The organism is Paractinoplanes hotanensis (assembly GCF_023717965.1).
GTDB lineage: Bacteria > Actinomycetota > Actinomycetes > Mycobacteriales > Micromonosporaceae > Actinoplanes > Actinoplanes polyasparticus.
On sequence record NZ_JAMQOL010000042.1, the window covers coordinates 56,504 to 113,428 of the forward strand.

A 56,925-nucleotide genomic window follows, 5' to 3' on the forward strand; every position below is an offset into this window, starting at 1 on the left:
GGGGTCACAGGCCGCCTGGGCGACAGATCACCCGGTCGAGGTGCTGAGAAGCTCCTGTGAATCGCGTCATCGGACGTTTACCCATCCAGCGAAAAACACCCTCCGACCGGCGACGGCGCGCTATCCGGACAGCCGATTGAGTGACGAGGCTGGATGACAAACTTACCCGTTCGGGTGACCCATACCCATCAATGTGAGGGGTCATGCCATCAATTTGAGGGGGTAACTGGTCGGTAACAACCCGACAGTGTGTTGTCCGGAACTCATCATCCGATGTGCTCCGCGCCCGCCTGCACCCGGGTCCCGCTCATCCATTGTCCACACTGGCCGTTGTCCGACGGGAGAGGCGCCTTCGTCCGCCAGGCTGGCGCCCGGTCCGGTGAGAGCCTCCGTCAAAGGTTGAGCATCGTTCGCATCGGCGTCGTAGTCAGCGGCCGTCCTGGCGTTCAACGGATTGCGGCGCGAGCCCTCAGATGCCGCGAGCGCGCCTCGCGCCGTCAGGAGAGCCCGGCCTCCGTGCGGAGACGATTTCACGACTCACGTCAGCCGCTGGACGGCCGCAGCGCCCTACGCAAGGTGGGCACGGGCCGACCTTGCGGCTGGACGGGTCGAGTGCCGCTCACCACAACCAACGACAGCGTCCGGCAGAGGCTCACCGCACAGTGCCGCGCGAAGCGCTGGACCGGTTCGACGTCGAGTGCGGACCCATCAGAACGAACCGATGGCGTTGAGCGAAGCCCGACTGCTACGACTGGTCGGAGGTCCGAGTCTGGTCGGGAGAGGGTTGACGGGCGGGCGCGGACGATGGCGGCTGCTCGGTCATCGGCTGCTGATCCGTGACCGACATCTCGCCGCTTGGCGACGAGGCCTGTGCCGGCTGCTGGGTGGCCGCCCGCTCCTGTTCCGCAGGCGCGTGATGGTCCGCAGCAGCCGGTTGAGTGGGGCGCGCGTACGGAGAGTGGGGGTCCGCCGGCGGATGTGGGGCCGGTGCCGGCTGGGTGGGGCCCTGGGGTGTGAAGGCAGCGTTCGGCGCGTGGTCGGCGGGCCGGGCGTAGGGCGAGTGATCCGGGTGCGTCGAGCCGGGGTTCGGGGCCTGCGCGGGGTGAGACTCGGGGCCGTAACCGTGGGCCGGCGGGTAGGCGCCGTCCGCGTAGCCCGCCGATTGGATCCCGGGTAACGGGTAGCCCGTCGGGGCTGGGTAGCCGGCGAGTTGGCCTCCGGGCGCGGGGTGACCCGCCGGCTGGCCACCAAGGGGTGGGTAGCCCGCCGACTGGGCTCCAGAAGCTGGGTAACCCGCCGCCGGCTGGTTTGCGGTGGGTGGGTAGCCCGGGCCGGGGTAGGCCGACGGGTACGCGGCGTTGGCGGGAACGCCGTGGCCGGGATAGGCGGCGCCGTAGACCGGCTGTGGGGCCGACGGGGCGGCCGGGCGCCGGAAGAAGGTGCGCGGCGTGGTCAGAATCAGGATGCCGACCAGCGCGTAGCCGAGGATCTGGGCGATCGCGAGGCCGGCGTTCGTGCCGATCCAGCCGTCGGGGTAGGCATCGCTCAGCTGGGCGCCCAGCGACCACGGCGCCGAGTTGCCACTGCGCTGGGCGGCCAGCGTCAGCACGCCGGCCGTGCCGCCCAGGATCCCCAGGACGCTGACGACGAGGGTGGCGATGCGGGCGGCGTTGCTGCCGCGGCGCAGCGACAGGCCGACCACCACGAAGAGCGCGAAGGCGATCACGGCGAGGGCCAGGGCGATCGCCGCGCCGAGCCAGACGACCGCCACGTAGTACTCCGGGTCGTTGTCGCCGGTGAAGCTGCCGGAGACCGGGGCGGCCGTCACGTCCCGGAACCGGTCGATCGTGCCGGGCACGATGGCCACCGTCGCGATGGCATAGATCAGGCCGACTCCGGCCATCAGCCACAGCAGGGCGGCAGCGAACGTCACCGCGGGCGGCCGGCCCGGCGGCGACACCGGCGGCGCGGCGGCGATCGGCGGTGGCTGGACTGGGTACGACATCGACGACTCCCCGCGGTGATCCGTTGCGCCGAACCTACCCGGGCGTGGCCGCGAGCGGGGCGCGAACCCCGTCAGGCCGGGTCGGTGGGCGGCTTCGGCGGCTGGTCACCACTGGTCGACGGCGGCGGGTTGGGATCCACCGGCGGCGGCGCGAACGGATCCGATGGCGGCGGGAAGGCGGAAGCGGGCGGCGGCGCCTGACCCGGATACGGCGACAATCCGGGAGCCGGCTGCCCCGGCTGCCCCTGCTGCCCGGGGTACGACGGTCCGGACGAAGGCTGGCCCGGGTAGGAGGGCCCGGACGTGGGCTGGCCCGGGTAGGAGGGCCCGGACGTGGGCTGGCCCGGGAAGGGCTGGCCCGGGTACGGCGGCTGAGCCGGGTACCCCGGCTGGCCGTAGCCGGCACCGCCCGGGTACTGCGGATAGGGCACCGACGGATCCCAGGCCGCCGCCGGCTTGCGGAAGAACTCGTTGGCCGCCGGCAGGGCCAGCAGGATGACCGTCGCCAGGATCGCCAGCAGCGCGATTACCGACAGCGTCGTGTTGGACGCCGAATACCAGGACGGCAGCGCCTCTTCCAACCGTTGCTGCACCTCGGCCTCCGACGGGCCGCCGGTGGTCGTGCCGGTGCCCATCGAGCCGGCCAGCGCCGTACTGCCCAGGCTGACCCCGAAGCAGCACAGCGAGATGCCGCCGATGACCCAGGTGACGATCCGCGCCGGGTTCTTGCCCCGGCCGTCGAACAGCGCCAGCACGGCGAACCCGATGCCGATCAACAGGTTGACGATCGCCCCGCCGACGAAGATGGCGCCGATGAACGACTCGGCGCCCTCAGCCTCGGTGCCGGCGTAGACGTCCCGGATGGCGTCGGTGAGCTGTCCGGCGATCGAGAACGTGGTCAACGCGTTGATCACCTGGATGGCCGCCACCGCGTAGAGCAGATAGACCGCCACGGTGACGACCGTCGGACGCGGCCGCGCCGCGGATGCCGGAGAACCAGGAACGGTCACAATGCCCCCAAAACTTGATCCATTCACGGTATCGGGCGGTTGCCAACTCCGCGACCGACCCACGGAGTCACGCAAACTGTGGCAACATCGGCCGACGATGACCGATATATCCGTAAATAGGTCGCTCGTTCAGGGGGCGACACGGGTACGCCGTGATCTCTACACTTTCGTCGTGGCATCGACGCGGCAGCACCAGCCTCCCGCGATGCCCCCTGCCCGCACGAGTCGCCCGCCCCGCCTGAAGAGCGCCTGGGCCGAGGCAGACAGTCGCCGGGCAAGAGTCCCGTTACGCCGGCCGCGTGACCACACCGCGGCGGCCCCAGACCTCTTAAGGACCGGTGAGTCCCATGCCCCACGCCGATACTCTGACCGTCGTTCACCATGACGACACGAAGACCCGCTTCAAAGACGTCCGCTATCAGCTCCACCGCGACGGCATCCGCATCTGGTCCGCCGAGGGGGAACAGGTCGTCACCGACGTGCTGATGACGCAGGCCTACCGGCAGAGGCCGGCCACAAACTAAGACTCACAACTGAAGACGCGAGGGGCCCCGGGCTGATCGAAAGATCAAAACCCGGGGCCTTTTCCCGTACGGGGTGAGCCGCGCGACAACCGAGCCGAGCGACAACCAAGCCGCGTCACCAAGCGCGCGACCGAGCCGAGCCACGCCACCAAGCGAGCGCGCGACCGAGCCGCGCGACCAAGCGAGCCGCGCGACCCGACGAGGCGATCAGCCGCGCGTCACCCGCAGCCCGTCCTTGCCGTCGCCCAGGTCGACCAGCACCGTGTCGCCGTCCTGGATCTCCCCGGCCAGCAGCGCCTTGGCCAGCGCGTCGCCGATCGTCGACTGCACCAGCCGCCGCAGCGGTCGGGCGCCGTAGATCGGGTCGTACCCGTGCTCGCCCAGCCAGTCGACCGCGGTCGAGCTCACCTCGAGAACCAGACGACGGTCGGCGAGCCGGGTACGAAGCCGGCCCAGCTGGATGTCGACGATCGCGGCCAGGTCGTCCCGGGTCAGCGCGTGGAAGACCACGATGTCGTCGAGCCGGTTGAGGAACTCGGGCTTGAAGTGCCCGCGCACCACGGCCAGCACCTCGTCGCGCCGCTCCTCGTCGCCCATGGTGATGTCGGCCGCCTGCGAGCCCAGGTTCGACGTGAGCACCAGGATGGCGTTGCGGAAGTCGACCGTGCGGCCCTGCCCGTCGGTGAGCCGGCCGTCGTCGAGCACCTGGAGCAGCACGTCGAAGACGTCCGGGTGGGCCTTCTCGACCTCGTCGAGCAGCACCACGCTGTACGGCCGGCGCCGCACCGCCTCGGTGAGCTGCCCGCCCTCCTCGTAGCCGACGTATCCGGGCGGGGCGCCGACGAGCCGCGCCACCGAGTGCTTCTCGCCGTACTCGCTCATGTCGATGCGGACCATGGCCCGCTCGTCGTCGAAGAGGAACCCGGCCAGGGCCTTGGCCAGCTCGGTCTTGCCGACGCCGGTGGGGCCGAGGAACAGGAAGCTGCCGGTCGGCCGGTCGGGGTCGGCGATGCCGGCCCGGGCCCGGCGCACGGCGCTGGCCACCGCGGCCACCGCCTCGGCCTGGCCGACCACCTTGCCGCGCAGCGATTCCTCCATGCGCAGCAGCTTGGCCGTCTCGCCCTCCATCATCCGGCCGGCCGGGATGCCGGTCCACGACGAGATCACCTCGGCGATGTCGTCCGCGCCGACCTCTTCCTTGACCATCGGCGGTTCCTCGCCGGCCTCCAGGTCGGCCGCAGCCGCGGTGGCCAGCTCCGACTCGAGGGCCGGGATCTCCTGGTACTGCAGCCGGGACGCGGTCTCCCAGTCGGCGTCGCGCTGGGCCCGCTCGAGCGAGGCCCTGGTCTCGTCGAGCTGCTTCTTCAGCTCGCCGACCCGGTTGAGGCCGCCCCGCTCGCGTTCCCACCGCGCGTTCATCATGCCGAGCTCGCGGTCCCGGTCGATCAGGTCGCGGTTGAGCCGCTCGAGGCGGGCCACCGACGCCGGGTCGGTCTCCTTCTCGAGGGCGAGCTTCTCGATCCGCATCCGGTCGACGAGGCGCTGCAGCTGGTCGAGCTCGACCGGCCGGGAGTCGATCTCCATACGGAGGCGGGACGCGGCCTCGTCGATCAGGTCGATCGCCTTGTCGGGCAGGAAGCGGTCGCTGATGTAGCGGTCGGACAGGGAGGCCGCGGCGACCAGGGCGGCGTCGGTGATCTGCACCCGGTGGTGGGCCTCGTAGCGGCCCTTGAGCCCGCGCAGGATGCCGATCGTGTCCTCGACCGTCGGTTCCCCGACCACCACCGGCTGGAAGCGCCGCTCGAGGGCCGGGTCCTTCTCGATGTGCTCGCGGTACTCGTCGAGGGTGGTCGCGCCGACCATGCGCAGCTCACCGCGGGCCAGCATCGGCTTGAGCATGTTGCCGGCGTCCATCGAGCCCTCGCCCTTGCCGGCGCCGACGACCGTGTGCAGCTCGTCGAGGAACGTGACGACCTGGCCGTTGGAGTTGCGGATCTCTTCGAGGACGCTCTTCAGCCGCTCCTCGAACTGACCGCGGTACTGCGCGCCGGCCACCATCGCGCCCAGGTCGAGCGAGACCAGCTTCTTGTCGCGCAGGGTCTCGGGCACGTCACCGGCCACGATGCGCTGGGCCAGGCCCTCGACGATCGCCGTCTTGCCGACGCCGGGCTCGCCGATGAGGACCGGGTTGTTCTTCGTACGCCGGGAGAGCACCTGAACGACCCGGCGGATCTCGGCGTCGCGGCCGATGACCGGGTCGATCTTGCCCTCGCGGGCCAGCGCGGTCAGGTCGACGCTGTATTTCTCGAGCGCCTTGTACGTCTGCTCGGGGTCGGCGTTGGTGACCCGGCGCTCGCCCCCGCGCACCTGCGGGAAGGCGGCGACCAGAGCCTCCTCGGTGGCGCCGACGTCCTTGAGGGCCCGGCCGACAGCTCCGCCGACCCGGGCCAGACCGGCCAGCAGGTGCTCGGTCGAGATGTATTCGTCGCCGAGCGGCTGGGCGATCAGCTCGGCCTCGCCGATCGCGTTGACGAATTCGCGCGAGAGGCTGGGCTCGGCCGTGCTCGCCCCCCGGGCGGAAGGCAACTGCTCGACGGCCCGCAGCGCCACCCGGCGTACGTCGGCGGGGTTGGCCCCCACCGCCCGCAGCATCGCCGGCGCTGTAGAGCCGCCGGTGTCGAGCAAAGCCAGCAACATGTGCCACGGCTCGACGGTGGCGTGCCCCCGGCGCCCGGCGTCGGCGACCGCCCCCGTGATCACATCGCGGCTCTTGGTGGTCAAACGTTCGGCGTTCATGTGCTCCCCTGATCGAACCCCACCGAGACTTGAGCGTGCTCAACTCAACTCTATGCCGAGGGCGCTACCGCGACAACGTGAGTCGTGATGGTCGCCACGGACTCCCCGAAAGAGCGCGGCGTGGCCCGTAACGTAGGGAATCATGGCCGTTCCACCGGCGGCGCACGGCTCGATGTCGCGGCGCCTGCTCCCGCTCGCCCTGATCTTCATGGCCGTCGGGATCGGCACCTCCTTCGCCGGGCCCTTCCTGGCTCTGTTCCTCAGCGACGGCGTGCACGCCGGCCCGCTCCGGACAACGATCTTTCTGCTCGTCGCGCCGCTCTCCGGTGTCGTGGTGTCGTGGCTGGTCGGGCGCCTGTCCGACCGCCGTCCGATGCGCCGCAAGCTGCTGCTTTCGGCCGCGCTGGCCGGCATGGCCGGTGCCGTGCTCACCGCGTTCATCCGCGACTACTGGGTGCTCCTCGCGGTCACCGTGACGCTGACCTCGCTGGCCGGCGCGCTCTTCCCGCAGAGCTTCGCGTACGCCCGGCAGGTGCTCCAGCAGGGCGACCCGCGCCGGGCGGCCATGGGCATCAGCACGCTGCGCATGCTCTTCTCGGTCGCCTGGGTCGCCGGGCCGCCGCTGGCCGCGCTCCTGATCGCCGCGCGCGGCTTCGCCTACACGTACGGCCTGGTCGCGATCATGTACGGCTTGGCCGCCGTGATCGTCTACCGCTGGCTGCCCGAGGTCGCCGTCCCGGCCGGTCCGGCCGAACACGAGACGGATGACGTGCCCGAGGCCCCGCGGTCGACGATCTTCCTGCTGGTCGCGGGCTTCATCGTCGTGCAGACCGCGATTACGCTGGGTGTGCAGGCCATGCCGCTGTTCGTCAGCATCGACCTGGGCGGCTCGGTGAGCGGAGCCGGCCTCATTCTCGGGCTGTGCGCGGCGCTCGAGATCCCGCTGCTGCTCGGCTTCGGCGCGCTCGGCACCCGGCTGCCACTGCGCTCGCTCATCCTCGTCGGCGTGGTCTTCGGCGTCGCGTACCAGGCCGTGGCGGTCACCGCCGGCTCGGTGTGGGTGCTGGCCGCGGCCCAGATCCTCAACGCCGCCTTCATCGCGGCCGTCGGCGGGCTGAGCATCACCTACATGCAGGACCTGATGCCGGGCCACCACGGACGGGCCACCACGATGATCACCAACACCTTCCCGATCGGCCAGGTCCTCGCCGCGCCCGCGTTCGGCCTGGCCCAGCAGTTCGACTACCGGCTCGCGTACGGCGTGAATCTCGCCCTGTGCGTGCTGGGCTTCCTGCTGATCCTGGCCGCCCGGCGAACCCGGCGAATCGTCCCGGAAGTGCGGCCGGAGGCCATGCTGACCGGAACCGCGTGACTGCTGGGCTACCGTTGTGATCGTGCGTGTACGGGTGGAACAGACTCCGTTGCCGGGAATCGGCGTCCGGCATGACCTGGTGACGTCCTCGGGGCGTACCGTCGGCGTGGTCTCGCACCGCAATGGCCGCCGTGACCTGGTGCTGTACGACATCGACGACCCGGATTCGTGCCTGGCGTCGATCCCGCTGACCGACGACGAGGCCGAGGCTCTGGCCGACGTGCTCGGCGCCTCGCTCATGCTGGGCCAGCTGGCCGGGCTCCGGCAGCAGGCGTCCGGGCTGCTCACCGAGCAGATCGCGCTGCCCGCCGGCTCACCCTTCGTCCGGCGCAAGCTGGGCGACACGCGCACGCGCACCCGCACCGGCGCCTCGATCGTGGCCGTGATGCGCGACCGCGAGGTCATCGCCTCCCCCGGCCCCGAGTTCGTCTTCGAAGCGAACGACGTGGTGGTCGCGGTCGGCACCCGTCAGGGCCTGGACGGCGCCACCGCCATCCTGGCCGGCGACACCGAAGACTGAGCCTGCCCGCGGCGAAACCCCAGAGACGAGCGGGTCCCGGAATGCACGAAACGACGATCCTCCTCATCGAGGTCGGTGCCTTACTTTTCGCTCTCGGCATGCTCGGCCGCCTCGGCCGGCGCTTCGGGCTCTCGCCGATCCCGCTCTATCTGCTGGCCGGCCTGGCCTTCGGGCACGGCGGATTCGTGCCGCTCTCGGCGAGCGAGGAGTTCATCGAGATCGGCGCCTCCATCGGCGTGATCCTGCTGCTGGTCATGCTCGGCCTCGAATACTCGGCGGGTGAACTCGTCGGCAACCTGCGCGCGGCGGCCCCCGCCGGGCTGGTCGACGCGCTGTTCAACGCCCTGCCCGGCGCGGCGTTCGCCGTCCTCCTGGGCTGGGAGTGGCAGGCCGCGCTGGTGCTGGCCGGCATCACCTGGGTCTCGTCCTCCGGGGTCATCGCCAAGGTGCTCGGTGACCTGGGCCGGCTCGGTAACCGCGAGACGCCGGTGATTCTCTCGGTGCTGGTCATCGAGGACCTCGCCATGGCCTTCTACCTGCCGCTGGTCACCGCCGTGCTGGCCGGGGTGGGCCTGATCGGCGGGCTCAAGTCGCTCGGCGTCGCCGTCGTCACCGTGGTCGCGGTGCTGGTCGTGGCGATCCGCTACGGCCGCCAGATCAGCGCCCTGATCTCGGCCAAGGACGCCGAGGCCCTGCTGCTGGGCGTCCTCGGGCTGACCCTGTTCGTGGCCGGCGTGGCCGAGGAGCTCAACGTTTCCGCCGCGGTCGGCGCCTTCCTGGTCGGCATCGCGATCTCCGGTCCGGTCGCGCACCACGCGACGCAGATGCTGTCCCCACTGCGCGACCTGTTCGCCGCGGTGTTCTTCGTCTTCTTCGGCCTGTCCACCGATCCGGCCGACATGCCCCCGGTTCTGCTGCCGGCGCTGGGACTGGCCGTGGTCACGATGCTCACCAAGGTCGCGACGGGTTACTTCGCGGCCCGCCGGGTGGGCATCGCCGTTCCCGGCCGGCTGCGGGCCGGGCTGGCCCTCATGCCGCGGGGCGAGTTCTCGATCGTCATCGCCGGGCTGGCCGTCGCGTCGGGTGTCGAGCCGCGGCTGGCCCCGCTGGCCACGGCGTACGTATTGATCACGGTCGTTTCCGGCCCGCTGCTCGCCCGGCTGCCCGATTACGACTGGTTCAAGACCTTTGTCCGCCGCTGGGGGCCGCCGACGAGACCCAAGGTGCAGCCACTCACCGCCGAGGACTGACCTGAGGCTGCATAAAGCTACTGACCGGTATCCGATTGTGAGCTCTTGACACTTTCGCCGGACAAGGTCGGCGCGCTAGTTTCGCCTGCGACAACTACGTGTTATCGGACTTTCTCGGGCGGCGACGTGACAGTGCGTGAGTCGACTTTTTTCGGGTTCGCCAATCCGGTCGATCCTCGGCCGGAAGAGCTGCAGGCGTGGGCCTATCACCCGGAGGCTGTGCCGCTCAGCGGCATGCCCCCCGACTGGGACCTGTTGATCTCCGGCGACGTCCTGGCGCCGACGCTGTTCGAACTGGCGATGGACAGGCAGTGTCCGGCTCGCCGCTTCGCCCAGCACTGCATGTACATCTACGCCGCCGACGGCGTCCGGCAGAACGCCTCGGGGCAGCGTAAGCGCCGGCTCAAGAAGTTCGTGGAGCGTGCGGAAGAGGTCGGCGACGAGCCGATGTCGATCTGGGCGCACAACTGCCGCGTGCTGATGAGCCGGCCCGAGATCTTCGACTACACCGACTGGATCGAGGGCGGCCTCGTCCGCCACCCCCGCCGGCTCGGCCTGTTCAACAACCGCAGGTAAGAGAAAAGGCCCCGCACGGGGCCTTTCCTACCTGTCGGATGCTCGCCGGGGGCGCCACACGACCAGCGCGGTCGAGGGGCGCTCCTGGCGTACCAGATCTCCACGGCCGTACGGGCTCTCGAGCTGGGCGAGGCGGGCGTACGCGTCGGCGAGCTCGTGCTCGAGCTCCCGCACCCGCTCCTGCAGGTCGCCCACCAGCTGCTCGAGTCCGATGATGCGCTTGATGCCGGCCAGGTTGACGCCTTCCTCCTGGCTGAGTTTCTGCACCTCGCGCAGCAACGCCACGTCCCGCTCGCTGTAGCGGCGCCCGCCCCCGCCGGCCCGGCCGGGCTGAACCAGCCCGAGCCGGTCGTACTGACGGAGTGTCTGCGGGTGCATCCCGGCCAGGCGAGCCGCGACCGAGATGATCAGGACCTTCGCGTCGGAGGACTGCTCGACCGAGATGCTGATCTCTTCATGCATGTGCCCCTCCCGATCCCGTTAGGTGTTCCGGCGCACCCGGGCCTCGAGCCGCTCCCGCCCGGCGGGCGGGGTCAGCTTGGCGAACCGCTCCAGCGCGTCCCGGGCCTCCCCCGTGACTCCACCCGGCATCTGCACGTCGACCGTGACGATCAGGTCTCCGGGTGGTCCGTCCTTGCGTGTGACTCCCTTGCCTCGCGCCCGCAGCTTGCGGCCGCTCGGCGTGCCCGGCGGCACCCGCAGGGTGACCGGGCCGTCCAGCGTCGGCACCCGCAGATCGGTGCCGAGCACCGCCTCCGCAATGGTGACCGGCACGACCAGGGTCAGGTCATCACCCGTACGCCCGAACAACTCGTCCGGTCGCACCATGACCTGCACGAAGAGGTCGCCCGCGGGGCCACCCCGGTCGCCCGGCTCGCCCCGGCCGCTGAGCCGGATGCGCTGACCGTCGGCCACCCCGGCCGGGAACCGGACGTTGATCGTGCGGTTCTTGGTGACCCCGCCCGTGCCCCGGCACTCCGTGCACTTCTGGTCGACGATCGTCCCCGCGCCCTGGCAGTCCCGGCAGGGCTCGGAGAAGCTGAACGATCCCTGGTTGCGCGAGATGAGGCCGGTGCCCTGGCACTGCGGGCACGTGCGCGGCGACGTGCCGGGCTTGGCCCCGCTGCCATGGCAGGTCTCGCACTCGCCGGCCGAGCGCAGCGTCAAGGGCAGCGTCGTGCCCTTCACGGCCTGCGCGAAGTCGAGCGTCACCTCGGTCTCGACATCCCGGCCGCGACGGGGACCGCCACGGCGTGCGGCGCCACCACCAGGCCCGCCGCCCGAGAATATCGAGCTGAATATGTCCGAGAAGCCGGCACCGCCGAAGCGACGGTCGCCGGGCGCGCCACCGGCCGCACCGGCGCCGCTGAACCCGCCGAACAGGTCGGACGGGTCGAACTGGGTGCCGCCACCGGAACGGGCCCCCCGGCGGAACGCGCCCGAGCCGAACAGCGAGCGCATCTCGTCGTATTCCTTGCGCTTCTTGTCGTCCGAGAGCACGTCGTACGCCTCGGAGGCGGCCTTGAACTTCTCTTCCGCCTCCTTGTTCCCGGGGTTGCGATCCGGGTGCAGATCTCGGGCGAGCTTTCGGTACGCCTTCTTGATCTCGTCGGTCGGAGCGGACTTGGGCACGCCGAGAACGGCATAGAAGTCCTTTTCGAGCCAGTCCTTCGAACTCATCCCGCCTCCCCCCTCCTGCGGCAGGTCCCGCCTGCCGCGAGGCGGCAGGCGGGACGAACGTGTGAGATCACTCCGGGTCGGCCACCGCGACCAGGGCCGGTCGCAGAAGCCGCTCGCCCAGCGTGTAACCGCGGCGCATGACCTCGACGCAGGTCGGCTCGGCGACGTCCGCGGACGTCAGGTGAGCCACCGCCTCGTGGCGGTTGGGGTCGAACGGGTCGCCCTTCTCGCCGAAGGCCACGAGCCCCAGCTTGCCGGTCGCCGTGGTCAGTGACTCGGCCACCGAGGCGAACGGGCCGGCCAGGTCGCCGTGCTCGCGCGCCCGGTCGATGTCGTCCAGCACCGGCAGCAGCGCGGTCAGCACCGCGCCGGTGGTCTGCTCGGCGGCCGCGCCCCGGTCACGGTCGACCCGCTTGCGGTAGTTGGCGTACTCGGCGGTCACCCGCTGCAGGTCGTGGGTCCGCTCGTCGAGCTCGGTCCGCAGCGCCTCCAGTTCGGCGCCGAGAGTGGGCTGCTCAACGGGCTCGTCAGCGGGCTTGGACTCCTCCTCCACTTTCGGAGCCTCCTCCTCGGGATCAGCCGCCCGGTGGGCGCCGACCGAGGCCTTGCCCTTGGCCGTGCTGGCCTTGGGCTCGGCCTTGGTGTCAATCTTGCGGCGGTCCCGGATGACGACCCGTTCGGTCGTCTGACCGTCGTTCTCGTCGTCCGCGGCGGTCACTTCTTGTCGTCCTCCACGATTTCGGCGTCGACGACGTCGTCAGCGCCGCCCGCGGCCGGACCGGAGTTCGGGGCGCTGCTCGGGCCGCCCGCGCCCGGGGCGCCGGGGGCGTCCTCGGGACCGGCGCCGGCGGCGGCCTGAGCCGGGTCACCCTGCGAGTACAGCTGCGAGCCGGCCTCCTGGGAGACCTGCGACAGCCGCTCGTGGGCGGCCTTGATCTTCTCGATGTCGGTGCCGCCCAGCGCGCCCCGAAGCTCGCCCAGCGCCTCGCCGATCTTGTTCTTGCTGTCCTCGGGCAGCTTGTCGCCGCTCTCGGCCAGGAACTTCTCGGTCTGCCACTGCAGCTGCTCGGCCAGGTTGCGGGTCTCCGCGTCGTCGCGGCGCTTCTTGTCCTCGTCCGCGTGGTCCTGAGCGTCGCGCATCATGCGCTCAATGTCGTCCTTCGGCAGCGCGGAGCCGCCGGTGATCGTCATCTTCTGCTCCTTGCCCGTGCCCAGGTCCTTCGCGGACACGTGCACGATGCCGTTGGCGTCGATGTCGAACGAGACCTCGATCTGCGGGACGCCACGGGGAGCCGGGGCGATGCCGCTGAGCTCGAAGGTGCCGAGCTTCTTGTTGTACGCGGCCATCTCGCGCTCACCCTGGAAGACCTGGATCAGCACGGACGGCTGGTTGTCCTCCGCGGTCGTGTAGACCTCGGAGCGGTGGGCCGGGATGGTCGTGTTGCGCTCGACCAGCTTGTGCATGATGCCGCCCTTGGTCTCGATGCCCAGCGACAGCGGGGTCACATCGAGAAGAAGGACGTCCTTGACCTCGCCCTTGAGCACGCCGGCCTGCAGAGCGGCGCCGACGGCGACGACCTCGTCCGGGTTGACGCCCTTGTTGGGCTCCTTGCCGGTGATGCTCTTGACCAGGTCGGCCACGGCCGGCATACGGGTCGAGCCGCCGACCAGGATGATGTGGTCGACGTCGGCCAGCTTGACGTCAGCGTCCTTGATGGCCGACTCGAACGGGCCCTTGCAGCGGTCGAGCAGGTCCTGCGTCATGCGCTGGAACTCGGCGCGCGACAGCGACATGTCGAGGTGCAGCGGGCCGTCGGGGCCGGCCGTGATGTAGGGCAGGTTGATGCTGGTGGTCGTCGCGGCCGACAGCTCGATCTTCGCCTTCTCGGCGGCCTCGCGCAGACGCTGCAGCGCCATCTTGTCGGAGCCCAGGTCGATGCCGTGCTCGCCGCGGAACGTCTTGACCAGGTGGTCGATGATCCGCTGGTCCCAGTCGTCGCCACCGAGGTGGTTGTCACCGGAGGTCGACTTGACCTCGATGACGCCGTCGCCGAGCTCGAGCAGGGACACGTCGAAGGTGCCGCCGCCGAGGTCGAAGACCAGGACGGTCTGCTCCTTGGAACCCTTGTCGAGGCCGTACGCCAGAGCGGCGGCGGTGGGCTCGTTGACGATCCGCAGGACGTTGAGGCCGGCGATCTCGCCCGCCTCCTTGGTGGCCTGCCGCTGCGCGTCGTTGAAGTAGGCCGGGACGGTGATGACCGCGTCCGTGACCGTCTCGCCGAGGTAGGCCTCGGAGTCGCGCTTGAGCTTCATCAGCACCCGCGCCGAGATCTCCTGCGGGGTGTACTTCTTGCCGTCGATGTCGATCGACCAGTTCGTGCCGACCTCGCGCTTGACCGAGCGAATGGTCCGGTCGGGGTTGGTCACGGCCTGGCGCTTGGCGACCTCACCGACGAGCACCTCACCGTTGCGGGCGAAGGCGACGATGGACGGTGTCGTCCGGGAGCCCTCCGCGTTGGCGATTACGGTGGGCTCGCCTCCTTCCAGAACGCTGACGCAGGAGTTCGTGGTGCCGAGGTCGATACCGACCGCACGTGCCATGGTTGTTTCCTCGCTTCGGGGTTGCTCAGAGAAGGTTGAGTGCAACGGACTCAATGATGCCACGGGCTCGCACATCGTCAAGTCGAAGTTGAGTCACACGGACGCAACTACGGTCGTTCACGGCGGCGTCACCAGTTCGGTAGATACCTGTCCGGTCACGGCATACCGGCACCTGTTGTCCTGCATGCATAGATCGGGCACTCTTTAGCCGTGACGACGCACGGTGACGCGGTCGGTCCGTCGGCCCTGTCCGCCGCGCCCGCCGCCACACGAGAGCCCGAGACGGTTTCCCAAGACGGCTCCGCGGGAAAGAAAGAGCAGGTCAGCTCGACGACCGCCGATGCGGCGGACCCCACTGATCGTACGGAAGCCGCCGTGCCCCGTCAGCCACATCCGGAACCGGATCCCGCGGAGTCCGCGCCCGACAAGCGCCCCGCCGACCTGGGCGAGGCCGACGCGCGGACCACCACCCCGTCGACCGCCCTCGAACTGGCCAAGCCCACCTCCGGCGTCGACCGCCTGGCCGAGGCCCTGGGCCAGCTGCGCGTGGCGATCGGCGAGACGGCGTACCCGTTGGTCATGCCCTCGGCCGAAGAGGCCCAGCGTATCGGCGCGGCCCTGGTCACCCAGCTCGACGACTACCTGGTGCCGCGCCTGACCCGGCTCGACGCGCCCCTGCTCGTCGTCGTCGGCGGCTCCACCGGCGCCGGCAAGTCGACCCTGGTCAACAGCCTGGTGCGCGCTCCCGTCAGCACGGCCGGCGTGCTGCGCCCGACCACCCGCTCGCCGGTGCTGGTCAGCAACCCGGCCGACCTGCCCTGGTTCCAGCAGGGTCAGCTGCTGCCCGGCCTGGTGCGCACCCGTGAGCCCAGCAACGAGGCCACGGCGCTCCAGATCGTCTCGGCCCCGGCCCTCGGCGGCGGCCTGGCCTTCCTCGACGCGCCCGACATCGACTCGGTGGTCGACCGTAACCGCAAGCTCGCGGCCCAGCTGCTGGCCGCCGCCGACCTGTGGCTCTTCGTCACCACCGCCGCCCGTTACGCCGACGCGGTGCCGTGGGAACTGCTGACCACGGCCCGGCTCCGCGGCACGGTGATCGCGCTGGTGCTCGACCGGGTGCCCGCCGAGGCCGCGGCCGAGGTCGCCACCCACCTGCAGGACATGCTGAACGTTCGCGACCTGGGCGGTGCGCCGCTGTTCGTGCTGCCCGAGACCAGGCTCGACGGCCAGGGGCTGATCAGCGAAGAGGTCATCGGCCCGCTGCACGACTGGTTCGGCCGGCTCGCCGCCGACAGCAACGCCCGCTCGGCGGTGGTGCGGCAGACCCTCGACGGCGCGATCACCTCGCTGGGCCCGGCCGTCGCCGGTCTCGCCGACGCCGCCGACGAGCAGGCCCGCGCGGCCAAGGCGCTGGGCGACCGGGTCACCGCGGCCTACCGCAACGGGCGCCAGACCATGGCCGAGGGGCTGCGCGACGGCCGCCTGCTGCGCGGCGAGGTGCTGGCCCGATGGCAGGAGTTCGTCGGCACCGGCGAGTTCCTCAAGACGCTCGAGAGCAAGGTCGGCCAGATGCGCGACCGGTTCATCTCGGCGCTCACCGGCCGCCCGCTGCCCGGCCGCAATCTGCAGGTGGCGCTCGAGTCGCAGCTGGTCACGCTGCTGCGCGGCATCGCGGCGGACGCGGCCGAGCAGGCGTACGCGGCCTGGCAGGCCCACCCGGCCGGCGCCGCCCTGCTCGAACCCGAGCTGCAGCGCCCCGCGGCCGACCTGCCGGGGCGGGCCGACCGACTCGTTCGCGACTGGCAGCAGTGGGTGCTCGGCCTGGTCCGGGCCGAGGGTGCCGAGAAGCGAGTGGTCGCCCGGGGCGCGGCCTACGCGGTCAACGGCGCCGGCCTGGCCGTGATGATCGCCGTGTTCACCTCGACCGCGTTCATCCCCACCGGGCTCGAGGTCGCCGCGGGCGCCGGCAGCGCCGTCGCCGCCCAGAAGGTGCTCGAGGCGATCTTCGGCGACCAGGCGATCCGGACGCTGGCCACCCAGGCCCGCGAGGAGTTCCTGCTGCGTACGGGCAAGCTGTTCGACGAGGAGGCCGCGCGCTTCACCGACCGGCTCGCCGCCGTCGGCCTCGACGAGGAACCCGGGGCCCGGCTGCGCCAGGCCGCGGCGGCCGTGGAGACTGCCCGTACCGAACTCGCGTTGACGGGAAGCACGACGTGAGCCTGATCGAGAAGGTGCGCGAGGCGATGGCGGGCGACGACCGGGTGGACGCCGAGCGGCTGGTGCTTCGGCTCGAGGCGCTGGGCCGGTTCCTGCGCCTGGTCGACCCCTATCTGCCCGACAGCAGTCTGGTGGCCGCCCACACGCTGGTCGAGCGGGCCGGCAACCGGCTCTCGCTGTCGCGCGACCACACCGTCGTCGCGCTCGCCGGCAGCACCGGCAGCGGCAAGTCCAGCCTGTTCAACGCCTTGGCCCGGCTCAAGCTCTCGCCGGTCGGCGTGCGCCGGCCGACGACCGGGGTCGCCCACGCGTGTGTCTGGGGCCCGCTCGAGCCGGCCAACCGGCTGCTCGACTGGGTCGGCGTGCTGCCGCGGCACCGCTTCATGCGCGAGAGCGCGCTCGACGGCGACGACGAGGCCGCCATGCGCGGGCTGGTGCTGCTCGACCTGCCTGACTTCGACTCGGTCGAGCGCGGCCACCGGCTCGAGGTCGACCGCCTGCTCGGCCTGGTCGACCTGATCGTCTGGGTGGTCGACCCGCAGAAGTACGGCGACCGGATCCTGCACCAGGCTTATCTCTCTCAGTTCCGCTCGCACGCCGCGGTCACGGTCGTCGTGCTCAACCAGGCCGACCGGCTCTCCACGCAGGACACCGAACTGGTGCTCGAAGACCTGAAGCGGTTGCTCAGCGAGGACGGGCTGGCCGAGGCGCCTGTGCTGGCCACCTCGGCCAAGCAGCCCGGCATGCTCAACGAGCTCCGCGGATCGCTCGAGACCACGGTCGCCGAGCGGCAGGCCGCGCTGCGCCGGGTCACCGGCGACCTCGACGCGGTCAGCGAGCCGCTGACCGCCATGATCGGGCCACCCGCGGCCGAGGACGAGGTCGACCGGGCCACCGTACGTCAGCTGACCGACGCGCTGGCCGCCTCGGCCGGGGTGGGCGCGGTCGCCGACGCTTCCGCCGCGGCCTACCGGCACCGCGCCGCGGCCGCCACCGGCTGGCCGCTGACCCGCGGCCTGCGCCGGCTCCGTCCCGACCCGCTGCGCCGCCTGCACCTCGACACCAAATCGGCTGACACCGAGCCGGCCGAGACCGGCGCCGTCTCCACCGACATCGTTCCGCGCACCTCGCTGCCCGAGGCCGACGCGGCGCAGAAGTCGGCAGTCGGCCTGGCCGTGCGCGCGGTGTCCAGCCGGGCGGCGGCGCCGCTGCCCGAGGTGTGGAAGCCCGCACTGGCCGACGCCGCCCGCTCCCGGTCGGCCGACCTGCCGGACGCGCTCGACCGCGCCATCGGCACCACCGATCTCGGCCTGAAGAAGGCGCCGCTCTGGTGGCGGGCCGTCGGCGCCCTGCACTGGCTCCTTCTCGCGGCCGCCGTGTTCGGGCTGGGCTGGCTCGTCGCCGGCTACGTTATCCGGATTCTGGGACTGCCCGAGTTGGACAATCCGACGGTCGGCGACGTCCCGATGCCCGGCCTGCTGCTGGTCGGCGGCCTGCTTCTCGGCGTACTGCTGTCGCTGATCATGCGGCCGGCCGTGGAGTGGGGAGCGCGACGCGCCCGGAAGAGGGCCGAGCGACGTCTGCGGGCCTCGGTGAACGAGGTGGGACGCGAATACGTGGTGGCGCCGGTCCGCGAGGTGCTGAATGCGTACGCACAGGCGCGTGAAGCTTTGAGCACCGTGCGTTCGTAGTAGTCCCGCCACGCACCGTGCCGGGTAGGCTCGCGACATGCCCGCCCCCCAGACTCCGTACGAGGCGGTCCTGCACGCGGCCCGCGACGTCGCGAAACTCGGCTGCGCACTGGATGCCGAGATGCTCGGCACCGCGCTGCTCGGCAGCGTCTACTCCTTGGCCCACGACGACCGTGGCGCCGCTCTGCGCACCTTCGTCGGCGATTTCCTCGCCGCCACCACCCGCCGGCGCTCGGCCTCGGCCACCACGATCCGCGAGGTCTTCGCGGCGCTCGTGCCCGGCGCCGAGGGCGCGGCCGCGGTGCGACCGGGCGCACAGGCGCCTGCGTGGACGACCCAGCTCGGGCGGGTCCGGCCCACCGGCTACTACGCGTACGGCGACGTGTACGGCGACCAGACGTCCTATCTGGTCACCTTCGCCTACGACGACACCGACGAGGGCGGCCCCGAGCACGCGGTCGTCGCGCTCGTCGACCACAACATCGGCATCGCGAAGGACATCTTCGTCGGCTCCTCGGCCGAGCGGATCCTCGAGCAGGTCCGCCAGATGTGCGCCGACGACGAGCTGACCTGGTTCCGTGAGGAGGATCCGGGCCGGCTGCGGGCCGAGATCGACCGCCACCTCGAGATCACCGACAGCCTGACCGACCTGCCGTCCGAGGGCTCCCTGGCCACCGACCGGGCACTGGCCGGCGCACGGCTGGCTCTGCTGCCCACGGCCGGCACGCCGCCCCTGAGCGAACCGCCCGCGGTCAGCAGCACCGACCTGGTCCGCGACTTCCTGGCCTCGCCCGAGGCGGCCCGCTTCGGGCTCGACCGGGTGCACGCCGACGACGAGCTGGCGTCGTTGCACTTCTGCCTCAGCCTGATCCTCGACCACGCGGCGAGCCTGCCCGACCCCGACCCGGTGCGGTGGAGCCCGGCGGTGGCGGGGTTGTTCCTGCTCGACTGGGTGCACCGGCGCGCCGTGCTCGACATGGACGACGCGGCCATGCTGCCCCGGGTGACCCGGGCGTGGTCGGCCTACGCGCTGCGCCGGCGCAACCTGCCAGAGGCGGCCACCGAGCAGACCGACACGGTGGTGGAAGAGATGATCCCCGAGTTCGCCCGGCTCTACGCGACCGGCGAGAAGCGCAGCCCGGCGACGGCCGCGGTGGCCCAGCTCATCAGCGAGGGCGTCGACCCCAACGACACCGACGCCATCGACGCCTGGATTGAGGCCAACCGCCACCGCCTCGACGGCAGCTGATCACCAGCGGCCGCTGAGGTCCTCGGTGTGGTCGGCGTGGTGCCGGCCGACCCGCGAGCTGCGCTGCTGGTCCGGCGTCTGGTCGTCGACGTGGTGCATGCTGCCGGCGCGATGGCTGCCCCGGTAGGAGCGGTTCTGGTTCTCCTCCGAGCGCGCCTCCGGGATCACACGCTGCGCGTGGTTGCCCCGGTTGGCGTAGCTACGTTCGAGGATGACGGTCGCCCGGATGTTGTGGGGACGTTCGGCCACAGCTGACCTCCGGCTGTGTTCGGACCGGTCGCGTGACCGGTGACGGTTGTCCTTGCTCTCCTCGCACCGGCGCTGCTGCCGGTCGGGGCGATGGTGGGCCGGCTCGTCGCCGCGATCGGCGTCGTCCGGCTCGTCGGCATGATCAGCGTCGCCTGGCTCGTCGCCGCGGTCGGCGCCGTCCGATTTGCCGCCGTCGGCGTCATCCGGCTCGTCGCCGTGATCGGCGTCATCCGGCTCGTCGGCATGATCAGCGTCGCCTGGCTCGTCGCCGTGATCGGCGCCGTCCGACCTACCGCCGTGATCGGCGTCATCCGGCTCATCGCCGTGATCGGCATCATTCGGCTTCTCGCCGTGATCTGGGTCGTCGGCTTTGTGGCCGTGATCAGCGTCGCCTGGCTCGTCGCCGTGCCCGGCGTCGTTCGGCTCCTCGGCTTGATTGTTGTCGTCCGGCACGTCGGGCAGGCCGGGCACTGACGGCCGGCGCCCCTCGGCGGGCGGCAGCTGGTCAACGTCGTCCGGCTCGCCCGGGACCGAGGGCAGGCCGGGAACGGCCGGCCGAGACGGGTTCGCGGGTTTACCCGGTTTCGCGGGCTCGTCTGGGGCGGCGGGCCTGGCTGGGGCAGCGGGCTTGGCTGGGGCGGCGGGCTTCGGCCGCTTGGGTTCCCAGCGGGCGTGATGGTCACGCCGGTCGCGGCCAGTGCGGTCCCGGTCGGCGCGTGAGTTCCCGGCCCCGTTCCGTACGCCGTCATGAGCCGCACCCCCAGCCGGCGCACTGCCGGGCGACGTCACCGGCTCGCGCTTCCCGGCCTTGCCGATCAGCCGCCCGGCCCGTACCGCCGCATCGGCGCTCTGCGATGCGCCGAGGGCCGAACCGTTCCCCTCGTCCGGGGGCCCCGCGGACGACGACGGCGACGGCGGCGACTGCCGCACCGGCCCGGACGAGGGCGGCGGCAGGAACGGGATGTCCATCGTGTCCGTACGCCCGCCCGACATCTCGCGGGAGCCCGCGGTGATCGCGGCCAGGGTCGGCATCGAGGCCAGTCCGACCAGCATCGCCACGATCAGCACGTACCGCCGCGTGGGCCCGTTGAACCCGGTGTCGGCCCGGTACACCCCGTTCAGCCGCTTGCGCATCACCTTCATCGGCGGCACGAGGTCGTCGTGATCGTCCGGCACCTCCGGGCTCCCCCTTTCCGGGTCGGCATCGACGGGCGCGGCCGGCTGCAATGATCAACACCGATCCGCCGTGGTCATGGGGGTGAACGACGCATGGGCATATCGGCAGCGGCGTAAAGGGGTCGTTCGTACGGTAGTGACCGTACGAAAGCCACTTAATTGGACAAATACGGGCACCGATATGACCGGAGAATTTCGCGACTGTGATCGACCTGGCCTGTAACGAGGCTCACGTTCTCTGTCAGGATGGGAGCGACGGCACCGCCGCCGTCGCTTCCGCCGACCCAGCGGGGCACGAGGTGGGCGCCGTCACTCCCCGGCGGGGTCCAGGCCCGCGCCGAATCGTCGCGCGGCAACCTCACCCGGGCCAGGCGCGACGACCACCGGTCCGTCGCGCGGACGGGTAACACCCGTCGCGGGCGCAGAGATGAACAGGGAGACACGGATGGCAAACGGCGTGAGCGATGTCGGGGCAGACGCCCCGGCAGGCGGTTTCGTCCAACTGCTGACCCCCGACGGTGAACGCCGCGAGAGCGTGACCACCGCCGACGGCACGACCTATTCCGTCGACTTCACCGACGAGGAATACCGAGACCTCTACCGCGATCTGGTGACCGTCCGCCGCCTCGACGCCGAGGCGACCGCCCTGCAGCGACAGGGCGAGCTGGGCATCTGGGCCAGCCTGCTCGGTCAGGAGGCGGCCCAGGTCGGCTCCGGCCGGGCCCTGCGCCCGCAGGACATGGCCTTCCCGACCTATCGCGAGCACGGAGTCCTCTACACCCGGGGCATCGACCCGATCATGCCGTTCGGCCTGTTCCGCGGCGTCGACCAGGGCGGCTGGGACGCCAACGAGCACCGCTTCAACGGCTACACCATCGTGATCGGCTCGCAGACGCTGCACGCGACCGGCTACGCCATGGGCGTGACCATGGACGGCAAGACCGGCACCCCCGACGGCGAGGCCGTGATCGCCTACTTCGGCGACGGCGCGACCAGCCAGGGCGAGGTCAACGAGGCGTTCGTCTGGGCCGGCGTCTTCAACGCCCCGATGGTCTTCTTCTGTCAGAACAACCAGTACGCGATCTCCGAGCCCCTCGAGCGGCAGACCCGCATCCCGCTCTACCGCCGGGCCGCCGGCTTCGGCTTCCCCGGTGTCCGCATCGACGGCAACGACGTGCTGGCCAGCTACGCGGTCACCCGGGCGGCGCTCGACAACGCGCGCAACGGCCAGGGCCCGACGCTGATCGAGGCCTACACCTACCGGATGGGCGCGCACACCAGCTCGGACGACCCGACCCGCTACCGCATCGCCAGCGAGGTCGAGTCGTGGAAGGCCAAGGACCCGATCTCCCGGCTCAGGGCGTTCCTGACCAAGCAGCAGCTCGCCGGCGAGGAGTTCTTCGCAGAGGTCGACGAGTCGGCCAAGACGCTCGCGCTCGACCTGCGGGAGCGCGTGCTCGCCATGCCCGACCCACAGCCGGTGACCATGTTCGACCACGTCTATCCGCACGGCTCGCCCGAGGTGGACGCGCAGCGCGCCCGGTTCGCCGACTACCACGCTTCGTTCGAGGGGAGCGACCACTGATGGCTCAGTCTGACCGCGGCGGAAAACCGACGCAAAACCCACGGGAGACACTTACCCTGGGCAAGGCCCTCAACCACGGCCTGCGCCGCTCCCTCGAGGAGAACGACAAGGTCGTCATCATGGGCGAGGACGTCGGCAAGCTCGGCGGCGTCTTCCGGATCACCGACGGCCTGCAGAAGGACTTCGGCGAAGACCGGGTCATCGACACCCCGCTGGCCGAGGCCGGCATCATCGGCACCGCGGTCGGCCTGGCCATCCGCGGTTATCGCCCGGTGTGCGAGATCCAGTTCGACGGGTTCGTCTTCCCGGCCTACAACCAGATCGTGGCCCAGGTCGCCAAGATGTTCTACCGCTCCAAGGGCAACGTGCGGCTGCCGATCGTCATCCGCATCCCCTTCGGCGGCGGCATCGGCGCCGTCGAGCACCACTCCGAGTCCCCCGAGGCGTACTTCGCGCACACCCCGGGCCTCAAGGTCGTGAGCTGCTCCAACCCGTCCGACGCCTACACGATGATCCAGCAGGCGATCACCTCGGACGACCCGGTCGTGTTCTTCGAGCCGAAGCGGCGCTACTGGGAGAAGGGCGACGTCGAGCTCGGCGCCGACCTGTCCGGGGCCGACCCGCTGCACGCGGCCCGGGTGGCCCGCGAGGGTGGCGACGCGACCCTGATCGCGTACGGCCCGATGGTTCGCACGGCCCTGGACGCGGCCACCGCCGCCGCTGAGGACGGGCGCAACCTCGAGGTCATCGACCTGCGTTCGTTGTCGCCGGTCGACTACGAGACGATCTACGCCTCGGTCCGCAAGACCGGCCGGGCCGTCGTGGTGCACGAGGCGCCCGGCAACATCGGTCTGGGCGCCGAACTGGCCGCTCGCATCTCGGAGCAGTGCTTCTACTCGCTCGAGGCGCCGGTGCTGCGGGTCACGGGCTACGACGTCCCCTACCCGGCAGCCCGGGTCGAGGAGGAGTACCTCCCGGATCTCGACCGGGTGCTGGACGCCGTCGACCGTTCGTTCGGCTGGTGACGCCGATGTCGCGGATCAAGGAGTTCAACCTGCCCGACCTCGGCGAGGGTCTCACCGAGGGCGAGATCCTGACCTGGCTGGTCAAGGTGGGCGACACGGTCGAGCTGAACCAGCCCATCGTCGAGGTCGAGACGGCCAAGGCGGCCGTCGAGATCCCCGCCAAGTGGGGCGGCGTGATCTCCAAGATCTACGTCGAGGCCGGAACGACGGTCGAGGTCGGGGCGCCCATCGTGGCGATCGACACCCAGCCGTCAGCCGGTCCGCTGCCCGACGACATGCCCGGCCCCGCGCCGTCGGCCGAGTCGCTGGCCGCGGTCGAGATCGCGCCGGCCGAGGGCTCGATCGAGCCAGGCATGATCGGTGGTCCGGCGCCGGGTGGCCGCACGGCCGTGCTGGTGGGCTACGGGCCGAAGAACACCACGGCGAAAAGGCGGCCCCGCAGCGGTACGCCGGGAAGCAGTGCTCCGGTCGCGGCCGCGGCTCCGCCCGTGGTGGCTCCGCCCGTGGTCGCTCCGTCCGTGCCGCCTACGCCCGTGGTGACGCCGTCCGTGGTGGCGCCGCCTCCGCAGCGAGCGGAACCGGTACACGCCCGGGTGCTGGCGAAACCGCCGGTACGCAAGCTGGCCCGGGATCTCGGGGTCGACCTCACGACGATCGTCGGCAGCGGACCGCTCGGATCGGTCACCCGGGACGACGTACACCAGGCCGCCGCCGGCGCTACCGCAGCGCCCGCCGCGGCATCGGCCGAGACCACCGCCCCGGCCGCGGCGGTCTTCGACGCGAGCCGCGAGCAGCGCCTCCCCGTGAAGGGCGTGCGCAAGCTCACGGCCGAGAACATGGTCGCCTCGGCCTTCACCGCACCGCACGTCACCGAGTTCCTCACGGTCGACGTGACCCGCACCATGAAGGCGCTCGAGAAGCTGAAGTCCCGGCGTGAGTTCCGCGACGTGCGGATCTCACCGCTGCTCATGGTGGCCAAGGCCGTGCTGCTCGCGGTCCGGCGCCACCCGATGGTCAACTCGACCTGGTCGGCCGGGACCAACGAGATCGTCGTCAAGGAGTACGTGAACCTCGGCATCGCGGCAGCCACCCAACGGGGCCTCATCGTCCCCAACATCAAGGACGCCGGACGGCTCAGCCTGCGGGAGCTGGCTGAGGCGCTCGACACACTGGTCCAAGTCGCGAAGTCCGGGAAGACGCCGCCTTCCGACATGGCAGCCGGCACCCTTTCCATCACGAATGTCGGAGTGTTCGGGGTGGACACGGGAACGCCGATCCTGCCCCCGGGCGAGTCGGCGATCCTGGCCTTCGGCGCCATCCGGCCGATGCCCTGGGTGCACAAAGACAAGATCAAGGTGCGCCAGGTCACAACCTTGGGACTGTCTTTCGATCACCGGATCATCGACGGCGAACTGGGCTCGCGGTTCCTGCGGGACATCGGCGACTTCCTCACCGACCCGGAGGGCGCTCTGCTCTCATGGACCTAGACTTTCGTAGGCAAGTTATTTTTTCGACCTACGATCGTTAGGCACGTGCGCAGCGTCACCCCCTAAATCGTTGGCAGCTCGTCTCGTGGAAGAGCACAATGGAGATACACCACGAGACGAGCACCACGATGGGCCGGCGATCCCGGCCCGAGGGAAGTGACAAGGCAATGAGCAACATCGTCGACCGCGTTCGCCAGCGCCGGTTGATCAACCGCCAGAACCGCGCCATCGACCGGGCCTGGATGACCGCGCCCACCCAGTCGATGCGTGACGAGATCGCCATCTTCGCCCAGCGCCGGCACTTCTGACGTCAACGGCGCCACAGCCCGTCCGGAACCCCCTCCGGACGGGCTGTTTGCTTTTTCGCGGCATTCTCGAAGATCGGTTCAGGGTTCCCCTCCCGGGCGTACGCCGGGATTCCTCCGGCCGCGATCGCCCGGTACGGTGGGGCACGGTCATCGAGCCGGCTCGGCCGGTCGGCACGAGGCCGGGGCTCCGACCGCGAGCGGACCCCCGCACGGCCTGGCCTCAGAGCTGGGCACGACGCCGGTGGTCACCGGCGTCCGTGCAGAGCTGGCACGGCCGCACGAAACGAGGAGGCGCTCATGACGTCCGAGGGGCACTACGCCGGTTCTCCACCGGCCGAGGCCACGTCGGGCGGCCCGACGCCGGAGGGTTTCCCGACGGACACCGACGGTCAGCGGATCTCGGGCCGGGCTTCGGCTCCGCCCCCCGCCGAAGGTTTCCCCAGCTCTTACGGTCCGCCGCCGCAGGCCACGCCCAACGGCGGTTCGCCGTTCGTGGTTCCCGCCGTCCCCACGTTCGGCCAAGGCCCCGACGGTCCGCGTCCGGCCGCCGGCACCTCCTACGGGTCGGCCCGTGTGCCCGCGCCCGGCGAGGGCAACGGCCTGCCGCAGCGCAACCCGGCGCCTGCCACCGGCGAGGGTGGGGGCCTGCCGCAGCGCAACCCCGCGCCTGCCACCGGCGAGGGTGGCGGCCTGCCGCAGCGAGGCGCCGCTTCCCCGTACGGCTCGGTCTCGCCCGGTGACGCCGCCGGCTACGGCGAGGGCGCTCCGGCGTCCCCGTTCGGCCCGTCGTCCGCCTTCGGCAGCCCGCCCGCCGAGGCTGCCCCCTCGATGCCGGGCTCGCCCGAGCCGCCGCAGTCCGTCTGGGGGCCGCCTCCCACGACACCGGCCCGGCAGCCGCTCGAGCAGAGCTTCATCCAGCGCCCCGGCGCCCCGCTGCCCCAGCGCAACGCCAACTCGGCGAGTGTCGACGGGGTCGTCGGCTTCGACGGTTTCGCTGCCGCCGCCACGCGCGGGTCGTCGGCCGACGAGCGGGGGCCTTCCGCCGGCGAGCAGGCCGACCAGCCCGCCGGTCGCCCGCCCGGCGTCTCGGCGTTCGGCGCCCAGCGCGTCCGCGTTCCCGGCGCCACCCTCACCGACCTGCCCGACGCTCCGCCGCCGCCCCGATCCGGCGACAGCGGCGGTTTCCCGCTGCGCGGCGCCGCCGGTGGTGGAGCCGGCTTCCCGACCCGTCGGGGCGACAGCGGCGGTTTCCCGCTGCGCGCCACGCCCGGCAGCGAGGGCGAGCAGTTCCCGTCCGCCGCCGCGACGCCGTCCGGCGAGCTGCCGGTCCGCAGCCAGCAGGCGCCCTTCGGCCCACCGGCCGGCGCGGGGCAGGTGCCGCCGGCCGCGTCCAACGGCTTCAGCGCATTCGGCCCGCCGGCAGCAGCCGCGGAACAGGCGCCCCACCCGTACGGCCGTCCCGAGCCCTTCGCCGACCCGTTCGGCCGCGCCTCGACACCCGAGGGCGCTCCGGCCCCCCAGGGCGAGCCGGCCCCTGAGGGCGCGCCCGAGCGTGGCGGCCTGCCCGACCCGTTCGGCCGCACCCCGGGCGAGTCCGCGGCCCAGTCGCCGAGCGGCCCGGCCGTGTTCGGCTCGGCCCGCCCTGGCGCTTCCTTCGGCCCGTCCGAGAACGGCTCCGGCAACCCGCCCTTCGGGTCGCCCCGGCCCGGCGCCGACAACGAGTCCCCCGCGTACGGCTCGGCCCGCCCGGCGGCGCCCTTCGGCCAGCCCGAAGACCATTCCGGCTCGGCCACCGGCAGCCCCGCCTACGGATCCGCGCGCCCGGCCGGCCCGTTCGGCCAGCCCGAAGGCGACGCCTTCGGATCAGCCCGCCCCGCGACGCCCTTCGGCCAACCCGAAAGCGACGCCGGCCAGGCGGCTTCCGACAGCGGCTCCGCATTCGGCTCCGCCCGGGCATCCGGCAACGACTCCGGCGCCTTCGGCTCGGCCCGGCCCGGCTCGCCCTACGGCCATTCCGAAAGCGACGCCGGCCAGGGGACTCCCGGCAGCGCCCGGCCCGGTTCCCCGTACGGCCAGCCCGACGGTGGCTCCGACCTAGCGTCTTCCGGCCCCGCCTTCGGCTCGGCACGGCCCAGCTCCCCCTACGGCCAACCCGAAAATGACTCCGACCAGGCAGCCCCCGGCAACGACGGCCCGGCCTACGGCTCGGCACGGCCCGGTTACCCCTACGGCCAACCCGAGAGCGACTCCGGCCAAGCGGCTCCCGGCAGCGGCGGCTCCGCCTACGGATCCGCCCGGCCCGGCTCGCCCTACGGCCAACCCGAGAGTGACCCCAGCCAGGCGACACCGGGCAGCGCCCGGCCCGGTTCCCCGTACGGCCAGCCCGACGGTGGCTCCGACCAAGCGTCTTCCGGCCCGGCCTACGGATCCGCCCGCCCGTCCGGCAATGACTCCGGCGCCTTCGGCTCGGCTCGACCCGGCTCCCCCTACGGCCAACCCGAAAATGACTCCGGCCAAGCGGCTCCCGGCAGCGGCGGCCCCGCCTACGGATCCGCCCGACCCGGCTCCCCCTACGGCCAACCCGAGAACGACGCCAACCAGGCGACACCCGGCAGCGGCGGCCCCGCCTACGGATCCGCCCGACCCGGCTCCCCCTACGGCCAACCCGAAAGCGGCCCCGACCAGGCAGCTCCCGGCAGCGGCGGCCCCGCCTACGGCTCGGCGCGGTCCGGTTCTCCCTTCGGTTCGGCGGAGGGTGGCGACTCGCCGTTGGCCACTCCCGGCAATGGTGGACCGGCCTTCGGATCGGCCCGCCCGGGGTCGAACGGCCAGCCCGAGAGCGACTCCGGGGCCGAGCCCAACGACTCCCGCGCCGCCGCTCCGACCTACGGCTCGGCCCGCCCGGTCCCGCCGTCCGGCGATGGCCGCGACGATGACGGGGAGTCGCCGTTCGGCGCGCGTCCCGAGCAGCCGTCCTCGCCGTTCGGGGTGAGGCGTGAGCCCGGCGCCTCGTTCGGTGCCGGCTCGCCGTTCGGCCCCGGTCACGATGACCAGGCCGGAAGCGACAACGTGTTCGGTCAGCCCGAGCAGTCCGACGACACCCCGGGCGGCTATCCGCAGCGGGTGCCCGGCGCCGCGCTCGGCTCGTCGGCCGCCGCCGATTCGCGCAACGGTGCTGTTCCCGCGCCTCGCGACCCCAGCGAGAACCCGCCGGCCACCGGCTCGGCCCGGCCTGTCGCCGCGAGTGCCTCGGTGCCCACGGCCAGCCGCACCGCGCCGGTCGAGGCGTCCGAGATTCCGCCGGCCGCCGCTCCGCAGGCCCGTGTCTATGGTCGTCCGGCACCGGTGGAGGACGCCGACGACGAGGCTCCGGCCGAGCCGCCGCGCGACGCCGACCAGGGCTTCGGATCGTTCGGCGCCGAGTCGCCGGTCGGCCCACGGCCAGGTGCCGAGTCACCGTTCGGCCCACGACCGGGTGCCGAGTCACCGTTCGGCCCACGACCGGGTGCCGAGTCACCGTTCGGCCCGCGACCGGGTGACGATCGGCCCGCCCTGCCTGCGGGCGGATCCGGCTCCCCGGCGTACCCGAACGACCCGAACGCACCCGGCACCGAGCCGGGGGCGCCCGGTGTCGCGCCGCAGTCCCCGGCGCGGGCCAGCGCCCGGGCCTCGGCCAGCGCTCGCGTCGCCCCGGCGGGCGGCCCCGGCAACCCGCCGACCGGCATGTCGGCTGCACCGGCTCTGCCCGGCGCGGCGCCCGAACCCGCACCGCCGGGCTCGCCCTACTCCGACCGTCCGGGTGCGCCCGGCCCACGGCCCGGCGAGCCCTACAGCGAGCTGACCACCGACATCGCGGGCCGCGAGCAGCAGCCGTACGTGCCGGCGCCGGCCCTGCCGCCGATGCCCCCGGGCCTCAACGGCTTGGACCCGGCCACTCAGCCACGGAACAGCCCCTTCGGCCCGGGCGGCACACAGTCGCCGGGCGGCTTCGGTCCCGGCTCGCAAGCGCCGGACGGCTTCGGCCCGGGGCCACAGTCGTCTGACGGCTTCCCGCAGTCACCGGGCGGCTTCGGTCCCGACAGCAACTTCCCGGGTTCGGCCAACCGCGCCACGGTGAAGCCCCCGACGCCGGAGGAAACGACCAGCTGGCCCGGTGTCGAGGCGGACCAGGGCCGGTTCGACAGCTTCAAGGCCGAGCCGGCTCCGGCCAAGCCGGAGACGCCGCACGTCCGACTGCTGCCGATCATGATCGCGGTCGTGGTGGCCGCGGGCCTGATCCTCGGCATCGTGTTCGGCATCGTCTATCTGGTGGCCGGCGGCAATGACCAGTCGCTGTCGGTGATCCAGGGCGAATGCGTGAAGCGGGAGGGCGAGTCCGCCGTCAAGTCGGAGTGTTCGGACGCCACGTCGTTCCAGGTGGTGTCCATCGTGGCCGACAAGGCGGAGTGCGCCGACCCGCAGCAGCCGCACGTGGTCAACAAGACCTCGGACGGCAAGGACCAGGTGCTCTGCCTGAAGCCGAACTCCTGACGCTGTCATCCTGACCACCTTCGTGCCGTACCGGAGCAACCGGTGCGGCACGATGGTGCGATGACTGCACGTGTGCGCGCGCCCGAACTGCGGGGGCGGGGCTGGTTCAACACCGGTGGCCGGGATCTGACGCTCGCCGACCTGCGCGGCAAGATCGTCATTCTGGATTTCTGGACCTACGGCTGCATCAACTGCCTACATGTTCTCGACGAACTGCGGCCGCTGGAGCAGAAGTACGGCGACGCGGTCGTGATGATCGGCGTCCATTCGCCGAAGTTCCAGCACGAGCGCGACCCGCAGGCACTGGCCGCGGCCGTCGAGCGTTACGGCGTGCACCACCCGGTCGTCGACGACGGCGACATGCACCTCTGGCAGCAGTACGCGGCGAAGGCCTGGCCCACCCTGGCCGTGATCGACCCGACCGGCTACCTGGTCGCCTCGATGGCCGGCGAGGGTCACGCCGAGGGCCTGTCCCGGCTGGTCGACGAGCTGATCGCCAAGCACACGGCGGACGGCACGCTGCACCGCGGCGACGGCCCGTACGTTCCCCCGCCCGCCGCCGAAACGGTTTTCCGGTTCCCGGGCAAAGCGATCGAGCTGCCCGGCGGTCACCTGCTGGTCAGCGACACCGCCCGGCACTCGATCGTCGAGGTCGAGGCCGACGGCGAGACGCTGGTCCGCCGGTTCGGCAGCGGCGAGCGCGGCGACCCGTTCAGCGAGCCCCAAGGCCTGCTCCTGCTGCCCGCCGAGGTCGCTTCCGCGGTCGGTTACGACGTCGTGGTGGCCGACACGGTCAACCACCAGCTGCGCGGGCTGCGCCTGGCCGACGGCGAGATCACCGTGGTCGCCGGGTCCGGCCGCCCGTGGCGTTCGGCCGTCGACGAGCACGCGCACGACGCCCTCGCCACCGACCTCTCCTCCCCGTGGGACGTGGCCTGGTACGACGACCGCGTGATCATCGCGATGGCCGGCATCCACCAGCTCTGGTGGTTCGACCCGATCAAGCGCACGGTCGGCGTCTACGCCGGCACGACGGTCGAGTCCCTGCGCGACGGCCCGATCCCCGACGTGTGGATGGCCCAGCCGTCCGGCCTCTCCGTCGGCGGCGAGCGGCTGTGGATAGCCGACAGCGAGACGTCGGCGCTGCGCTACATCGAGGCGGGCGCGCTGCACACCGCCGTCGGCCAGGGCCTGTTCGACTTCGGCCATGTCGACGGCCCGGCCAAGGAGGCGCTCTTCCAGCACCCGCTGGGTGTGGCGGCGCTGCCCGACGGCTCGGTGCTGGTGGCCGACACCTACAACGGCGCGGTCCGCCGCTTCGACCCCCACACCGACGAGGTCTCCACGGTCGATTCCGGCCTGGCCGAACCGAGCGACGTGCTGCTCACGAGCACGGGCGACGTCGTGGTGGTGGAATCGGGCGCCCACCGCCTGACCCGCCTGGCCCCCGGCGCGGTTCGCACAGTGACCGGCGAACGCCACCGCACCGAACGCCCCGCGAGCCCGGTCGCCCCCGGCAAGCTGACCCTCGACGTCGTCTTCACCCCCGCGCCCGGCCAGAAGCTGGACAACCAGTTCGGCCCGTCCACGCGCCTGGAGGTCTCGGCGTCCCCGCCCGAACTCCTGCTGGAAGGCGCCGGCAAGACCACCGACCTGTCCCGCTCCCTGGTGATCAACTCGAACGTCCCCAACGGCGTCCTCCAAGTGGTAGCCCAGGCCGCCACCTGCGACGTCGACGTGGAATTCGCCGCCTGCCATCTGACCCGCCAGGACTGGGGCGTACCCATCGTCGTCACCCCCGACGGCCCGTCCCGCCTCCCGCTGATCCTGCGCGGCTTGGATGAAGAGTCCTGACCGAGCCGTCCGCGACGGCGGCGTGGAGCGGGCGCGGCTTGCTGCAGGCAGTCCCTGAGTTGTGCCGGTTGGCTGCTGCTCATTCCCGCCTGGTGGCTCGCTGAGACGCCTCTGCTCGTCGGTTCGTTCGTCGGCTGGTGGATCTCGTAGTTGGCTGTGCTGTTCGCTGTACTCGTCTCGACCACGGCGATCCTGATCGCCCGCGTACGCGGATCATGGGGAGTCGCCGTGGTGAGCTTGTGAAAGTGCGCATCGAGCCGCCACCGACGCAGGCACGCGACTACGGCCGGCTGAACGACTCCACAGTGAGCCCCGTGCCGGCCAGCTCGGCGCGGACGCGAGACGCCAGGCCGACCGCGCCCGGCGTGTCACCGTGAACGCAGATCGAGGCCACCGGCGTCGGCACCAGTTCACCGTCCGCGGTTTCGACAACCTGCTCAACCGCCATCCGTACGGCCCGGGCCACCACTTCGTCCGGGTCGTGGAGCACGGCGCCCGGCAGCGAGCGCGGCATCAGCGTCCCGTCCGCGCGGTAACCCCGGTCGGCGAACCCCTCGCCCACGACCGTGACCCCAGCTTCGATCGCCACCCGGGCCAGCACCGACCCCGGCTGGCAGAGCACCGGCAACGCCGCGTCGTAGGCCCGGACGGCCGCCACGATCGCCCCGGCCTGGCCTTCTTCCACGGCCGCGGTGTTGTAGAGCGCGCCGTGCGGCTTCACATAGCCCACCCGCCCACCGGCCACCCGGCAGAACGCCTCGAGCGCGCCGATCTGGTACAGAAGGTCGTCCCGCAGTTCGCCGAGGTCGTAGTCGATCCGCCGTCGTCCGAAGCCGGCGAGATCGCGATAGCCGACCTGGGCCCCGATGGCGACCGACCGCTCAACCGCCGCGCCGCAGGTGCGGTACATCGTGGACGGATCGCCCGCGTGGAAGCCGCAGGCCACGTTGGCCGAGGTCACGATGCCGAGCAGGGCATCGTCGTCGCCCAGCGTCCAGCGGCCGAAGCCTTCGCCGAGGTCGGCGTTCAGATCAACGGAGCTCACGGAACCGCACCGTACTCCCCGGCCGCGCCTGTGCGAGCGGAGTCACGTCATCCACCACTCCGATGACCGGATAGCCACCGGTGGTCGGATGGTCGGCCAGGAAGATCAGCGGCTGCCCGTCGGCCGGCACCTGAATCGCCCCGAGCACCACCCCCTCGGACGGCAGCTCCCCCTCGGTCAGACGGGTCAGCGGCGTGCCGGTCAGCCGGCAACCGACCCGGTTGCTCAGGGGACTCACCTGGTACTCGGTCTCGAACAGCGCGCGGCCGGAGAACCAGTCGTCCCGCGGCCCGAGCCACACGCCGAGGTCGATCTGATCGGCGATGTCACCGACCTCACCGGTAGTGAGGTTCGACTGCGCAGTACCGATCGGCAGCATCATTCCGTTGGCCAGTTTCGGTGGGCCCAGGCCCGACAGGGTGTCGGTCGAGCGGCTGCCCAGCACGGGTTCGACTTCGATGCCCCCGCCGACGGCCACATAGGACCGGACGCCCCGGGTGGCCCGGCCCACATCCACCACCGAGCCGGCACCGACCTCGAGCACCCCGGCCGTCACCAGGTTGTCGACCTTGATGTCGGCCGCGGCGCCGGTCACCGCTATCCGGGCCGGCTGTTCGAAGCGCAGCGCGCAGCCCAGCAGCGTGGTCTCCAGGACGGCCGCGGCGGCCGGGTTGCCGACCAGGGCGTTCGCGCGGCGCAGCGCCCGCTGATCGAGGGCTCCGGAGCGGGGGACGCCGAGGTGGGCGTACCCGGGACGCCCTTGATCTTGAATGGTGGTCAGCGGGCCGGCCCGGACGACCGTGATCATGCCGGTACCAGGCGTACGCGCGTGCCCGGGCCGAGGCGGGCCGGCGGCTCGTTCCGTACGTCGAAAAGGGTCTCCGCAGTGCGGCCGACCAGCCGCCAGCCGCCCGGCGAGGCCGTGGGATAGATACCGCAGTAGCCGCCCGCCAGCCCGACCGAACCGGCCGGCACCCGCGGACGGGGAGAGTCGAGCCGCGGTACTCCGAACTTTTCGCCAAGCCCTCGCATGTAGGCGAAACCGGGCGCGAACCCGCAGAACGCGACAGTGAAGCCGGTCGTTGCGAGAAGCTCGACGGCCGTCGGCACCGTCAGGTCCCAGAGCTCCGCGACATCGGCCAGATCCTCGCCGTCGAACACGGTCGGGATCTCGACCAACGGCCCCTGATCACGGGCAGCGGCCGCGCCGCCGGGCTCGGGCCACGAGGCCAGGAGCTGCTCGGCATCCGGCTCGACGCCGTCGAGCAGCAGCGTGCGGGCGCCGGGAACGATGTCGACAACCCGCAGCTCACCCGCCTCGCGCCGGCGCTCGAGGACAACCCGCCAGGCTTCGACCTGTTCACCGTCGCGACACTCGATCAGCAGCGCCGACGCCCCGGCCCGTCGTACTCTCATGACCACCATCGTGCCAGTGAAGAGACTCACTACCCATGAGTAACTTACGATACCGTAACCTGGAAGCCGTGACGACCTCCGCCCCGTTCCGGATGGAGCCGGCAGACCTCGGCAAGCCGAGACTGCGTGGCCGGTTGCATCAGTACGCGTTCTTCGTCGCCCTGGTCTGCGGCATCGTTCTGTGCTCGATCGCCCTCACCCGGCCCGGCATCGAGCCGTTCCTGGGCACGCTGATCTACAGCATCACCGTGTGCGGGCTGTTCGGCATCAGCGCGCTCTACCACCGGCGGGTCTGGACCGAACGCGGCTACCAGATCATGCGCCGCATGGATCACTCGATGATCTTCATCTTCATCGCCGGCACGTACACCCCGTTCTGCATCGAACTGTTGCCCCCGGGCAAGGCGACCCTGATGCTGAGCCTGATCTGGGGTGGCGCGCTCGGCGGGGTGGCGCTCAAGACGATCTGGCCGCACCTGCCCCGCTGGGCCGGCGCGCCGCTCTATCTGGCGCTGGGCTGGGCCGCGGTCGCGATCCTGCCCGAGGTGCTGAGCGTCGGCGGCGTCACCTGCCTGGTGCTGCTGGCCGCCGGCGGCGTCATCTACAGCGTCGGCGCCGTCTTCTACGCCCTGCGCCGCCCGAACCCGTGGCCCGAGGTCTTCGGCCACCACGAGTTCTTCCATGCCTGCACCCTGGTGGCGGCGATCTGCCACCACATCGCGATCTATTTCGCCTTGTACGCCTAGGCGCTGATCTTGACGCCGGGGTTGTCGTAGGCCTCGCGCGCGGCCTGCACGTCGTCGATGTGGGTCTCGGCCCAGTTCTCCAGAGCACCGACCAGGCTTAGCAGGCTGCGCCCGAGGGTGGTGAGCTCGTAGTCGACCCGCGGCGGCACCTCGGCGTGCACCGTGCGGCCGATCAGCCCGTCCCGCTCGAGACCGCGCAGCGTCTGGGTGAGCATCTTGGGGCTCACCCCCTCGATGCGGCGCGACAACGCCGTGTACCGCTGGGGCCCGTCGGCGAGCATCATCACGACGAGGACGCTCCAGGTGTCGCCGATCCGGTCGAGGATCTGGCGGCTGGGGCAGTTTCTCGCGTACGCACTGGCATCCACCTCATTACTATCCCTCGGGTGAGTACCGCACTTCAAGGTGCCTTCTATCTATCGGGAAGTGACCGCTGACCTGCAGCGTTGGCTAGTTGTTGTCAGAACAACCAGCAGGAGGACAGGCATGACCATCGTCATCACGGGCGCCACCGGACACCTCGGCCGGCTCACCATCCAGTCGCTGCTCGCCAAGGGTGTGCCCGCGAGCGAGATCGTCGGCCTCGGCCGCCAGGTCGACAAGATCGCCGACCTCGGGGTGACGGCGAAGAAGGTCGCGTACGAGGATCCGGAGGCCCTGCGAGCCGCGTTCGAGGGCGCCGACAAGGTCCTGTTCATCTCGGGCAGCGAGCCCGGCAAGCGGATCCCTCAGCACCGGAACGTGGTCGACGCGGCGAAGGCGGCCAACGTGGGCCTCCTGGTCTACACGAGCGCCCCCAAGGCCGACACGACCGACCTCAAGCTGGCCGGCGAGCACCTGGCCACCGAGCAGATGATCAAAGAGTCGGGCGTGCCGTCGGTGATCCTGCGCAACAGCTGGTACACCGAGAACTACAACGTCGCGCAGGCGATCGAGCACGGGATGTTCGGAGCGGCCGGCGACGGCCGGATCAGCGCCTCGCCGCGGGCCGACTACGCCGAGGCAGCCGCGTCGGTGCTCACCACCGAGGGCCACCAGGGCAAGGTGTACGAACTGGGCGGCGAGTCCTTCACGCTGGCCGAGTTCGCGGCCGAGATCGAGCGGCAGTCCGGCCGGCCGGTGACCTACACCGACCTGGGCGAGGAGAAGTACCGCGAGATGCTGGTCGGCGTGGGCCTGCCCGAAGAGGCGGCGGCCGTCTACGCCGACGCCGACCGGGCCGCCGCACAGGGCGCGCTGTTCGTGCCGCGCGACGACCTCGAGGCCTTGCTCGGCCGCCCGGTGACGCCGCTGACCGAGTCGATCAAGGCCGCCCTGAACGGCTGACAACGCGCGACGCCGGCAGCCGCCAGGGGGATGAGCGGCTAGCCGGCGTCGCGAGTCAGGGGATCAGTAACCCGGGGGCGGGGGCGGCGGCGCGTCCTCACGACGGGTCTCGCGGTACTCGCTGCGCACCTGCTGGTTCGGGTACGCCGGGTCGCCCGCGACCGGGGCGGCGCTCTGCCGCGTCACGACCGTGCGCCGACGGCTGTTCCAGTAGAAGAGCGTGATGATCAGGCCAACCAGGCCGGCCGCCATCAGGATCCAGCCGATGATGTTGATGTCGATCCCGCTGATGTCCGCGTTGACGGCGAACGCCAGGATGGCGCCCAACGCCAGCAGGAAGATGCTTCCGCCGATGCCCATCGAGGGGCCTCCTTGATCCTCACCGTGGTCAATGCGTCTGAACGGTGCTTACCCACACGTTCGAAAAACCAATCAGGCAAGCTGGACGCATGACCACACGGACCCTCGTTCTGCTGCGCCACGCCAAGGCTGAGAGGCCGGATGGGCTCTCCGATTTCGACCGGAAACTCACCACGGCCGGGGAGACCGACGCCGACGCGGCCGGCGCCTGGCTGGCCGACGAGCGGCTGCATCCGGGCCTGGTCCTCTGCTCGTCGGCGGCTCGCACGCGGCAGACCTGGCAGGGCGTGTCAATCGCGCTGGCCCAGGCTCAGACGGGTGGCGGGACGCCCGAGGTGCGTTACGACGACGGACTCTACAACGGGGGCGTGACCGAGGTCTTCGATCTCGTACGCCGGGTGCCCGACACAGTTCGCACGGTGCTCGTGGTCGGGCACAACCCGTGGGTCTCCGAGGTGTCGCTCATGCTCATCCCCGACGACCAGTACGACGGCGAGGCGGTCGAGCTCAAGACCTCGGGCCTGGCCGTCCACCGCTCGGACAACCCGTGGTCCTCGTTCGAGCCCCGTTCGATGCGCCTGATCGAGCGGCATACCGCACGGGGATGAGAAAAAGCCGGCGGACGGGGGGCGTCCGCCGGCTTTTCTGTGGGGGCGACGTCAGAAGACGTCCTCGGAAATGTCCATGATGTCCAGAGCAGCGTTCTCGATGACCCGCCGGTCGGCCCCGACCCGGGGCAGCACCTCGCGGACGAAGAACCGCGCGGCTGCCACCTTGCCCTCGTAGAAGTTCTTGTCGGCCGCCGAGATGTCGCCACCCAGCGCCTTGAGCGCAACCTCGGCCTGCCGCAGCAGCAGCCACGCCAGCACCACGTCGCCGAGCGCGAGCAGGATGCGTCGCGAGTTCAGGCCCACCTTGTAGAGCTCACGGGTCTCGCCGCCCTGCACCGCGCCGAGCCAGCCCATGGTCGAGGCAAGGATCTGCTGCATCTCGGCGAGCGCCTTGCCCAGCCCGAGCCGCTCCATCTTGAGCTGGCCGTTGCCGGCCTCGCTCTCGACGAACGCCTGCATCTCGCCGGCCAGCGAGGCGAGCGCGACACCCTGGTCCTTCACGATCTTGCGGAAGATCAGGTCGAGACTCTGGATCGCGGTCGTGCCCTCGTACAGAGTGTCGATCTTCGCGTCCCGCACGTACTGCTCGAGCGGGTAGTCCTGCAGGAAGCCCGAGCCGCCGAAGGTCTGCAGCGCCTCGTGACCCAGAAGCTCGTACGCCCGCTCCGAACCCACGCCCTTGACCAGCGGAAGCAGCAGGTCGTTGACCTTGCTCGCGGCCTTGGCGGCCTCGACGTCGCCCGCCGCGCTCGCGATGGCCACCTTGTCCTGCCAGGTGGCGGTGTAGATGACCAGCGCGCGCAGGGCCTCCGAGTAGGCCTTCTGGAGCATCAGGGAGCGGCGTACGTCGGGGTGGTGCGTGATCGTGACGCGCGGGGCGGCCTTGTCGTCGTTCTGCACCAGGTCGGCGCCCTGGACGCGGTTCTTGGCGTACTCCAGCGCGTTCAGGTAACCCGTCGACAGGGTCGCGATGGCCTTGGTGCCGACCATCATGCGGGCGTACTCGATGATCATGAACATCTGGCGGATGCCCTGGTGCTTCTCGCCGAGCAGCCAACCCTTGGCCGGGGTGCCGTGCTCGCCGAAGGTCAGCTCGCAGGTGTTCGAGACCTTGAGGCCCATCTTGTGCTCGACGTTGGTCGCGTAGACGCCGTTGCGCTCGCCCAGCTCGCCGGTCTCGGCGTCGAAGTGGTACTTCGGCACGATGAACAACGACAGGCCCTTGGTGCCCGGACCGCCCACACCCTCGACGCCGACCGGACGGGCCAGCACGTAGTGGATGATGTTGTCGGTCAGGTCGTGCTCACCCGAGGTGATGAAGCGCTTGACGCCCTCGATGTGCCATGAGCCGTCGGGCTGCGGAATCGCGCGAGCCCGGCCGGCGCCGACGTCCGAACCCGCGTCGGGCTCGGTCAGCACCATCGTGGAGCCCCACAGCTTCTCGACGAAGAGCTTGGCCCACTTCCGCTGCTCCTCGGTGCCCTCGGCGTCGAGGACGGACGCGAAGGAGGGACCGGACGAGTACATCCAGATCGGGGCGTTGGCGCCGAGCACGTTCTCGGCCAGGCCCCACCAGAAGGCGCGTGGGGCCAGCGTGCCGCCGAGCGAGCTGGGCAGGTCGAGGCGCCAGAACTCGGAGGCCATCCACTGGTCGAAGGACTTCTTGAACGACTCCGGCAGCGGCGCGGTGTGCGTCGCGGGGTCGAACACCGGGGGGTTGCGGTCGGCCTCGACGTAGCTGGCGGCGAGATCCTCGGTGGCGAGACGGTTGACCTCGGTCAGCACGTCACGGGCGGTCTCGGCGTCGATCTCGTCGTACGGCGCCTGACCGAATGCCTGGTCGGCCCCGAAGACCTCGAACAGGTTGAACTGGAGGTCCCGAAGGTTGCTTTTGTAGTGATTCATGCTGCTTGGCCCCGCTCTCCGAACGCCGCCGGCCTGGAGTTACCCGTCAGTAACAGCCACTGTATTACTGATCGGTAGGACCGGACAACCCGCGAGCTGTTTCGTGACCAACCACCCTCCGGTGGGGGGCTGTCCGTCGGTTCGCACATCAAACGCCTCCGATCGGGTGGCCACCAGGATGGCCGTTCGGCTATTTGCCGACTCCCATGCGCGACCCTCGTATCGGCGCGTCCAGCGGCTCGTTGCTCCGGATAGACACGGAGCTTTTCCGCTCCGACCAGCCGCCAAGGGGGCGCGCCATGTTCGCCACTATCAAGAGCCTCATTCCGGAGCCCCGCCAGGCGGCCCAGCCACGCCACTACATCGGGCGTCACCGCCGTCCTGAACCCGTGCCCGCGCCGGTCTCGCCGGCTCCGGCCGGGGAACCGTCGGACTCCGCTTCCGCTCAGCCCGCCGCCTAACTTCCGGCGGCGCCGACTTCCCAGCTCGGCATCGGCAGCGTCGCGCCGTCGTCCGGCCCGGCGTATTCCAGCAGCACCAGCGCGATGTCATCCTCCAGCCGGCCGTGGACCCAGTCGACCAGGGCCGTCTCGAGCGAAGCCAGACCGTCACCGACCGTGCCATGGCCCAGCAGACGCCACGCCCGGTCGGCGGTCGGGAAGAACTCGCCCTCCCGCCGCGCCTCGCCCAGGCCGTCGGTGAACAGCAGCAGCCGGTCGCCCGGTTCGAGCCGCTCGACCCGGGCCTTCACCTCGGGCATGAAGCCCAGCGGAGGGGCCGGCGCCGGCGGCTCGAGCGGAATGACCTTGCCGCGCCGCAGCAGCAACGGGGCCGGGTGTCCACAGTTGACGATCGTCAGGGTGCCGCCGCGCTCTTCCACCAGTGCGGCGGTCACGAAATCCTCGTCGCCGACACTGCGCGCGACGGCCCGGTCGAGATCGGTGACCATCGCCTTGAGATCGGCCCGCTCGTACGCCACATGCCGGTAGGAGCCGAGCACGATGCTGGCCAGCCGGACCGCGTCCAGACCCTTGCCCCGGACGTCACCGATGATGATCCGGACCCCGTACGGAGTGTCGAGCGCCTCGTAGAGGTCGCCTCCGATGTCGGCGGCGGCGGTCGCCGAGATGTAGCGGCCCGCGACCGCCAGCGCGCCCACCTGGGGGCCGAGCGGCCGCAGCACCGCCTGCTGGGCCACCGCGGCGAGCCGCTGCAGCTCGCCTATCCGGTTGGCCTGACGCTGCCGCAGCGTGCCGACCGCGGCCGCGATGCCGGTGGCGAGCACGATGCCGAAGATGTTGACGGCGCCCGGGACGGTGAGCGGGCCGGCCATGCCCACGAAGACCATGCCCACGATCGTGGCCAGCACCCCGGCGACCAGCACGGTCTGCCAGTACGCGAAGACCACGGCCAGGAACGGGACGGCCGCGAACAGTCCCACGAAGTCGGTGGTCCGGCGGTCCGCCAGTTCCACGGCGGACACTACTGCGAGCAGCACAAGGGCCGCGCCGAGTCCGGCGCGGGATCCAGGGCTCAGCGGGCGTCGGCCCGGCGGTAGGTCAGGCATGGCTACGCGACACAGCATGCACGATCGAGGCGACCGACCGCACTAACTTGACCCCTAGTCTGAGCGGGTTCTGACCGCGCGGCCGAAGGGGACGGCCGGGCGGTGACAGGATGTTCGCGTGACAACCGATCTGCGTGATCATCTGAGGGCGGCGTTCCGGTGGACCGATCCGGGCGACGGCAGCGACTATCTGGTGAGCGACCGCTCCGGTTGGTGGCGCGACCCGGCGATCCTCGCGGAGCTCGGTGACGGGCTGGCCGAGCTGTTCCGCGCGGAACAGCCGACCGTGGTGGTCTCGCCCGAGGTGACCGGGTTTCTGGTCGGCCCCCTGGTGGCGCGGGCCCTCGGGGCCGGCTTCGTCGAGGCCTACCGGGCCGGGGCGCGGCGGCCGATCGCCGAACCGATGATCTGGGCCGAGGTGCCGGCCGACCATCGCGGCGACAACCAGCACCTGGGCGTACGGCGTGAGCTGATCCGAGCCGACGACAGGGTGCTGGTGGTGGACGACTGGGCGGCCACCGGCGCCCAGGCCCGGGCGCTGCGCACGCTGTTCACCGGCCGGTACGTCGGCACCGCGGTGATCGTGAACGAGTGCCCGCCCGAGGTGGCGCGTGAACTCACCCTGCGGGGCCTGCTCACGGGGGCCGACATCGAGCTCTAGGGTCTGTTGCGTAGCTTGACCGCGCCGCAGCCCCGCCCCAGCTACGCAGCAGACCCTAGGGCTTCGGGAAATCCTTGAGCGCGCCCCGGGTCGGCAGCCAGCCGGTGGCCGAGTACTCGGCGAGGCCCCGGAGCACGTACGGGTCCTGCGCGATCAGCTCGCGGGCACGGGCCTCGTCGTCGACGTTGAGCAGCACGACCCCACCGGTCGGGGGGTCCTGGCGGCCGGCCGTCACGACGAGATTCTGCGCCTCAAGACCATCCAGATAGGCCAGATGCGCGTCGCGCACCTCGTCGACCTGCCCGATCGGCACCAGGTACTTCGAGATCATCAGGTACACGTGTGGTGTTCCTCTCGGGTGGACGCCGGGCGTGTCAACTCGTCCGTAATCGTACGATCGAGATCGTGAACAACCTCGGGCGGTACGGAATCTGGATTTCCCGTCACAGCTGGCCGCAGGAGCCGAACCTGATCGCCACGGGCGCGCAGGAACTCGAGAGCCTGGGCTTCGGCTCGGTGTGGATCGGCGGCAGCCCGCCCGACGACCTCGACCTGCCCGAGGCCGTGCTCGCCGCGACGACGACCCTGGTCGCGGGCACGAGCATCGTCGACATCTGGCACAGCCACGGCGAGGCCCTGGCCGCGTCGCACATCCGGCTGCGCGAGCAGTTCCCCGGGCGTTTCTATCTGGGCGTGGGTTCCGGGCACGCGCCGACGGCAGCGGCGGTCGGCCAAAGCTATGTGAAGCCGCTGACGCAACTGCGGGCCTTCCTCACCGACAAGCTGCACCGGGTGCCGCCGGACGAGCGGATGATCGCCGCCCTGGGCCCGAAGGCGCTGGCCGCGGCACGCGAGTTGACCGCCGGGGCGCTGCCCTACCTGATGCCGCCGGAACACACGGCTGAGGCGCGGGAGATCCTCGGGGCCGACCGGCTGCTGGTCCCCGAACAGAAGGTCTTCCTGGGCACCGACCCGGTCGAGGCGCGCGCTGTGGCGCGGCGGGTGCTGAAGCCGTACCTGTCTCTGCCCAACTACACCACCCCGTGGCGCCGGTTCGGCTTCACCGACGACGACCTGGCCGGCGAGGGCAGCGACCGCCTGGCTGACTGGGCCGTGGCCTGGGGCGACGGTCCGGCCGTACGCGCCCGCGTCGACGCCCATCTCGAGGCCGGCGCCGACCACGTGGCCCTGCAGGTGTTGTCGGCCGACCCGAGCCCGCACCTGCCGCGCGCGGAGTGGCGGGCCGTCGCCGAGGCGCTGTTCTGAGCCCTACTTGCGCCGCTGCTTGGCGATCACGATGGAGATCGCCGCCACGATCCCGGTGACAGCCAGGAAGCAGCCGAACAGGATCAGCAGGTGCCAAGGTTTGATCGCGCCCACAGCGGCACAGCGTAGGGCACAGGCCCGGCTGGTCGATCGGGAAGTGCGCCGGATTTTGGCTCATGTGCGGCGAACCGTGGCCGGGCGGTCCGCCGAGCGGAGGATGCCGGGCCGGCTACCGGAAAAGTTACTTTTTGGGAGTGTTTCTGCAGATCATCGCGCGGCCGGATCCCCTCCTGACCGCTGAAGCCCTGCGCCACGCGCTACGCCGGCCGGTGCTGCTCGCCCGGCTCGGCGGCTGGGCGCTCCTCGGTCTGGCCCTGCTGCTCCGGCTGCACGGCGACGGCCTCAACTTCACGCTGCTCGTCGCGGGCGTGGCCCTGGCCGTGGTCGTCCCGATGTTCCTGCTGAACGGCGGGGTGCGGCGGGTCCTGCGCGACGGCGGCCCGACCACCGTCGAGATCAGCGACGACGGGGTGGCCTGCTCGACCGTCGAGAGCCGGCATGCGTACGCCTGGAACGCCTTCAGTCACGTCGACCACCTCGCCGGCCAGTTGGTGCTGGGGCTCGGCCGCAGCCGTTTCGTGCAGGTGCCGACCCGCGGCATGTCGGCCCTGCAGATCCACGAGGTGCTGACCACGGCAGCGGCACACGGCGTCCCGGTCAACCGGGGCTGAGCGTCGCGTCGCTGCGCGATGTCCAAACAGGCCGACGTTTGCGCACGTCAATCGGCATAGATGGTGGCCACAGCGACTTAATCCGAGCGAAGCTCCCTAAAGTGCTTATAACGTCCCTACGCCATACAGTGGACAAATGGACAGAAACGCCAAGATCTCACGCTCCCGGCGACCGCTGCTCGCCGCCGCCGTGGTGATGACCGCCGCGGCCGGCCTCGCCGTCGCCAACGCTCAGCCCGCCCTGGCTTCCTCGCACCGTCCCTGCACGGTGGTGAAGCACAGCAACACCAACGGCGTCGTCAAGGTCGGAACGGGAACCGCCACCCTCGGCGCCGACGGCCTCAAGGTCGCGACGGCCCCGTCGAAGAACGACGACAAGGTGTCGTGGCGCGCCAACGTCCGGCCGGTCGCTGCCAACACGGTCAACGAGCTTTCGTACGAGACCGTGAAGCTGGACCAGGCCGGCGCGGGTGTCAACGACGCGGCGCTGCCCGCCTACCACATCTACGTGAAGACCCCGGCCGGCGAAGGCACCCTGGTCTTCGAGCCGTACTGGTACCTCGGCCAGATCGGCCTGCCCAGCAACCCGCAGCGCGGCCTCCGGACGGAGTGGAACGTCCTGCAGGGCAAGCTGTGGACCCCGTCGACCACGATCACCGGCCTCACGAAGACCGCGGGCGGCGCCCCGGAGAAGACGTTCGCCCAGGTCGTGGCGGACAACCCGAAGATGACGGTCACCGGCATCGGCTTCGGTCTGGGCACCTACAACCCGGGCACCACGGCGATCATCGACGAACAGCGCTTCGCCACCAGGACCTCGTGCACCGACCACCAGTGGTCGACTGGCTTCCGCAACGGCGTCTTCTGGCCCGGCTGGTTGCGCTGACCTTCCCGGTACGACGTTCTTCGGGCCGAGTCCTTCACGGGCTCGGCCCGAGCGGGTTTCGGAGCGCAACCACTCACGCAGGTCGCGCGGTCGGGGTGAGCGTCCTGGGCGCGCCAGCGCCCTGCTCGCCCCGGCCGCGCCCTCGGCGGGAGCAGCGGCCCGTACACCCCACCCCGCTACGACATCCAGATCTTGATCGTCAGCTCGTGGGCCAGAGCCGGAAATTCTGCGCCGAGCGGCTCGGGGTCGGACCGCGTTGCCCCTGGTAGCGGGAGCCGTAGACGGCCGAGCCGTACGGGTGCTCGGCCGGGCTGGACAGCCGGAAGATGCAGAGCTGGCCGATTTTCATGCCCGGCCACAGCTTGATCGGCAGATTGGCCACGTTGGACAGTTCCAGCGTGACGTGCCCGGAGAACCCCGGGTCGATGAAGCCCGCGGTGGAGTGGGTCAGCAGGCCCAGGCGGCCGAGGCTGCTCTTGCCCTCGAGCCGGCCCGCGAGCTGGTCGCCCAGCGTGATGACCTCGAGCGTCGACGCCAGCACGAACTCACCCGGATGCAGGACGAACGGCTCACCATCGGCGACCTCGACCAGAGCGGTCAGATCGTCCTGCTGCTCGGCCGGGTCGATGTGGGTGTAGAGGTGGTTGTTGAACACCCGGAAGAAGCGGTCGAGCCGCACGTCGATGCTGGACGGTTGCATCAGCTCGGGCTCGAAGGGCGCCAGAGCGAGGTCGCCCGCCTTGATCTCGGAGACCAGGTCACGGTCGGAGAGCAGCATCGCAACACCATACCGAGCGGACCCCGACCGATCTTTGCCGCACACCACGTCACCCGTTCGGCGCGTTTGTGGGCGCGTCGAACGTATGTTCGATAGAATCACGGCATGGCTTCCTGGTCCGATTTCGCTGCCTCCGAGCCCACGCTGGCCGCGGGCATCCGAGCGCTACTCCAGCAGTACGGTCCCGGCCTGGCCTACCTGGCCACGGTCCGACCCGACGGCGCCCCGCGCCTCCACCCGGTCTCCCCCGTATTCACCGACCAGGGCCTGTATTGCTTCATCGTCCCGTCCCCCAAACGCCGCGACCTGGAACGCGACGGCCGCTACGCGCTGCACTCCTTCCCCCCGGAGGAGAACGACGACGAGGCCATCCTCACGGGCCGAGCCACCCCCGTCCGCAACCCCCGCGTCATAGCCCGCCTGGCCGCCGACCTGCACGCCTCCCCCGAGGTCGACTGGCGCCTGTTCGAACTCTCCATCGAGTCGGCCACCCTCCGCACCCATGGCCCCGCCGGCGCCCTCCCCCTGGCCGCAGGCCCACTGGTGGCCCCACTCACCCGCTCCTGGCGCGCAGAGTTACCCCGCCCCCTCGCAGCCGTGAGTTGAACCAGCCCGGTCCCGCCGCCCCACCCCGAGATCGGGTACAGTGATGCCGCTGCGGGTGTAGTTCAATGGCAGAACATCAGCTTCCCAAGCTGACAGTGCGGGTTCGATTCCCGTCACCCGCTCGTCGGTGAGAGGCCCGTGTTCGCGGAAAGCGCGAACCGGGCCTCCTCGCATTTCTGCCTGGGGGCCGAGCCCCCAGACCCCACGGTGTGGTGGGCACGCCGGCTGCGCCGGTGTCAGGTCCGTTGATCGCGCCTTTCCTCGGCTGCGCCATCGCTGGGAGCGTTTACGGGTGGCGGCGAGAGTTCGGGTGCGCCATCGCTGGGAGCGCTTGAGGGTGGCGGCGAAAGCTTGGTTCCATTGCCCGCAGTTCGCTGCCTAGCCGGTCAGGCCTCTCCTTGCTCGACTTCGCATATGGCACCGGTCGAGTCACCAATGAGTTCGCGATCGCATAGCCAGCTCGGCTCGGGAAGGCCGATCGCTGCCTTTATGTCGTCGCCTACTACGTCTCTGCTGTCGGTCTGAACAACGCGGCTCGCAACCTCGTCGAGACCCCCGGCTTCAACGAGACGGGGGATCTACCGCTCGCCGTCGGGACCAACCGAGTAGCTTCCGGTTTTCCAGTCGGAACAGGGCTTGCGTGTCTCGGGTAGTCGTTTGGTCTGGGGCGTCGTACCCGGCTACGAGAAGTGCCCGGGGGCATCGTGCTTGGGGCTGTCAGGCGCCGGGGGCGGAGCCGATTATCACGATGGTCAGGTTGGGCCAGCCGTTGCTGGGCTCGCCTGGTGGGGGTGGGCGCATCATGGTCAGTCTTACCTCGCGGGGCCACCACCGCGTGGGTTCGCGCCAGGTGCATTCGAGGACTCTGGCGTCTGGATTGTCGGCGCAGTCGTCGGTCTGGGGCCAGTGGTCGAGTTGGGTGGCGACGCGCTTCTGCGATTGCAGCCACGGGGAGTTCGGCGGCAGCGCATAGGTGTGGACTGTGGCTGGGCCGCGGTCGTTGCGTAGGGCCAGCGCGATGATGTGGGCGCGGGTGTTCACGACCGATTCGTACTGGTCGCCCTCGGGGAGTTCGGTGGTCGCCTGCGCGGGCGGGAGGATCTCGTGCGCGGTGCCGGCGGCTCTCCAGCGCAGGAACGCGACAACACCCAGCAGCAGGACGATGACCAGCAAGAAGCCTGCGATGGCGGCGCTCAGGCGCCGTCGACGGATCCGCACAGCCGGAGTGTAGGCAGCGCGCACCAGGCACCGATTCGGGCGCGGGGAGTGGCCGAGCCGGGGCCAGCTCGGATCACGTCGCAGCACATACGCACGTCGCCCGGGCTCGTCGAGGCCGTCAAGCTTCATGCTCGACCGATCGCACCGGCGCATCGGTGGCACCGAGTTGCGCTCCTGCTGCAACGCATGCTGATCACCGACAACTGACGACCGAGGGGAGACGCTGATGGGTTGGCCGGACGACTGGGGCGCGATGGTGGACGGCAGTGCCTGCCCGCACTGTGCCGAGGGGCGCCCGGCACAGACTCCCCGGAAGCTCCGGATCGGCGGCAGCGCGGTCACCGACATCTACGTCCCGCGGCGGGCCCTCGTTCGCGGCTACGCGGTCGTCTACTGGCGGGGGCGACATGTCGTGGAGCTGCACCACCTGACCGACGACGAGGCGCGGCTGTACGACGACGACGTCCGGCGCCTGGCTCGGGCGATCGAGGCCCACTTCCGTCCGCTGAAAATCAACTACATGACGGCCGGCAACATCGTGCCGCACCTGCACACCCACGTGACTGCCCGCTACCGCGACGACCCCGCGCCGGGCGCACCGCTCCCGCACGACCGGAACATCGAGATGCCGGAGGCCCAGTGGCGAGCGGATGCCGCCGCTTTGCGCGCGCTGCTCAGCTGATCTGGATGAAGACGTTGTCTATCTCGCCGGCGAACTGGTCGTTGGACTTGCCCGTGCCCTTGCCGCCCACGCGCAGGGGTTCGGCGTTCGCGATGGAGAGGGACGGCGGGACGGCGACCGTGGCGGCGGGGGCGTCGTCGATGGTCAGGGTCAGTTTGCTGCGGGCGCGAGTGCACTCCAGCTTGTGCCAGCGGCCGTCGGCCACGTTCACGGTGGGCTCGGCCCGATAGATGGCGCCGTCACCGGCCAGGACGCAGCTCGGGTGGCCGAGGCGGTGGTCGACCTGCAGCTTGTACTGGCTGACCCGGCCGACCGAGTAGCCCTTCTGCACGACGTTCGCGCCCTCGGAGAGGTCGGCTGGGCTCATGCGCACCGCGGCCCCGTACTGCAGGCGTTTGGTGCCGGGGTTGAGGGTGTCGTCACGCCGGCCCTCGAGGATGGCCCGGGGGCAGTCACGTTCGTGGGCCAGGCGGCAGCGGTCGGGGTAGGAAAGGGCCAAACCCGACCCCTGGCGTACGAGCCGTAGCGCGCCACCGTTCTGGCCGAGCGGCCGCAGCTCGTGGCGGCCGAGGTGGTCGGTGATCGGGCGGCCGACGCCTCCGTCGAAGGTGTAGCGCACTGTCACCGGGCCGGAGGCTGTCCTGATGCGGCCCGGCGGTGGAGATGCGTCCGGTTGCTGGATGGGCAGCAGACCGGCCAGGGCGCCGGCTCCGCGCTGGGTGCGGGTGGCCAGGTCGGGCGGTGCGGGCTGCGGGGAGACGGCCGGTCGCCCGACAGCGAAGGCCGGTGGCGACGAGGGCCGCTGCGCGTGGACGGCCAGTCCGACCAGAACCAATGCCCCGATCGAAGCCGCCCACCATCGTTTGCGAGACATGCAACTATTGTCGGAAATGGTCGGCGGGCTATGCCATCGGGGGGCCACCTCGACCCGCCGGGGAAGGGTGAATCAACCCGAATGCGGTCGCCGCACCGGTCACTCCCGGATGGTCCGGTCAGCGGTGGGAGACGCCGGCCTCCCTCGGCTGGGTGACCGCCGGCGGTTGCACGGGGTGAGCGGGCTCGCCCACCACCGCGTGGATCACGTCGTCCAGGGTGATCACGCCGAGCGGCTGGCGGCCGTCGCTGACGAGCACGATGTGCAGGCGGTCGCGGCGCATCACCAGCAGCAGGTCACCCAGTGAACGCTCCGGCGCCACCACCGCCAAGGGCCGGATGATCTCGGGTGGGATCGGCATCGTGCGGCGTTCGGCGCCGTACCCGAGGATGTCCTTGACGTGCACGAAGCCGAGCACGCGCCGCGTCTCGCGCTGCACGACCGGAAACCGGGAGCGCCCGGTGCGGGTCGCCACCGCCTCGACCGTCGCCGGGGACACGTCGTCCGCGATCGTGGTGACGCTCGACCAGGGCCGCAGCGTGTCGCCGGCCGTACGCTCGTGCAGTTTGAGCGCCGCGTGGATGCGCGCGTACTGTTCCGTGCCCAGCAGGCCCTCGCTGCGCGCCTGGGTGACCATGCCGGCCAGCTCCTCGGCCGTGAACACCGTCTTCACCGAGTCGGTGGCCTCGATCGACCAGATCTTCAGGACCATCCGCGCCGCCCACCGCATCGCGTTGAGCAGCGGCTTCGTAGCCGTGCAGAAGGCCAGCATGAACGGGCCGAGGATCAGCGCCGCCCGTTCCGGCCCGGCCAGCGTGATGTTCTTCGGCACCATCTCGCCGATGACCGTGTGCAGGAAGACGACGATGCCCAGGGCCAGCACGAACGCCACCGGGTGGATCGCGTTCTCGGGCAGGCCGATCTCACGGAACGGGCCCTCGAGCAAGTGGGCCAGCGCCGGTTCGGCCAGCGCGCCCAGGCCGAGCGAGCAGATCGTGATGCCGAGCTGAGCGCCGGCGATCATCAGCGGGATCTGGCTCATCGCCGAGAGCGCCCAGCGGGCCCGCTTGCTGTTCGCGGCGAGCGGTTCCAACGCCGTACGCCGGGACGCGATCAGGGCGAACTCGCCACCCACGAAGAGTCCGTTGCCGATCAGCAGCACGGCGGTGACCAGCAGCTCAGTCATCGTCGGGCTCCGGCGGCGCAGAGACCCGCACCTGTTCGATGCGGTGCCGGTCGACGGCCATCACGGTGAACTCCCACCCGCCCGTCTCGTACGATTCGCCGACCACCGGGATGTGGCCGAGCCGGGCCAGCAGGAAGCCGGCGAGCGTCTCGTACGGCCCCTCGGGCAGCACGAAACCGGTCTGCTCCATCAGCTCGTCCTCGCGCAGCAGGCCGTCGACCACGTACGACTTCTCGCCCCCGGGCGCCGTGAGCTCCTGGGTCGAGGTCTGCGCGGGCTCGACGTCGTACTCGTCGGCGATCTCCCCGACCAGTTCCTCGATCAGGTCCTCCGCGGTGACGACGCCGTCGGTGCCGCCGTACTCGTCGACCACGATGGCCAGGTCGGCGTCGGCCTCGCGCAGCGCCGTGAGCACCTTGTCAAGGCTGAGGCTCTCGGGGACGTACACGGGTTCCCGGGCGATCGTCGCGACCTGGGTCAGGGCCCGGCGTTCGGGTGGGATACCCAGCGCGTCGGGCACACCCACGACGCCGATGACCAGGTCGATCGTGTTCTCGTAGACCGGGAAGCGGGTGTGCCCGGTCTCGCGCGCGACCGTCATCAGCTCCGCCACGCTGGCCGTGGTCTTCAGTCCGACCACGTCGACACGCGGCGTCATCGCCTTGGCCGCGCGTTTCTCGCCGAAGCGGATCGTGCGGCGCAGCAGCGTGGCGGTCTCGGCCGGCAGGGCGCCGGCCCGGGCGCTGATGGCGGCGAGCAGGCCCAGTTCCTCGGGCGACCGCGCGCTGGCCAGCTCTTCCTGCGGCTCGATGCCCAGGCGGCGGACCAGCCAGTTGGCCGACCCGTTGAGGCCGCCGATCACCCACTTCAAGAGCTTCGAGAACGTACGCAACGGGGCCGCGGTCAGCAGCGCGGCGCGCATCGGCCGGGCCAGGGCCGCGTTCTTGGGCACCAGCTCGCCGAAGAGCATCGAGACGAGGGTGGCCACAACCAGCGCGATACCGTGCGTCACGGCTTCGGTGGCGTTCCCGGCGACCGGCTCGACGACCGGCTCGAAGATCTTGGAGAGCGCGGGTTCGGCCAGATAGCCGGTGAGCAGGGCGGTGAGCGTGATGCCCAACTGGGTGCCGGAGAGCTGGAACGACAGCTCGTGCAGCGCGTGCTCGACCGTGCGCGCACGGCGATCGCCCGATCGGGAGCGGGACGCGATCTCGGCCCGGTCGACCGTGACGAGCCCGAACTCGGCGGCCACGAAGAACGCGTTGCCCGCCGTGAGCAGCGCGAACGCGGCCAAGGGGAGCACCGCGGTCAGGAGCAGGCCGTCCATGATCGGTTCACCTCGGTCTCATTGTGCCGGAACCGGGCGAGTCCGGCCTGCCCACCGGAGGTGAGGATTGGCACGCCGGGAATCTGGATACCGTCAGGGCATGAACCTGGTCGAAGAGTTCACGCTGCTCGCGTACGACGACGACGGCACTCCGCTGACCGACGGCACCCACCTGGACCACGGTCTCGGCGGTGGCCTGCTGCTGGAACTGGCCCTGGCGGGCCGGGTCGACGTGGCCGACAAGAAGGTGGTCGCGCTTGACATCAACCCGACCGGTGACCCGCTGCTGGACAACGCGCTGATGCGCATCGTCGGCGACGACAAGCCACGCAAGCCCGGTTACTGGGTGTCGAAGTTCGCGCAGGACACCCGGCCCCAGGTGCTCGACCGGCTCGTGGCCGAGGGCATCCTCCGTACGGAGAAGGACAAGGTTCTCTGGGTCTTCCCCCGCACCAGGTACCCGGCCGCTCACGGCGTCGAGCCCGTGCAGGAGACCGCCGCCCGTGACCGCATGCGGCACGCCGTGCTCGGTACGGGCGAGGTCGAGCCCCGTACGGCCGCCCTGTGCGCCCTCGTCGCCGCAACCGGCCTGGACGGGAAGGTCTTCGCCGACCTCGACCGCAAGGTCGTCAAGACCCGGCTCCGCGAGATCAGCGAGGGCGCCTGGGCCGCCGAGGCCGTGAAGAAGACGATCGACGAGATCCAGGCGGCCGTGATGGTCGCGATCGTCGCCTCGACCACCGCGGCCACCGCCGGCACGCCGAACTGAGAGGAGGTAAGGGAGCTTAGGTCCGTTCTCGGGTGAGGGCGATATCCGGGCTTCTGCCCGGTCAAGATGTGTGCTGACCATGCGTTTCAGCTGCGCGCGGGCACCCTCGGCGTGTTTCGGGAGGGACTCAAGCCGAGTGCGAGGCAGCTGTCCTTGGCGTGCATCCCGCTGGGTACTCGTAGGTCTGCTCTCGGCGCGCTGACGGTAGTCAGCTATTGGTGACGAATGCCGCACGAGGCATGGTGACCCTCCTCGCGCGTGCAGGGTCACCACAACGCCAGGCGCCCTGCACGCCGCTCGTCCGCCGCCGTCATCTGCCGGTCGACCTGGCCGTAGTTTCCGTAGGCCACCGGATGTGTGAGTAGATGGCTCGCATCTTGTTTCCGCTGCTAGTCCAGCGTGAGGTACTGGTCAGCTGAACCCGCCGCTGCCGTTCGTGTGGCCATCACGGTGACGCCAGCCCAACGCCGCGCTCTGGAGGCGACCCGCTTGATGGGGTGCACGGAACTGCCGTGGTGCGCGTATGTCGTCAAGCTCCGACGACGACTGCGCGGTGAGCGTGGCAGTCGTCAGCGCGGCTCAAAGAAAATCTGGACACTACCGATCCAGTTCTCGTATGGTGCGATGCCTGCAGCCTTGAAGTACTGACCGCTGCCCGAAAGAGAGAAGTCGACGTAGCCGTTGGCCGAAGAGCAGTTGACCCAGTTGTAGAACCGGACGCGGAATCGCGTGCCGGCGGGAATCGTGCCCGCGGTGAGGATGAGACTTTCGGTGGCATCGTTCACCGAGCCGCCGGTGTGCCAAGCATGGTTGGAAAGATTGACGCAATTCTGCCCCACGGCTGCGTAGTCTCGCTGCCAGTACCCGCCGACCATGAGGTACTGGTTCAGGTTGTACAGGCAGACGCGAACGTTGGTGCCGCTGACGTCGTTGCAGTTGTTGCCAGCTCCGTTTGCTGATGCTGGCTGGGCAGCGGACAGCCCGAGGCCGACGCCGAGCATCGCCGCCAGCAGACCGGCAAGGATTCGCCTCATCCAGAACTCCTCTGATCTAAGTTAGACCCACACTAAGATCAGAACTGATATCGATCAATACCTCAGCCGCGGTTGGAGCGCACAAATCGGTAGCTCGACGACTCGGGGCGGCGGCCTATGTCGGATCTTCGCGACCAATCCTCCATTACTAGCCTCGATGATTCGCCGGTGACGGCTGCTGGTTTGCCTGGACCGCACTGATCGATTTTTGTTGATGGGTGTCGCGGTCTGGGCATGGTGGTGGGCCGTCTGACGCGGCGGTGGGCGTGGTCTCCTGGTGTTCTCCGGTCGTTGGGTCGGGGGCTGACCGATATGAGGCGAGGCGTTCGAGGATCTCGTCGGCGGTTTTGGTCCAGGTGAACGGTTGGGGGTAGGCGTTCCACTGATCGATCCAGGAGTGGATGTCTTTCTCCAGTGCTTGGATCGATCGGTGGGCGCCGCGGCGGATCTTCTGGTCGGTGAGCAGGCCGAACCAGCGCTCCACTTGGTTGAGCCAGCTGGAGTAGGTCGGGGTGAAGTGCATGTGGAAGCGGGGATGCGCGGTCAGCCATTGCCGGACGGTGGGGTGTTTGTGGGTGCCGTAGTTGTCGCAGATCAGGTGCACGTCGAGGTCGGCGGGTATTTCGTGGTCGAGTTTGGTGAGGAACTTCTTGAACTCGATCACGCGGTGCCGGCGGTGGATCGAGCCGATCACGGTGCCGGTGGCCACGTCCAGGGCGGCGAACAGGGTGGTGATGCCGTGCCGGACGTAGTCGTGGGTGCGCCGTTCGGGCATGCCCGGCATCATCGGTAAGACCGGCGCCGACCTGTCGAGGGCTTGGATCTGCGACTTCTCGTCGACCGCCAGCACCAGGGCCTTCTCCGGCGGGTCCAGGTACAGGCCGACCACGTCACGGACCTTGTCGATGAACTGCGGATCGTTGGACAGTTTGAACGTGTCGACCAGGTGCGGCTGGAGCCTGAATGCCTTCCACACCCGCCCGACCGTCGACTTCGACAACCCGGACTGCTTGGCCATCGACGCCCGCGACCAGTGCGTCGCGTTGGCCGGGGTGGCTTCCAAAGTTTTGACGATCACGTCTTCGACCTGTTCGTCGGTGATCTTCCGGGGCGCGCCGGGGCGTTGCTCGTCAGCCAGCCCGTCCAACCGGCGTTCCAGGAACCGCTTGCGCCACTTGGTCACCGTCTGCGGCCAGATCCCCAACTGCGCCGCCACGTCCTGGTTCGGGCGCAGACCCTCATCCTCCGCGCAGCCCAACACGATCCGGCACCGCACGGCGAGAGCCTGCGACGACTTCGCCCGACGCGACCACCGCACCAGCGTCGCCCGCTCCTCGTCGGTCAACACCAGCGGCGCCTTCGGGCGTCCACGACCAGCCATGCGCACCACAGTACATTAATTCATCGAATTAACGGCGCGACACTCTAGACCTCCTGCTTGAGGGAGCGCAGGAGGACCGTCGCGACGTCCACGACCTCGACGTTCTCCTGCTCGCCCTTGCCGGTGACCCCGTCGCCGATCATCGTGTAACAGAACGGGCAGCCCACCGCGATCGTCTTCGCCCCGGTGGCCAGGGCTTCCTCCGTACGCTCGACGTTGATCCGCTTGCCGATCTTCTCCTCCATCCACATGCGGGCGCCGCCGGCGCCGCAGCAGAAGGAGCGTTCCTGGTTGCGCGGCATCTCCACGAGGTTGCCGACCGATTCCCCGAGCACCTCGCGCGGGGCGTCGAACACCCGGTTGTGCCGGCCCAGGTAGCACGGGTCGTGGTAGGTCACGTCGCCCTCGACGGGCTGGACCGGTGTCAGCTTGCCTTCCTTGACCAGGTGGGCGAGCAGCTGCGTGTGGTGCACGACCTCGACCTTCAGGCCCAGCTGCTCGTACTCGTTGCCGAGCGTGTTGAAGCAGTGCGGGCAGGTCGCCACGATCTTCTTCGTCGGCCTGTCCCCGAAGGCCTCGTTCAGCGTCTCGACGTTCTGCTGGGCCAGCATCTGGAAGACGAACTCGTTGCCGATGCGCCGCGCCGGGTCACCCGTGCAGGTCTCGCCCTCGCCGAGGATCGCGTAGTTGACCCCGGCCTCGTGCAGCAGCTTGGCCACCGCGCGGGTGGTCTTCTTGGCCCTGTCCTCGAACGCGCCGGCGCAGCCGACCCAGAACAGGTAGTCGAAGTCCTCCGTCTCGCCGACCCGCGGCACCTCGAAGTCCAGACCCTTGGTCCAGTCCTCGCGGGTGTTCTGCGGCGCGCCCCACGGGTTGCCCTTGTTCTCGAGGTTGCGCAGCATAACGCCGGCTTCGGACGGGAACGACGACTCGATCAGCACCTGGTAGCGGCGCATGTCGACGATGTGGTCGATGTGCTCGATGTCGACCGGGCACTGCTCGACGCAGGCGCCGCAGGTGGTGCACGACCACAGCACGTCCGGGTCGATCACGCCCTGCTCCTCGGCCGTGCCGATCAGCGGGCGGTTCCCCTCGGCCAGCGCGAGCACGTCCATGTGGGCCAGCTGGGCCTCGGTGGCCTTCTCCTCGCCGGTCAGATCCTTGCCGCCGCCACCCAGAAGATAAGGCGCTTTCGCGTACGCATGATCACGCAACGACAGGACCAGGAGTTTCGGAGAGAGCGGCTTGGCCGTGTTCCACGCCGGGCACTGCGACTGGCACCGCCCGCACTCCGTGCAGGTCGAGAAGTCGAGCAGCCCCTTCCAGGTGAACTGCTCCACCTGGGCGACGCCGAACTGGTCCTTCTCGGGGTCGGCCTCCTCGAAGTCGAGGGGCTTGCCCTGGCTCATCATCGGCCGCAGCGCACCCAGCCCGGAACCGGCCGGCTTCTCGGGCGCCCGCTTGAAGAAGATGTTGAAGAACGCGAGGAAGCGGTGCCAAGCCACGCCCATGGTCGGGTTGAGCGCGATGGTGATCAGCCAGCCCATCGAGATGAACAGCTTGACCAGCGCCACCCAGGTCGGCCCGTCCTCGGCCGCGGGCAACAGGCTGCCGACGCCGTGCGACAGCGGGGTCGCCCAGCCCGGGTACTCGAACGTGTCGTTGGCGACCTTGAACCCGCGGATCAGGAACCCGCAGGCCAGCACGCCCAGGATCACGGCCTCGACGAAGTACGCCTGCCACATCGTGGAGCCGAGGAACCGGCTGCGCTTCTGCCGGATGTTCCGCTGGCGCACCAGGATCAGGTAGACGATGCCGATCAGGCCGAGAATGCCGATCCACTCGGTGACGAACCCGTAGACGACCCAGTGGCCGATGATCGGCAGCCCGCCCTCGGGGTCGACGACCTCGAAGTACGCCTCCACGACCAGCAGGAACAGGATCATGAAGGAGACCATCACGAGCCAGTGGGCGGCGCCGATCGCGCTCCACTTCAGCATGCGAGTGTGGCCGAGCGTCTCGACCAGCATGGTTTTCGTACGCGCTGGCTTGTTGTCGAACCGGGCCGGGTCCGGTTGACCTTGACGGATCACCGCCGTGATGGTCAGCACCGCCCGCACGGCGAGCACGACGGCCACGACGGTGATGGCGCCGGCCAGAACGGTGGCAACTATCTGCGCGATGCCCATCTGCGTTGTGTCTCCTCGCCTCGGCTGTCCGCCGCGCCCATGTTACCCACGAGTAATAGACGGCCGCACGCCAAGGGTCAAGGGAGGCGCCGAAGCGCACCCCGGCCGGCGGCACGAGGTGCGCTTCAAACGGACAAAAGCCACCCTACCTGCGTAAACGCTGGTAAAAGCGGCTAACGCCAGCGCGACAAGATGCCGAGCGACGCCACCATGCACCCGAAGCCGATCGCCAGGTTCCAGTACCGCAGCGACTCGACGGGGTACTGCTGGGACGACAGGTAGTACACGACCAGCCAGGCGATGCCGATCACGATCAGCGAGACCGCACTGATCGGCAGCCACATCGGGCTGGGTTTCTTCGACGCCGCTGCTGCTGCCGCCGGACGGATGTCCGTCGGCGGCGTGTAGACCTTCTTCTTGCGAACCTGGGACTTCGGCACGGTGGACTCCTGAAGGGCAACAAGTGGTGAACAACCCCACCGCTGAGCGGCTTCGGCGACCCCGAATGCTGCCCGTGGCGATTAATGTTCGACAGCTAGCGTAGTCAAGTCGGTGGGAACACCGGCACCCGCCGGGCTAGGAAAAATGTCCGGTGCGATTTTCGGGGGGAGTCGAGGACGTGGAATACACCACCGGCACGCCCTCGTGGCGGCTCG

Annotated in this window: 51 protein-coding genes, 1 tRNA gene and 1 pseudogene (1 of these 53 running past the window's edge); 28 read left to right on the forward strand and 25 right to left on the reverse strand. The window is 70.4% G+C overall.

What is annotated here, in order from left to right:
* Positions 1-745 precede the first annotated feature (745 nt).
* Together LXN57_RS29455 and LXN57_RS29460 are read right to left on the reverse strand one after the other, a co-directional pair.
* Entirely contained in the window at positions 746-2,005 is a 1,260-nt protein-coding gene (locus tag LXN57_RS29455) for a hypothetical protein (protein WP_251801464.1), read from the reverse strand.
* Positions 2,006-2,076: 71 nt separating this feature from the next.
* Complete coding sequence (locus tag LXN57_RS29460) at positions 2,077-2,958, reverse strand: hypothetical protein (RefSeq protein ID WP_251801465.1); 882 nt, start codon at positions 2,956-2,958, stop codon at positions 2,077-2,079.
* A gap of 404 nt (positions 2,959-3,362) precedes the next feature.
* On the opposite strand from LXN57_RS29460, the gene LXN57_RS29465 reads away from it, so the two are divergent.
* Entirely contained in the window at positions 3,363-3,539 is a 177-nt protein-coding gene (locus LXN57_RS29465) for a hypothetical protein (RefSeq protein WP_221380845.1), read from the forward strand.
* Positions 3,540-3,746: 207 nt separating this feature from the next.
* Here the strand turns inward: LXN57_RS29465 and clpB are convergent, their stop codons facing one another.
* Positions 3,747-6,335, reverse strand: coding sequence for an ATP-dependent chaperone ClpB (clpB, locus tag LXN57_RS29470; protein ID WP_251801466.1), 2,589 nt, complete (start codon positions 6,333-6,335; stop codon positions 3,747-3,749).
* A gap of 142 nt (positions 6,336-6,477) precedes the next feature.
* On the opposite strand from clpB, the gene LXN57_RS29475 reads away from it, so the two are divergent.
* The 4 genes from LXN57_RS29475 to LXN57_RS29490 all read left to right on the forward strand — a co-directional run bounded on the left by LXN57_RS29475 (position 6,478) and on the right by LXN57_RS29490 (position 10,053).
* Positions 6,478-7,707 carry a sugar efflux transporter gene (locus tag LXN57_RS29475; protein WP_251801467.1) on the forward strand — a complete coding sequence of 410 codons (1,230 nt, stop codon included), beginning with the start codon at positions 6,478-6,480 and terminating at the stop codon, positions 7,705-7,707.
* 22 nt (positions 7,708-7,729) lie between these two features.
* Positions 7,730-8,227: a cation:proton antiporter regulatory subunit gene (locus tag LXN57_RS29480; protein ID WP_251801468.1), complete on the forward strand. Its 498-nt coding sequence runs from the start codon at positions 7,730-7,732 to the stop codon at positions 8,225-8,227.
* A 41-nt stretch (positions 8,228-8,268) separates the two neighbouring features.
* Positions 8,269-9,477, forward strand: a complete 1,209-nt coding sequence (locus LXN57_RS29485; RefSeq protein WP_251801469.1) for a cation:proton antiporter — start codon at positions 8,269-8,271, stop codon at positions 9,475-9,477.
* 126 nt (positions 9,478-9,603) lie between these two features.
* Complete coding sequence (locus LXN57_RS29490) at positions 9,604-10,053, forward strand: hypothetical protein (RefSeq protein ID WP_221380850.1); 450 nt, start codon at positions 9,604-9,606, stop codon at positions 10,051-10,053.
* Between the two features lie 27 nt (positions 10,054-10,080).
* Here the strand turns inward: LXN57_RS29490 and LXN57_RS29495 are convergent, their stop codons facing one another.
* The 4 genes from LXN57_RS29495 to dnaK all read right to left on the reverse strand — a co-directional run bounded on the left by LXN57_RS29495 (position 10,081) and on the right by dnaK (position 14,334).
* Positions 10,081-10,515 (reverse strand): heat shock protein transcriptional repressor HspR, encoded by a 435-nt coding sequence (locus LXN57_RS29495; protein WP_251801470.1) that lies wholly within the window; start codon positions 10,513-10,515, stop codon positions 10,081-10,083.
* A gap of 18 nt (positions 10,516-10,533) precedes the next feature.
* Positions 10,534-11,733, reverse strand: coding sequence for a molecular chaperone DnaJ (gene dnaJ, locus LXN57_RS29500; RefSeq protein ID WP_251801471.1), 1,200 nt, complete (start codon positions 11,731-11,733; stop codon positions 10,534-10,536).
* A 67-nt stretch (positions 11,734-11,800) separates the two neighbouring features.
* Positions 11,801-12,451: a nucleotide exchange factor GrpE gene (gene grpE / locus LXN57_RS29505; protein ID WP_251801472.1), complete on the reverse strand. Its 651-nt coding sequence runs from the start codon at positions 12,449-12,451 to the stop codon at positions 11,801-11,803.
* Positions 12,448-14,334 (reverse strand): molecular chaperone DnaK, encoded by a 1,887-nt coding sequence (gene dnaK / locus LXN57_RS29510; protein WP_251801473.1) that lies wholly within the window; start codon positions 14,332-14,334, stop codon positions 12,448-12,450. The genes grpE and dnaK overlap by 4 nt, the downstream gene beginning before the upstream one ends.
* 210 nt (positions 14,335-14,544) lie before the next feature.
* Here dnaK and LXN57_RS29515 point away from each other — a divergent pair, with 210 nt between their 5' ends.
* Genes LXN57_RS29515 through LXN57_RS29525 form a run of 3 tightly spaced genes read left to right on the forward strand, consistent with a single transcriptional unit; the run spans position 14,545 to position 19,491 of the window.
* Positions 14,545-16,551, forward strand: coding sequence for an ABC transporter (locus LXN57_RS29515; protein ID WP_438872927.1), 2,007 nt, complete (start codon positions 14,545-14,547; stop codon positions 16,549-16,551).
* A 26-nt stretch (positions 16,552-16,577) separates the two neighbouring features.
* The gene (locus LXN57_RS29520) at positions 16,578-18,242 is read left to right on the forward strand and encodes a GTPase (protein ID WP_251801558.1); all 1,665 of its coding nucleotides are present in this window, start codon (positions 16,578-16,580) and stop codon (positions 18,240-18,242) included.
* Positions 18,243-18,279: 37 nt separating this feature from the next.
* On the forward strand, positions 18,280-19,491 hold the full coding sequence (locus LXN57_RS29525; RefSeq protein WP_251801474.1) for a hypothetical protein: 1,212 nt from the start codon (positions 18,280-18,282) through the stop codon (positions 19,489-19,491).
* On the opposite strand, the gene LXN57_RS29530 is transcribed toward LXN57_RS29525, so the two are convergent.
* Positions 19,492-19,740 (reverse strand): hypothetical protein, encoded by a 249-nt coding sequence (locus LXN57_RS29530; protein WP_251801475.1) that lies wholly within the window; start codon positions 19,738-19,740, stop codon positions 19,492-19,494.
* Positions 19,741-19,779: 39 nt separating this feature from the next.
* Here LXN57_RS29530 and LXN57_RS29535 point away from each other — a divergent pair, with 39 nt between their 5' ends.
* The 8 genes from LXN57_RS29535 to LXN57_RS29570 all read left to right on the forward strand — a co-directional run bounded on the left by LXN57_RS29535 (position 19,780) and on the right by LXN57_RS29570 (position 31,705).
* Positions 19,780-20,214 (forward strand): hypothetical protein, encoded by a 435-nt coding sequence (locus LXN57_RS29535; RefSeq protein ID WP_251801476.1) that lies wholly within the window; start codon positions 19,780-19,782, stop codon positions 20,212-20,214.
* A 334-nt stretch (positions 20,215-20,548) separates the two neighbouring features.
* Positions 20,549-20,905 (forward strand): hypothetical protein, encoded by a 357-nt coding sequence (locus LXN57_RS29540; RefSeq protein ID WP_251801477.1) that lies wholly within the window; start codon positions 20,549-20,551, stop codon positions 20,903-20,905.
* A gap of 456 nt (positions 20,906-21,361) precedes the next feature.
* Positions 21,362-22,501 (forward strand): pyruvate dehydrogenase (acetyl-transferring) E1 component subunit alpha, encoded by a 1,140-nt coding sequence (pdhA, locus tag LXN57_RS29545; protein WP_251801478.1) that lies wholly within the window; start codon positions 21,362-21,364, stop codon positions 22,499-22,501.
* A complete protein-coding gene (locus LXN57_RS29550; protein WP_251801479.1) occupies positions 22,501-23,526 on the forward strand; it encodes an alpha-ketoacid dehydrogenase subunit beta in 1,026 nt (341 codons plus the stop codon). Before pdhA ends, LXN57_RS29550 begins: the two co-directional genes overlap by 1 nt.
* Positions 23,523-25,013, forward strand: coding sequence for a dihydrolipoamide acetyltransferase family protein (locus tag LXN57_RS29555; protein WP_251801480.1), 1,491 nt, complete (start codon positions 23,523-23,525; stop codon positions 25,011-25,013). Before LXN57_RS29550 ends, LXN57_RS29555 begins: the two co-directional genes overlap by 4 nt.
* Positions 25,014-25,180: 167 nt before the next feature.
* A complete protein-coding gene (locus LXN57_RS29560) occupies positions 25,181-25,321 on the forward strand; it encodes a hypothetical protein (protein ID WP_251801481.1) in 141 nt (46 codons plus the stop codon).
* Positions 25,322-25,618: 297 nt separating this feature from the next.
* Entirely contained in the window at positions 25,619-29,851 is a 4,233-nt protein-coding gene (locus tag LXN57_RS29565) for an LppU/SCO3897 family protein (protein WP_251801482.1), read from the forward strand.
* Between the two features lie 60 nt (positions 29,852-29,911).
* Complete coding sequence (locus LXN57_RS29570; protein ID WP_251801483.1) at positions 29,912-31,705, forward strand: NHL domain-containing thioredoxin family protein; 1,794 nt, start codon at positions 29,912-29,914, stop codon at positions 31,703-31,705.
* Positions 31,706-31,985: 280 nt separating this feature from the next.
* On the opposite strand, the gene LXN57_RS29575 is transcribed toward LXN57_RS29570, so the two are convergent.
* Genes LXN57_RS29575 through LXN57_RS29585 form a run of 3 tightly spaced genes read right to left on the reverse strand, consistent with a single transcriptional unit; the run spans position 31,986 to position 34,166 of the window.
* A complete protein-coding gene (locus LXN57_RS29575; protein WP_251801484.1) occupies positions 31,986-32,750 on the reverse strand; it encodes a LamB/YcsF family protein in 765 nt (254 codons plus the stop codon).
* On the reverse strand, positions 32,737-33,558 hold the full coding sequence (locus tag LXN57_RS29580) for a 5-oxoprolinase subunit C family protein (RefSeq protein WP_251801485.1): 822 nt from the start codon (positions 33,556-33,558) through the stop codon (positions 32,737-32,739). The genes LXN57_RS29575 and LXN57_RS29580 overlap by 14 nt, the downstream gene beginning before the upstream one ends.
* A complete protein-coding gene (locus LXN57_RS29585; protein ID WP_251801486.1) occupies positions 33,555-34,166 on the reverse strand; it encodes a 5-oxoprolinase subunit B family protein in 612 nt (203 codons plus the stop codon). The genes LXN57_RS29580 and LXN57_RS29585 overlap by 4 nt, the downstream gene beginning before the upstream one ends.
* Positions 34,167-34,234: 68 nt before the next feature.
* Here LXN57_RS29585 and trhA point away from each other — a divergent pair, with 68 nt between their 5' ends.
* The gene (gene trhA, locus LXN57_RS29590) at positions 34,235-34,912 is read left to right on the forward strand and encodes a PAQR family membrane homeostasis protein TrhA (protein WP_251801487.1); all 678 of its coding nucleotides are present in this window, start codon (positions 34,235-34,237) and stop codon (positions 34,910-34,912) included.
* Here trhA and LXN57_RS29595 read toward each other — a convergent pair.
* Entirely contained in the window at positions 34,909-35,280 is a 372-nt protein-coding gene (locus LXN57_RS29595; RefSeq protein WP_251801488.1) for a winged helix-turn-helix transcriptional regulator, read from the reverse strand. The genes trhA and LXN57_RS29595 overlap by 4 nt on opposite strands.
* A 118-nt stretch (positions 35,281-35,398) precedes the next feature.
* On the opposite strand from LXN57_RS29595, the gene LXN57_RS29600 reads away from it, so the two are divergent.
* The gene (locus LXN57_RS29600) at positions 35,399-36,238 is read left to right on the forward strand and encodes an SDR family oxidoreductase (protein ID WP_251801489.1); all 840 of its coding nucleotides are present in this window, start codon (positions 35,399-35,401) and stop codon (positions 36,236-36,238) included.
* A 63-nt stretch (positions 36,239-36,301) separates the two neighbouring features.
* Here LXN57_RS29600 and LXN57_RS29605 read toward each other — a convergent pair whose 3' ends face one another.
* On the reverse strand, positions 36,302-36,598 hold the full coding sequence (locus LXN57_RS29605; RefSeq protein WP_251801490.1) for a DUF6458 family protein: 297 nt from the start codon (positions 36,596-36,598) through the stop codon (positions 36,302-36,304).
* A gap of 89 nt (positions 36,599-36,687) precedes the next feature.
* Here LXN57_RS29605 and LXN57_RS29610 point away from each other — a divergent pair, with 89 nt between their 5' ends.
* Complete coding sequence (locus LXN57_RS29610; RefSeq protein ID WP_251801491.1) at positions 36,688-37,206, forward strand: SixA phosphatase family protein; 519 nt, start codon at positions 36,688-36,690, stop codon at positions 37,204-37,206.
* A 51-nt stretch (positions 37,207-37,257) separates the two neighbouring features.
* Here the strand turns inward: LXN57_RS29610 and LXN57_RS29615 are convergent, their stop codons facing one another.
* A complete protein-coding gene (locus LXN57_RS29615) occupies positions 37,258-39,114 on the reverse strand; it encodes an acyl-CoA dehydrogenase (RefSeq protein ID WP_251801492.1) in 1,857 nt (618 codons plus the stop codon).
* Between the two features lie 457 nt (positions 39,115-39,571).
* Positions 39,572-40,699, reverse strand: a complete 1,128-nt coding sequence (locus tag LXN57_RS29620; RefSeq protein WP_251801493.1) for a PP2C family protein-serine/threonine phosphatase — start codon at positions 40,697-40,699, stop codon at positions 39,572-39,574.
* A 100-nt stretch (positions 40,700-40,799) separates the two neighbouring features.
* Between LXN57_RS29620 and LXN57_RS29625 the strand changes: the two genes are divergently transcribed.
* A complete protein-coding gene (locus LXN57_RS29625; protein WP_251801494.1) occupies positions 40,800-41,342 on the forward strand; it encodes a phosphoribosyltransferase family protein in 543 nt (180 codons plus the stop codon).
* Positions 41,343-41,397: 55 nt separating this feature from the next.
* On the opposite strand, the gene LXN57_RS29630 is transcribed toward LXN57_RS29625, so the two are convergent.
* A complete protein-coding gene (locus LXN57_RS29630; RefSeq protein WP_251801559.1) occupies positions 41,398-41,673 on the reverse strand; it encodes a YciI family protein in 276 nt (91 codons plus the stop codon).
* 74 nt (positions 41,674-41,747) lie between these two features.
* Here LXN57_RS29630 and LXN57_RS29635 point away from each other — a divergent pair, with 74 nt between their 5' ends.
* The 3 genes from LXN57_RS29635 (at position 41,748) to LXN57_RS29645 (ending at position 44,225) form a co-directional block, all read left to right on the forward strand.
* On the forward strand, positions 41,748-42,608 hold the full coding sequence (locus LXN57_RS29635; protein WP_251801495.1) for an LLM class F420-dependent oxidoreductase: 861 nt from the start codon (positions 41,748-41,750) through the stop codon (positions 42,606-42,608).
* A 254-nt stretch (positions 42,609-42,862) separates the two neighbouring features.
* Positions 42,863-43,339 (forward strand): YcxB family protein, encoded by a 477-nt coding sequence (locus tag LXN57_RS29640; protein ID WP_251801496.1) that lies wholly within the window; start codon positions 42,863-42,865, stop codon positions 43,337-43,339.
* Between the two features lie 136 nt (positions 43,340-43,475).
* Positions 43,476-44,225 carry a hypothetical protein gene (locus tag LXN57_RS29645; protein ID WP_251801497.1) on the forward strand — a complete coding sequence of 250 codons (750 nt, stop codon included), beginning with the start codon at positions 43,476-43,478 and terminating at the stop codon, positions 44,223-44,225.
* Positions 44,226-44,424: 199 nt separating this feature from the next.
* Here LXN57_RS29645 and dcd read toward each other — a convergent pair whose 3' ends face one another.
* Positions 44,425-45,003 carry a dCTP deaminase gene (gene dcd, locus LXN57_RS29650; protein WP_251801498.1) on the reverse strand — a complete coding sequence of 193 codons (579 nt, stop codon included), beginning with the start codon at positions 45,001-45,003 and terminating at the stop codon, positions 44,425-44,427.
* A 105-nt stretch (positions 45,004-45,108) separates the two neighbouring features.
* Here dcd and LXN57_RS29655 point away from each other — a divergent pair, with 105 nt between their 5' ends.
* Complete coding sequence (locus LXN57_RS29655; protein WP_251801499.1) at positions 45,109-45,609, forward strand: pyridoxamine 5'-phosphate oxidase family protein; 501 nt, start codon at positions 45,109-45,111, stop codon at positions 45,607-45,609.
* A gap of 51 nt (positions 45,610-45,660) precedes the next feature.
* Positions 45,661-45,731: transfer RNA gene (locus LXN57_RS29660), tRNA-Gly, on the forward strand.
* A 595-nt stretch (positions 45,732-46,326) separates the two neighbouring features.
* Here the strand turns inward: LXN57_RS29660 and LXN57_RS29665 are convergent.
* A complete protein-coding gene (locus LXN57_RS29665; protein WP_251801500.1) occupies positions 46,327-46,827 on the reverse strand; it encodes a hypothetical protein in 501 nt (166 codons plus the stop codon).
* Positions 46,828-47,053: 226 nt separating this feature from the next.
* On the opposite strand from LXN57_RS29665, the gene LXN57_RS29670 reads away from it, so the two are divergent.
* On the forward strand, positions 47,054-47,509 hold the full coding sequence (locus LXN57_RS29670) for an HIT family protein (RefSeq protein ID WP_251801501.1): 456 nt from the start codon (positions 47,054-47,056) through the stop codon (positions 47,507-47,509).
* Here the strand turns inward: LXN57_RS29670 and LXN57_RS29675 are convergent.
* From LXN57_RS29675 to LXN57_RS29685, 3 genes are all read right to left on the reverse strand, one after another.
* A complete protein-coding gene (locus LXN57_RS29675) occupies positions 47,502-48,383 on the reverse strand; it encodes a laminin G domain-containing protein (protein WP_251801502.1) in 882 nt (293 codons plus the stop codon). The two genes, LXN57_RS29670 and LXN57_RS29675, sit on opposite strands and share 8 nt — an antisense overlap.
* Before the next feature lie 118 nt (positions 48,384-48,501).
* Complete coding sequence (locus tag LXN57_RS29680) at positions 48,502-49,569, reverse strand: hemolysin family protein (protein WP_251801503.1); 1,068 nt, start codon at positions 49,567-49,569, stop codon at positions 48,502-48,504.
* Complete coding sequence (locus LXN57_RS29685) at positions 49,562-50,896, reverse strand: hemolysin family protein (RefSeq protein ID WP_251801504.1); 1,335 nt, start codon at positions 50,894-50,896, stop codon at positions 49,562-49,564. Before LXN57_RS29685 ends, LXN57_RS29680 begins: the two co-directional genes overlap by 8 nt.
* Positions 50,897-50,996: 100 nt before the next feature.
* On the opposite strand from LXN57_RS29685, the gene LXN57_RS29690 reads away from it, so the two are divergent.
* The gene (locus LXN57_RS29690; protein WP_251801505.1) at positions 50,997-51,665 is read left to right on the forward strand and encodes a GOLPH3/VPS74 family protein; all 669 of its coding nucleotides are present in this window, start codon (positions 50,997-50,999) and stop codon (positions 51,663-51,665) included.
* 569 nt (positions 51,666-52,234) lie between these two features.
* On the opposite strand, the gene LXN57_RS29695 is transcribed toward LXN57_RS29690, so the two are convergent.
* The 4 genes and pseudogenes from LXN57_RS29695 to LXN57_RS29710 form a co-directional block, all read right to left on the reverse strand.
* Positions 52,235-52,699 carry an invasion associated locus B family protein gene (locus LXN57_RS29695; RefSeq protein ID WP_251801506.1) on the reverse strand — a complete coding sequence of 155 codons (465 nt, stop codon included), beginning with the start codon at positions 52,697-52,699 and terminating at the stop codon, positions 52,235-52,237.
* Between the two features lie 310 nt (positions 52,700-53,009).
* A pseudogene (locus LXN57_RS29700) lies at positions 53,010-54,080 on the reverse strand (IS630 family transposase); the annotation flags it as partial.
* 44 nt (positions 54,081-54,124) lie between these two features.
* Positions 54,125-56,269 (reverse strand): (Fe-S)-binding protein, encoded by a 2,145-nt coding sequence (locus LXN57_RS29705; protein WP_251801507.1) that lies wholly within the window; start codon positions 56,267-56,269, stop codon positions 54,125-54,127.
* Between the two features lie 173 nt (positions 56,270-56,442).
* Positions 56,443-56,709, reverse strand: a complete 267-nt coding sequence (locus LXN57_RS29710; RefSeq protein WP_251801508.1) for a cell division protein CrgA — start codon at positions 56,707-56,709, stop codon at positions 56,443-56,445.
* Between the two features lie 179 nt (positions 56,710-56,888).
* Between LXN57_RS29710 and LXN57_RS29715 the strand changes: the two genes are divergently transcribed.
* Positions 56,889-56,925 carry the start of a DUF881 domain-containing protein gene (locus tag LXN57_RS29715; RefSeq protein ID WP_251801509.1) on the forward strand. 776 nt of this gene lie beyond the right edge of the window, so 37 of the gene's 813 nt are visible here — the first part of the coding sequence; the start codon lies at positions 56,889-56,891; the stop codon falls past the right edge of the window.

Excerpts from the sequence above, each read along its gene's own strand:
- LXN57_RS29455 (WP_251801464.1), bottom strand. The coding sequence starts at position 2,005 with ATGTCGTACCCAGTCCAGCCACCGCCGATCGCCGCCGCGCCGCCGGTG.
- LXN57_RS29465 (WP_221380845.1), top strand. The coding sequence starts at position 3,363 with ATGCCCCACGCCGATACTCTGACCGTCGTTCACCATGACGACACGAAG.
- clpB (WP_251801466.1), bottom strand. The coding sequence starts at position 6,335 with ATGAACGCCGAACGTTTGACCACCAAGAGCCGCGATGTGATCACGGGG.
- LXN57_RS29475 (WP_251801467.1), top strand. The coding sequence starts at position 6,478 with ATGGCCGTTCCACCGGCGGCGCACGGCTCGATGTCGCGGCGCCTGCTC.
- LXN57_RS29485 (WP_251801469.1), top strand. The coding sequence starts at position 8,269 with ATGCACGAAACGACGATCCTCCTCATCGAGGTCGGTGCCTTACTTTTC.
- LXN57_RS29495 (WP_251801470.1), bottom strand. The coding sequence starts at position 10,515 with ATGCATGAAGAGATCAGCATCTCGGTCGAGCAGTCCTCCGACGCGAAG.
- dnaJ (WP_251801471.1), bottom strand. The coding sequence starts at position 11,733 with ATGAGTTCGAAGGACTGGCTCGAAAAGGACTTCTATGCCGTTCTCGGC.
- dnaK (WP_251801473.1), bottom strand. The coding sequence starts at position 14,334 with ATGGCACGTGCGGTCGGTATCGACCTCGGCACCACGAACTCCTGCGTC.
- LXN57_RS29520 (WP_251801558.1), top strand. The coding sequence starts at position 16,578 with ATGGCGGGCGACGACCGGGTGGACGCCGAGCGGCTGGTGCTTCGGCTC.
- LXN57_RS29525 (WP_251801474.1), top strand. The coding sequence starts at position 18,280 with ATGCCCGCCCCCCAGACTCCGTACGAGGCGGTCCTGCACGCGGCCCGC.
- pdhA (WP_251801478.1), top strand. The coding sequence starts at position 21,362 with ATGGCAAACGGCGTGAGCGATGTCGGGGCAGACGCCCCGGCAGGCGGT.
- LXN57_RS29550 (WP_251801479.1), top strand. The coding sequence starts at position 22,501 with ATGGCTCAGTCTGACCGCGGCGGAAAACCGACGCAAAACCCACGGGAG.
- LXN57_RS29560 (WP_251801481.1), top strand. The coding sequence starts at position 25,181 with ATGAGCAACATCGTCGACCGCGTTCGCCAGCGCCGGTTGATCAACCGC.
- LXN57_RS29565 (WP_251801482.1), top strand. The coding sequence starts at position 25,619 with ATGACGTCCGAGGGGCACTACGCCGGTTCTCCACCGGCCGAGGCCACG.
- LXN57_RS29570 (WP_251801483.1), top strand. The coding sequence starts at position 29,912 with ATGACTGCACGTGTGCGCGCGCCCGAACTGCGGGGGCGGGGCTGGTTC.
- LXN57_RS29580 (WP_251801485.1), bottom strand. The coding sequence starts at position 33,558 with ATGATCACGGTCGTCCGGGCCGGCCCGCTGACCACCATTCAAGATCAA.
- LXN57_RS29585 (WP_251801486.1), bottom strand. The coding sequence starts at position 34,166 with ATGAGAGTACGACGGGCCGGGGCGTCGGCGCTGCTGATCGAGTGTCGC.
- LXN57_RS29600 (WP_251801489.1), top strand. The coding sequence starts at position 35,399 with ATGACCATCGTCATCACGGGCGCCACCGGACACCTCGGCCGGCTCACC.
- LXN57_RS29605 (WP_251801490.1), bottom strand. The coding sequence starts at position 36,598 with ATGGGCATCGGCGGAAGCATCTTCCTGCTGGCGTTGGGCGCCATCCTG.
- LXN57_RS29610 (WP_251801491.1), top strand. The coding sequence starts at position 36,688 with ATGACCACACGGACCCTCGTTCTGCTGCGCCACGCCAAGGCTGAGAGG.
- LXN57_RS29615 (WP_251801492.1), bottom strand. The coding sequence starts at position 39,114 with ATGAATCACTACAAAAGCAACCTTCGGGACCTCCAGTTCAACCTGTTC.
- LXN57_RS29620 (WP_251801493.1), bottom strand. The coding sequence starts at position 40,699 with ATGCTGTGTCGCGTAGCCATGCCTGACCTACCGCCGGGCCGACGCCCG.
- LXN57_RS29630 (WP_251801559.1), bottom strand. The coding sequence starts at position 41,673 with ATGATCTCGAAGTACCTGGTGCCGATCGGGCAGGTCGACGAGGTGCGC.
- LXN57_RS29645 (WP_251801497.1), top strand. The coding sequence starts at position 43,476 with ATGGACAGAAACGCCAAGATCTCACGCTCCCGGCGACCGCTGCTCGCC.
- dcd (WP_251801498.1), bottom strand. The coding sequence starts at position 45,003 with ATGCTGCTCTCCGACCGTGACCTGGTCTCCGAGATCAAGGCGGGCGAC.
- LXN57_RS29655 (WP_251801499.1), top strand. The coding sequence starts at position 45,109 with ATGGCTTCCTGGTCCGATTTCGCTGCCTCCGAGCCCACGCTGGCCGCG.
- LXN57_RS29670 (WP_251801501.1), top strand. The coding sequence starts at position 47,054 with ATGGGTTGGCCGGACGACTGGGGCGCGATGGTGGACGGCAGTGCCTGC.
- LXN57_RS29675 (WP_251801502.1), bottom strand. The coding sequence starts at position 48,383 with ATGTCTCGCAAACGATGGTGGGCGGCTTCGATCGGGGCATTGGTTCTG.
- LXN57_RS29680 (WP_251801503.1), bottom strand. The coding sequence starts at position 49,569 with ATGACTGAGCTGCTGGTCACCGCCGTGCTGCTGATCGGCAACGGACTC.
- LXN57_RS29685 (WP_251801504.1), bottom strand. The coding sequence starts at position 50,896 with ATGGACGGCCTGCTCCTGACCGCGGTGCTCCCCTTGGCCGCGTTCGCG.
- LXN57_RS29690 (WP_251801505.1), top strand. The coding sequence starts at position 50,997 with ATGAACCTGGTCGAAGAGTTCACGCTGCTCGCGTACGACGACGACGGC.
- LXN57_RS29695 (WP_251801506.1), bottom strand. The coding sequence starts at position 52,699 with ATGAGGCGAATCCTTGCCGGTCTGCTGGCGGCGATGCTCGGCGTCGGC.
- LXN57_RS29705 (WP_251801507.1), bottom strand. The coding sequence starts at position 56,269 with ATGGGCATCGCGCAGATAGTTGCCACCGTTCTGGCCGGCGCCATCACC.